The organism is Methylobacterium durans, from assembly GCF_003173715.1.
GTDB classification, from domain to species: domain Bacteria; phylum Pseudomonadota; class Alphaproteobacteria; order Rhizobiales; family Beijerinckiaceae; genus Methylobacterium; species Methylobacterium durans.
In genome coordinates this window covers 3,418,095-3,475,765 of the sequence record NZ_CP029550.1, presented here as the reverse complement: position 1 = coordinate 3,475,765, position 57,671 = coordinate 3,418,095, and the positions used below count along the sequence as shown (strand labels likewise).

Here is a 57,671-nt window from a genome sequence, read left to right as displayed (position 1 = left end):
CGTCTGATGCCCCCGTCCTATGTGAACCCTTACGTGAAGCGCGGGAAGACGGATGCGGCCGACGCAGCCGCTATCTGTGAGGCCGTGACCTGACCGGCTGGCTAAGCGGCAGAAGAACGACGCGGCCGATGCCGAAGCGATCTGCGAGGCTGCGCAGCGCCCGACCATGCGCTTCGTGGCCGTGAAGAGTGAAGCCAAGCAGGCTGCCACGGTGGTCTTCCGGGCACGCGACGTACTGGTCGGCCAGCGCACCCAGCTGATCCACGCGATCCGTGGTCATCTCGCCGAGTACGGCCAGATCGCCCCGCAGGGCCCCTTCCACGTCGAACAGCTGATCACACTGATCGAGGATCCCGCCTCGGACATTCCGCAAGCCGCTCGCTCTTGTCTGAGCGTGCTCGTCGGTGCGCTCCGCCATCTGCAGGAGCAGACCGCAGCCCTCGATGCCGAGATCGCCGACCGAGCCAAAGCCGACGAGACGGCGCGGCGGCTGATGAGCGTGCCCGGCATCGGCCCGCTGATCGCCACCGCCATCGAGGCGTTAGCCCCACCCACCGACACCTTCCGCTCAGGCCGTGACTTCGCCGCCTGGGTTGGGCTGACACTGGTGCAGCGCTCGACCGGCGGCAAGGAGCGCCTCGGCCGCACCTCGCGTATGGGTGAGAGAACCCTGCGGCGCCTGCTCATCATCGCGGCCAGCGCAGTCGTGCGCTGGGCCAAGCGCAAGGGCGTGCCGGCGGACTCGTGGCTTGGCCGGATGCTGACGCGCAAGCCGGCGATGCTGGTCATCGTGGCCGTGGCGAACAAGAACGCGCGCATCGCCTGGGCCCTTCTGACGAAGGGCGGGATCTACCGAGCTCCGGCCGTCACCGCGTAGGCGGGGCGGACGCGAGGCTGTCGGCGGGCGTGAGGAGGCCGAAGGACAGGTATGGCGCAATGTCGGTGAGGCGGGGTTGGGAGAACAAGGCGCACGGGGAGTGCTTCGAGCACGTTCCAATGATGTGGTCCCGACCGTCGTACTCCCATACGGGCCCGCGGCGCGTGAACGGCCGCATCAGAGGCCGAACACATGGCAGCCCCCGATCACGCTCTGAACCGCACCGGGCTTTCCGGAGGCTGTTTGGTTTGGGTCAGGCAGCCAAGGCTTGCACCTCGGCCTGGGCATAATAGCGTGCCTCCGCCTCGGCGGGAGGGATGTGGCCGATCGGTTCGAGAAGCCGACGGTGATTGAACCAATCCACCCATTCGAGCGTGGCGTACTCGACCGCCTCGAACGAGCGCCACGGCCCGCGCCGATGGATCACCTCGGCCTTGAACAGGCCGATCACCGTCTCGGCCAGAGCATTATCGTAGCTGTCGCCGACGCTGCCGACGGATGGTTCGATGCCTGCCTCGGCCAGGCGCTCGGTGTAGCGGATGCTCACATATTGCGATCCGCGATCTGAGTGACACACAAGGCCGCTGCCGGCGAAGGGGCGGCGCTCGTGCAGAGCCTGCTCCAGGGCATCGAGCACGAAGTCCGCCCGGGCCGAGCGCGACACCCGCCAGCCCACGATCCGGCGGGCGAAGACGTCGATCACGAAAGCCGCGTAGACGAAGCCGCCCCAGGTCGCGATGTAGGTGAAATCCGCCACCCATAGCCTGTTCGGGCATTCGGCCTTGAACTGGCGGTTGACCCGGTCGAGCGGGCAGGAGGCGGCCGGATCGGGAACGGTGGTGCGGACCTTGCGCCCGCGCACCACCCCGGCCAAGCCCATCGTCCGCATCAGCCGCGCGACCGTGCAGCGCGCGACCGCGATCCCCTCGCGGGCCAGTTGCCGCCACACCTTGCGCACGCCGTAGACGCCGAAGTTCGCCTCGTACACGCGCCGGATCTCGGCCATGAGCACGGCATCCCGCTTGGCTCGAGCCGGCAGTCTGCCGGGATCGGCCCGCCGCGCGGCATGGGCCAGGTCACGTCGACGGGGCGATCGGCAGGACCCTGCAGATCGGCTCGACCCCGTAGGTGGCGCGGTGCTCGTCGAGTGACCGCGATCATGACCGGGACCGGCGGTCGAGCTCCGCCTGAGCAAAATACGCCGACGCCTTCCTCAGGATCTCGTTGGCTTGGCGAAGCTCGCGGTTCTCCCGCTCCAGCGCCTTGATCCGTTCGCGCTCGTCCGTGGTCGGCCCGGCTCGTACGCCGCCGTCGCGTTCGGCCTGTCTGACCCAGTTCCGCAGCGTCTCACCCGAGCAGCCGATCTTGGCCGCGATCGACTGGATCGCCGCCCCCTGTGAACCGTGCTCGCTCTCATGCTCCCGGACCAGCCGGACTGCCCGCTCGCGAACCTCAGGGGAGAAGGGTGGAATATGCTTCGTCATGGCTCCAGTCTCTCAAGAGTTGGAGCCTCCGAAAATCCCTGGGTGGTTCACGCCGCCCTTGTCTAGAGATTCTGCTTGCACCCGAAGGGGCGTCCACACATGGCCGTGGGGGACTGCGACACGGCAGCGCTGCCCGCGCGGCGCCCGCCCATTGCGCCGCTCCATGTTGGTGGCGGCTGCGGTCCCGTCTAAGAACACGACGCGCTCCGGATCGAGGTCGAGCTGGCCCTCGAACCCCGCTCGCGCGTCTCCTTCACGTCCGGGCGGTTCTGCTCGGCCGCGTGGAGCGCCCTTTTTTGCGGCTGATGCCGTGGCGCTTGAAGAAGCGCGACAGCCCACTCAGGCTCACTGTGGCGCCGTGTTCCTGCAAGGTCGCCCGCACCTCGCGCAGGTGGGCTTGGGACCGGTCCTCAAGGGTCTGCAGGATCAGGACCGCATGGGCCTCGGTTCGATGCGAGTGCCGGTCTCCGCCCATTGGCTTGGCAGCGATCTCACCTTCCGCCCCGAAGCGGGCGGGCCAGCGGATCGTCCTCGCCTTGCCCACGCCGAACCGCTCCGCCGCCTGTCGGCACGAGGCGCCCGCCTAGATGGCGGCGATCACCCGCTCGCGAAGATCCTGCGACAGCACTGTAGCCATGGTGCTTCTCCGTGATCCGAACATCACGGAATCACAGCACCGGCCACCACACTACCCCGGCCGACTCAGATCGAACGGCAACAGCTCTAGTCGACCGGAGAGAGAGCTTCAGCGAGATTTCTTCGCTCAAGAACATCAATTCGGCCGCCAACAGTCGCATTCACAAGATGTCGGCCACGCGTACTGAGCGCATCACGAACTTCAATGAAATGCTCACGCGCATGAGTTTCGTACGCAAAAGTCGGCCAATTATCCTTGATAGTAGGATCAAAGTAAGCCGCCCCTCCACCGCCTGTATAGTCCATATCAATCCCTACGAGCACGATTCGTTTCGCGCCTAAGTACGCACCAATTTGAATAGCCGAAAAAACAACAGAAAATCCCATGAATACTCCCGCGGTGATGTCATCAGAGAACCCACCGGGTGTTATGACTTTCACTCGCCACGACCTACCGGAGACCAAAAGTTTATGACGCGGCATAAGAAATAAAAACGGCCTATCGAAAAGACTGACATCAGCAAACGGATAAAATATCCGGTCCGTCGAACAAAATTTGTCGCCAGACAACGCTCTTACTTCGTGACGCAACTCCATCATTCTAAGGTAGTCAGTAAGAACGAACCCAGCATAGCTAGGCTGAAATCTATTCGCGAGCCGATAGGCATTATTCAGAAATAGGACATTTGCCCCATCAAGAAGCCCCAAATCGGTCTTCGCGATCGAAGGGCCGGTCCCTAGGCAGACAATCACGCCCCCTTTTAGTTTACCTTTCATCTCCGACAAGGCGCCAAGACTGTCCAAAGAAAGACGTCGAAAGGAAGTTAGCGTCCGAGACTCTTGAAACGGGCTCATTTTACAATCCTATCCGCAAGAATGTTCCTCCAGATCTCGCTGGCGGCTGCGACCGAATGGTACCGATAGCAAGTTCGAAGCGCACCGCCGCCAATGGCGTCACGAAACGCCTCATCTCTTAATAGGCGCAAGGTATACTCGACGAACTGCTCCGCATCCGCAGCCACACAACCACTCTCACCATCGCGGATGTGACTACGTCCATGCATATTGTTAAGTGTAACGATCGGCAATCCAAGAGACATAGCTTCCACGATCTTTACATTCTGGCCAGTGCCCCAAAAGAGTGGAGCGAAAGCTACTTGCGCGGATCTATACGCCAAACTTAGATCGTCCAGCCTTCCGAGCTTGATTAAACCCTCAGCGTTTGGAAGTTTCTCACATATTGATCCAGCTACTAGCAGCCTGAACGAAGGAACCTGCGAGCGAACAGCCGGCAAGATTTTCTTTATCAAGAAAGCAGCGGAAAGCTCATTGACCCAATTCTCGCTGGCGACAAAAATCGCACAAGGGTCTGGGGAAGGTAAAATTGGGCGGGGTTCGGCGGTAACAGGGAGATAAGTGACGCGTGCGTGCGGACAAATAGTAGATAACTGATCTGCATCGCGCTCAGAAATGGCTATGACTTCGTTTGCAGCTTCAAGGCGGAGGACCTCTTCCGCTAGATTTGCCCCCCTTGATATACATAGGCATCTAACTGGAAAATAGCGTCGCCATTATAAGCCATGGGCGACATACCAAACCTGCTCTGCAGTCGCGAAAGTATGCCTTCGCGAACACTCGTGAAATCGTGCGTATCGAGAACACACTTACTTCCATAGCTCTGCGCAATAACGCCAAAATGCATATGCTGCACAAAATTCACAACGACGAAATCTGGGCTGAATTGTTCCATAAGACGGATAAATCGGATCGTAGAAGAGCTCCGCTGAAAGGCGGCCCAATTGATTTCTCCTGAGTCGCTCGGTGCAGTTGAGACTGCCGCCTCCTCCTTCGAAAGAGCTGCTACATCGACGAGCACGCCATACTCACGAGAAAGTCGGGTCGCTTGAAATGTCGCGCTATCGAGGTCTTGCGGACGAACCTCACAAAATAGTACCACGCTAAAGCCGCAATACTGAAGGCAGCGAACATTTGCCAATACTCTTGCATCTGCCCCATTGCTCGGCGGAAATGGCACTCGGCGAAACGTTACTATTGCCACCTTCGAGCCCGGCAACAAACGACGCGTGCCAGACTCTGCAGCTGCGCGAGAAGCAAATTTCGTAAAGGAAAGGGCACTACCCACCGAGAGGGCACTAAGTGCCCTCAAAGGGGCATTATCCCCGCCGCCTGAGTCGACCTCGTTATGATAGTTATTCCGGAGAAGCCGAACAGCAGCCTCGTCGAGATGAATACGAGATCGAAAAATTGTGTCGACCTCACTGGGCGAAATCCTGCTCGATGACCCATCGCTTAACGCGCGCCTGATCTGAGCGGCTCCTGCCGTTTGGGGGAAACGGAGCACACTTAACCTTTGACTTACGCCTCGCTCGATTTCACGAGCAATTTGGTCATCGTCGGTAGCGTTTTGAGTGTCGAACAAGATTCTATCGCGCAATCCAAGGGATGCCCATTCGCTTTCGCTCAATGTTCCGCTGCCCGCGTACATAGTCGATGTAATCTCTGCTACATTACAACAACGCAACAGCTCGACGATTGTTTGAACGGGTGTATGAAGTGATGAAATAGCACTTAGAGCATGGCTCATCGGCCATTTCGCGAAACAGATCACACCGCCCATTGATGCAAGCGTAACCACAATGTCGGCGATAGACGAGCTGTCGAGTACTCGGGTTTGGGGACCTGCGCCAGCGAGCTCCGGAACGGAATTGTAAATTACAAACGCATCCGCACGGTCGCAGCCGGCAACGATATACTCGACCTCAGCATGCCCCTCGGCCAAAGATAATTAAAAGACACACAAAGTGGTTTTTGCTCCGCAGACAAATCCCCGAGAACGTCAGCCAAATTACAGTCGTTTAGGTCGACCGCGTTATTAAAGTAATTCAGCGCGCCATCGAAACTCGAGATTGATGCGCAGTTCTCTATGAACAGTCGAGGGCATAGAGATTCATTTAAATAGTTTTTACTTACAGTGAGAGCACGCGCAGTAGTCATGGAGTTTGTACAGAAAAAGATCGGCTCGACGGCTACAGGCGATTTCGCCGTCATCAGACCGCGATCCATAGCTGCGCGCAGCGTTACCGCATATTTTTCAACCATCACCTCGTCCGAGAGCTCCGAAGTCAGCTCGCTCAAATTTCGCTGGAGGAGTCGCCTCAGTGCAGGGCCGGAACTGAGCTGAACGATCGACTCAGCGATTGCGCTGCAGTCTCCGCTTTGCTCAACATAAAGATGAGATCGGTTCGGCGCAATTATCTCGAGACCACCTGGAGATGTCGTCACGATCGGCTTTTTTAGACGCGCTGCCTCAAGCAGCGAAAGCGATAAGCCTTCAAAATGACTAGTCTGAAGAAATATGTCGGACGTTGCAATAAACCGCAGAGGATCATCCCTCCAACCCATCAAAGAAACACGCGTTGCGACACCAGCATCGACGAGTTGCTGCTTGAGGTTTTTCATGTCGGGCCCGTCGCCGACCCAAAGGAAATGGACCCTCGGCCATTTTGCGGATGCCTCCTTAACCACCTGCACGAAGTCTAAGTAACCCTTTTGGGCATCTACCCGAGCAACGGTACAGGCTATGATAGAACCGGGCGGAAGCCCGAGCTCCTCCAGCAACCTCAGCTTGTTATCTTCAATTTTCTCCTCTGTGAGTGAGAGATATTGCTCCTCTACATACACCCCGTTCCGTATGACCGAGAACCTTCGACGGGGGATTCCAGAGGAAGAGCTGAGCGCGTCTGCCACGACGTCGCTAACCGCAATCAGAGGCTCACCGGCATCCGCGAGTTTTCTGAGCTGCGCTCCCATAAATGGAGAGAGTTCGGCATTTGGTCGGAAAAGGTGGAAAATGCTGATGACCGGGATATCGGCCTCCACTGCTGCACATGCGATGCCAGCTCCGCTGTCCGGCCACGGGTATGGAACGATCAACAAGTCCGGCCGTATGTCCTCGATAATTCGAGATGCGGCATCATGCTGGTGTTGGAAGCGCTCGCGCTCAGAGCAATCGCGCCAATATCCGATCGGCCCACGAGTTCGCTGCAACCCGTGAGACGCGGCTTCTGTCCAGAGGCGCGCTAAATTGCGAGTTGCCTCTCCGCAAACGATGGTCTCGAACCCTGCCGCTTTGAGACCGCGCGCCAGTGTCACGGAATGAATTTCTGCCCCCCAAATCCAGTACTGGGAGTAGCAAGGAGAACCCTCGGAAATTTGGACGGATTAATTTTTGGGCCCATCATGGGATCCTAAGGTCAAGGAAGAAAAACGGCAGCGAGTGACGACCATCCGGCTTATATCGTGCGCAAATTCGCCTTTTCGACGTGAAGGCGCTCGATAGAAGACATCAGATGCTGAAAATCGGAACGCCAATTTCCGCAATACTCTGCTAGCAGGATTGTACTGGCATCGGCCAACCCAGAGAGCAAATCTGGCTTCTCCTGTATCTCTTTGCTACATGCAACTAATTCTTGAACACTTTCCAAAACATGGAAAGGATGTACCGCGTTGAATCCCATCATGCCTTCGCGCGTTGAGATTATTGGCATTCTGTATTCGAGCGCCTCAAGAGTTTTGATCTTCAAACCACTGCCGCTTACGAGGGGATTTAAAGCAATATCAATCGTGCTGTAAAATTCGTCAAGATCATCGACACGTCCAATCAGCGATACATTTTGCGAAGCTACATCTATACTTCCGCAAACATCTCCGGCCACAAACAAGTGCATGCGTGGAGATGCTGATCTTACCCACTCGTCGACCAATTGTTGGTAGAATTTCTGGTTGATTCTGTTATTTGATCCAATTACACCAAATAATCCCATATTGATTCGGCTCGTCGTCGCACGCTCAGCTGGTGCATGCTTAAGTAGTTTGATTTCGGAAGAGCTGATCTCCGAGAAGTAGGAAGCCTCGGTCTCCTGGATCGCGACAACAATATCGGCACGGTTAAGACCAACGCCCTCTTGATCTGGACTCGTCCAGAAAAAATTGCGCGGTATATTCGCGCGGTCCAGCAGAAGATGGCGATCTCCGAATTTATCATGAGTGTCCAGCAGCTTAACGCAACTGGCGGGTGCCAGATCTAAAATCTTACTATACATCACGTAGTTGACCAAGATGACATCTGGCTGAAGCTGCTGTATCGCACGTTCCGCTTCAGCAATCGTCTCAGCGTCGATCCAATCATCGATATTGAAAATTTCTCCCTTCGGTTGACGCTTTATTTCTGTTGGCTCGATAAAATCGACGAGATCCCACTGGCCCTTCATAGCGGAAAGCGATTCTGGCATTAGCCCTTCTCTACCGGTGTAAAAGAAGCAAATTTCGTTTCCTTCCTGTCTTATAGCACTTAGCATATTATATATGCGGACTCGGTTTCCCGCTGTTAGCGGAGCAGTTGGAGTTGGTGAGAAGACAAGCCAGCGCATGAGATCACCTAATGATTATTTGCCTAAGCAAAACTCCGAGGAAACGACTGTCTTCCGAAGCGCGCACGCTGCATGGACGGTAGCGACGAGGGATGTTAAGCACGACTTGGAGTGCTTTCGCAGAGGAGGGTGGAGAAGGAATTGTGAACTCCACGCTTCCTTGACAGTCGAAGGGCGCCGCGCTTTGCAGCCCTTCGATTTTCTTTATCGCCGATTTTGCCCTCCTATGATCGATCGATGCAGTCAAGAAGAGCAGATTGTTCACATGAGCGGCCCCTCCCAACTCGAGTTCTAGCTTGACCGCTCCTCCCGGAACCTCAACCATCAGCACAGATTCAAGACGTTGATCACTCCAAATTTCCGGCACCTCTGTGAGCTCGACGTGATGCCAACCTGCACCAAAGCTTAAGCCTTGCTCACCGGGCCTCAATGAACCGAGAACGGCCTCTCTTGCCATTTTGCATGCTCCGAAATCAAAGTGAACATCAGGATTCAGATCGCGCTCATGATCTAGTGTTTTCTGGGCCGCAGGGGGATGTAAAGCTATTATTCCCAAATAAAAATATTCTAGATCGCAGTTAAACTAAAAACTTCTACCTCGATAGCGTGATAATATTTGTGCATCGCCCGGCAGCCGCTCCATCTTGGTTGCCGTTCGCTGTGCCGCATTGATGAGCATCGACATTGGGTCGTCGCTTTGCATTACACTCTAAATAATTAGGAAGGCAGAGGCGGGGGGAGATACATACCACAATAGAAACTCGTCGGCCGGCGGGGAGTTGGTAAGGAATTTCTGTGCCAAATTATTTGGACTCTTCGTTGTTTAGTTGAAAGCTGCGGGGGGATTTTTTGTGAGATACGACAGGTGGAAGCATGAAGCAAGCTAGATGCGGCCGTTATGCCGCGGCATCCGGCTGATTGTTGGCTACTGCGGCGTCTGAAATGTGGAGCCTTCCTTGATCTCGAATCCTGAATCGCGCGTCGTTTGGAAGGCAAACTTGGTAACAATCGATGTTACGCTTGCATTCTATACTGATTCTTTGGCTAGTGACTCCGTGTTGTCTTTCGTTATAAGTAGCGCGCGGTACAATTGCGTGTAAAACAACTTCTATCGACCTGTTGTCATTCTCTTGTCCACGAGCGCGCGTGCGCGTTCCAAATCGTGCGGCGTGTCGACGCCGAGAGGCAGGTCGTCGACGACGGCCGCGTCGATGCGCATCCCCGCCTCGAGCGCCCGAAGCTGTTCCAGCTTTTCGCGGGTCTCCAGGTGGCCGGGCGGCAGGGACATGAAGCGTGCGAGCGCCGTGCGGCGATACGCGTAGAGGCCGATATGGTGGTAGAGCGGCCCCTCCCCCCACGGGGCGCTGGCCCGCGTGAAGTAGAGCGCGCGCAGCCTGTCCGGCCCGACCGGATGGCCGACGAGCTTGACCACGTTCGGGTCGGTCGCCTCCTCGGCCCGGGTGATCACGGCACAGAGCGTGGCGATGTCGACGGCGCGGTCGGCGAGCGGGCTGACCGCTGCGCCGATGGCCCGCGGGTTGATCGTCGGCAGGTCGCCCTGCACGTTCACGACGACGTCGTAGTGCCCCTCGGGATCGACGGTCTCCAGCGCCTCGGCGAGCCGGTCGGACCCGGACGGATGGTCGGCCCGCGTCATCGTGGCGAGCCCACCGACCGCCTCGATGGCGGCCGCGATCTCCTGCGCGTCGGTGGCCACAACGACGGGGCCGATCCCGGCCTCCATTGCGCGCCGCCAGACATGCACGATCATCGGCTCGCCCGCGATGTCGGCGAGCGGCTTGTTCGGCAGCCGCGTCGCGGCGAGCCGCGCGGGGATCAGGACGAGGGGGTCGGACATGCTGTCAAAAGCCTTCGATGCAACAGTGGCGGTGCTTAACAGCTGGCAGTTACCGAGACATAAATTGTACTCGCCCAGAAATTTAGGCTGCCGATAACGGTACAGGATGATCGGATAGCTGCAGGCTAGACCTGCTGCACAATAGATCCTGACCCTATCGGCACGCCGCTTGATCTCCTTGTTGAGGCGCTCCAGCGGGTTCGTAGTCGGTATGAGGATGGCTGTGCCGCGGTTCGGCCGGGACGCGGGTTCCGGCATATTGTGCGACCGTCCGGGACAGAGGCACCGGGAGCTCAAAGGTTCGGGCAAGCCGAGACACAAGATGAGCTGAGAGCTTGGGTTAGTGACTGGCCGCCTCTGCGACTCGCCCAGTTGCGCTGAGAGCGCGGATGTAGGTGCCGTTTCGCCCGCCGCTCCCCTCCTGTGGTGATGAGAGGGGCTGCCATGCGCCGTGTGATCGGGATGGACCTGCACCGCACCTTCGCCGAGGTCGTGGTCTGCGAGGACGGCCGGCTCAGGCACGCTGGCCGGGTCGATCTGAGTCGCAGCGGCCCGGAGGCCTTCGCGGCACGCTACACGCCAAGGACGAGGCCGCGATCGAGGCGGCCGGCAACGCCATGGTCCTCTCGCACCTATTGACGCCACACGTGTCCCACGTTTTCGTCACCAACTCGCTGTAGGTGAAGGCGATCGCCCACGCGCATGTGATGATTAACAAGCAAGAGCGACACGGGCGTGCTTGCCAGCCTGCGTGCTGCCGATATCCTGCCGGAGATCTGGACCCCGGACGCGGCGACCGAGCAACTGGTCCGGCTCGTGGCGCGGCGCAATCATGTCGTTCGCTTCCGCACAGGGCTGAAGAACGAGACACATTCGATCCTGCACCCTCACCTCGTGCCTCAATGCCCGCACGCCGACCTCTTCAATCGACCCGGCCGAGCGTAGCTGGAGCGGCAAGTCCTGCCCGGCGACGATCACGCTACGATCCGGCGGTATCTGCGCGAGTTCGATGCCTTGAGGGAGGACCTCGCCATGCTCGATCGTGCGATCAGCGAGGCCACGGTCGACAGCCAGTTGTGTGCCGCCTGCTCACGGTCTCCGGCATCAACGTGACGGCGGCGACCGGACTCGCCGCCGCAATCGACGACGTGGGCCGCTTCTCCAGCCAGCAGAAGCTGGTGAGCTACTTCGGGCTCAATCCCGCGCGTGCGTCCGGCCTTGGCCTCGCTCAGCACACGGGCGCATCAGCAAGGCTGGGCGCAGCCGCGCCCGTGCCATGCTGGTCGAGGCCGCCTGGGCCGCCGCAAAAGCTCCGGGTTCGCTTCACGCCTTCTCCGTGCGCGTGCGCGCCCGGCGCCGTCATCAGGTCGCGACCGCGCGCAAGCTCGCCATGCTCTGCTGGCACCTGCTGACCAAGGAGGCGGACTACCTCTGGACTGCCTCACCCCCGTGGCCAACAAGGTTCGCGGTCTCGAACTGCAGGCGGGTCTGCCGCAGAAGAAGAGCAACCGATCCGGTCCGGCCTACGCTTACAACGTCAAGGCGCTTCGCGAGCAGGAGATGGAGATCGCCCGGTGGGCGGAGACGGCCTACGAGCACGTCGTGGCGCACTGGACGCCACGTCCTTCGAAGGCGGTGCACGGACGCCTCAAACCGGGAGCGGTCGGATAAGGCGGCTCGGCGGAGCTTGCAGCCGACGCTCCGCGCTTGGCCACGAGGTCGTCAGCGCAACAAGAAAACTACCATGGAAGGCTCGGCGGGTCTTGTCCATCTCATTCGTGCTGTGAAGCTTCGCCCGATGCTGGAGTGGGAAGGTCAGGTAGGCCAGCACGTCCTCGCACGTGGCCCCAGTGAAGCCCTCAAGCACGACTCTTCCATCCGGCCCTCAATAAGCAGCTCACCGCGTGCGGTGGGTAGAGGATGGCCGCCCTGGCGGCTGTGATGCGAAAGCTGCTGGTGACGCTCAATGCCATTGTTCGCGACCGCGCGCTATGCCGGCCACTCACCACTTGACCTTCAACACAGCCGCTCAGTTGTCTTGGCCCTGCCTTGGAGAACTGGGGCTTTGCGGGTCCATCGATGCGCCATCAGTCGCACACCACACAGCGGGACTGAACATCAGCGACGCACGAACTGATCGATCTTGACCCAATCGACTTTCCTCATGGCAGAGACAACCGGAGGCGCTCTTCCGGGACGCCCAATTACTGCCGCAGCATTTTGCTCCCGCAGCACAACCGCATCGACTCGGCTGCGATGTGCTCCTGCGGCTAGACCGCTGATGCAGCCAGTCTGCAGCTTGAGGATCCCAGATATGAGCCGTTGATACATTCCGAGAGTGAAGTCACGCAAAGCTTGGTCCACCCCGCCAAGCGAAATTGTTCTCCGCCAACCGGAGAATCGATCTCCTCATCTTACGATTTACCGGCTCTGCTGAGTTGAACGCATCAACCAATCGTTCCTCGAAATCATCGGGTTGGAGAGCAATCGGCGGAGGGAGTTGCAGACATTCGCAAAGCGCGTGATTTTTCGGAGTGTTCCCCGGAAGACTCACAGATCTCGCTCCTCGCGAAGCAGCAGCGACGAGATGATGAAAACGGCCGCTTACGAGAACATCCGCGGATCCGATATGGTCAAGCCATTCCCCACACGATTTCGGTTTAAGCAATTCGAGATTTGAAATCTTGTCCTGAAGGATCGAAAAGTGAAGATCATCTTCAGGCGGGCCGCCACCGTATCCACCTGATAAAAATGCGATTTTCTGACCATACTTCAGCGGCAACACCGCCACAGCCGCCGCAAATCGACCGACGTCTTCGGCCCCCAGTGCGAGCTAGTTCCAATAATAACCGAGTCGCTGAATCTCCTCCTTTGTCTACTATTCGCGACGTAAAGCGGAAGAGAATCAAAGCCAATGCGGGCTGCAATGCCAAGCCGTCGATATACCTGCAGACTGCTACGCTCCCTAGCCACGATGGAACTCGCACGGCTTAAACACGCCTGATACAGATTATCGTTTGCACTAACTTGTTCGTGGGTTACCCCCGATGGAAAGCAGGAATGATTAACAAGAAACACCTTCTTTTTATAGACCTCATTTGCGAGAAATATTAGACCTAGCAAATTTTTTGGCCCTCTGTGATCGCGGTGAAGCGTCCCTTCACCGTTTACTACAATAAAGTCGCATCGTTCAATTGATCTATGCAGAAATGGAGCCCTCTCGCGCAACAGCAACGAAGCAGAATGCGGTTCATCTAAAACCGCGACTAAGCTGCTCGGGAGGCCAATATCGCTATGTGTTGTCTCAACATCGAATGTTGTAATAAGAAATCCATCCCTAAGTAAGGCATCGAGCAATATTGAAGACGTCGCGTAGCAACCCCAATGATACTGAAATGCAGTATTATTAAGGAATAATACATGCCCGCTCTTGCCAGCAATGCCATTGAATCTATTTAATGAAAATAACGCCATGATTAATTGCGCCCGAATTATCAGGATAATCTTCGATCACCGCGTTAGGCATCGAGCGACAAGTGACAACAGTGAAGCGCAAGATGGTCTGAATCAACGACGATAGAGTAGAAAAATGCGATTTTCAACTTCACACCACTCCTCTAGTCCAGCCATATCTCAATGCCATTGCTTGACAAATTCTGCAAGCGGCTCGACTTGCTTACGCCAACTAAAATTTTCTCTGGCATATACAAAGGCGGCCTCTTCATTCTGCCTGATTACGTCAGGTTGCATTAGCAGAGTTTCGAGCGCTAATGCAAATTGTTCCAGCTCCGCTGTAAAAATCTTTCCTCTCACATGGATTGGAAGCGCTTTGGCGGCGTACGGTGTTGCGAGAACTCCTACTCCCCTCATCATGTAATCAATGGTCTTCAAGCAAGACCCTCCTCCACTGGCAACAGGGTTTAAAGCAATCTGCCATGACGACATCAAGTGTATCTTGTCACACTCGTCTAGGATTCCGTGAAGATGCACATTTTCAGGAACGGTTCCATACAGCTCCTCGCTGACATCGCCGACTACATCGAAATGAATCGCGGTGAGCCTAGGGGCGACATGCGAAACAATGAAACGAGCCGCTTCTACGTTTGGCTTATGCGCCGATCCGACAAATCCTACCCGGTTAGGAACAGGACAGCGCGAGACCGATCGCTCAGATGCGTGTTGGTCCGCACCGTGATCTACTGTCAGGACTTCTGATGCTCCCTCCGCCCGGAATTTCAAAGCGTCTAAGGTACTACACGTTACGACGAGATTGCTCTTCCAACTTAGACTTGCCTCGATTGAGGCGACAAAACTTACTAAACGCGCGGCGAGCGGTGACCTTCCGAGAATTTCACTCTTCAATTCCGCTTCTTTATTATGAGCTGAGTAAATTATACAGATGTTCTGAGAAATTTTCATAATGAATTCTATAAGAGGGCCCATATAGCAGTGCTCAAAAATCACTGCGTTCGGCTTGCTCTCCAACAGATCAGACAGCAATTTCTTCATGAAAGAATTTTTTGTCACTACGAGAGCCGTCGCAATGTCGTCGACTGAACATAACGTTTGCTGCGCAAGCAGCTTACGTATTGTTTTATGTTCGGAGGTCATTGGGATTTCGATGGCGAGAAGCGTCCGTTTAACTAATCTCACACAAAACTTATTGCCAAAAGTTAAAACTACAGCATTCGCGTCTAAATTAGATAGAGTATTTACAATGCGAAGCGCGCCCCCGATTTTCTGTCGATAATCGAGTAATCGTTAAGTCCTATTATAGAAGACCTTCTACGATCTGGAATTTTCGGCAGACTTCTTTGGTTTTGATAAATGTGAGCTATAGTATGCCTAAATATTATCCCCGACTCCCGCTCAGTCAGAAGCGGGCGCGCTGCGGGGAACTTACTTTCAGGTGGGATCCGCCCGCCCGGCGACGACATATTTCAGAAATCGTTCGCCAAAGCGCAGGTCCAGCTTCTCTTATCCAGAATTCCGAGGCGTTTTCATCGAGTCCGAGAGAATGTGCGGCGACCGGAGTGGCGATCACCGGGATGCCTAACACCCTTGCCTCAGAGACGCTCGCTGCCGCTGAACCAGCACTGCCGACAACCACGACCATGTCTATCGAAGATAGTAAGTTCACCCACGCATGGTTCGTGAGGCATCTTCGAACTTGGGGTGCTCCCAATCCTGCCTGCTCGGCGGGGGCGCTTCCTGCTTGAATGACCGTGAATTCAAACTTGTCACGGCACTCTTCCTGCGCTCGCTCCATGAAAGAGGTCGAACCGCCGGTGTCCGAGTTCGAAAATGCGAGTAGCAAATGGTAGCAGCGACCGTTGGCAGACATTTTTTTCTGCCAAGCCAATTCAAGAACTTCTTCGTTACATCCATCAGGAATGCAGAAGACACTGTCGGACCCAATTTGGTAGCTCAATTGCAGTATCGCGGAGTGTGCTTGGTTCGGAGTGATGATACCTCGTGCTCTTCGGCACAGAGCTCTTTCTAAACTCCAAAAGTCGAGCCAGCACTGCTCACTGACTAAATTTTCTGCGAAACGAGACGTACTGGCAGATAATGAGCTTTCTCCCACGAAGTACACTTCGGTGATAGGTGGCGCCTCCCGAAAGATGGGCTCGGAGAAGGGTGTCTCGTGGATTACTATAGAGCTGTCGCGAGATAGCGATCGCGCGAGGGTCCCGAATTCTGACGTTGGTTCTTGGACTGCCCGAGCGCAAGCGCACCCTAGTTGAACTCCATCTCGGAAAAACCCCTCACACTCATTGTCCTTGCTCGATATTGTTATTGGAACCCGGATTTCTCGTAAATTCGCCGTGAAATTTACCTCCTGTTGCGCCTTCCGCAGTACATCCACGGAAAGGATCGTGACATGCCAATCTTGAGAAAGTGCCTGAAAAAAGATACTCGAACGGCGTCGGAAAAAGCCGCCACTGCTCGCTGCAAACGGGTAGAGACTTATAACTAATATCTTACCCATTTGTTCTGACACCTGATCTATGAATTGCTCAGCCCTGTCCCTTCGCCACGCGGTCGAAGGCCCGCAGTGTCTCGAGGAGCGCGGGCATGTCCCTCAGCGCCACCATGTTCGGGCCGTCGGAGGGGGCCCGGTCGGGGTCGGGATGCGTCTCGATGAACAGGCCCGCCACTCCGACCGCGACCGCCGCGCGGGCAAGGACGGCGACGAATTCCCGCTGGCCGCCCGAGGTCGCCCCCTGCCCGCCCGGCTGCTGGACCGAGTGGGTCGCGTCGAACACCACGGGCAGGCCGCCGGTCACCTGCGCCATGACGGGCAGGCTGCGCATGTCGGAGACCAGGGTGTTGTAGCCGAACGAGGCGCCCCGCTCCGTCACCAGGACGTTGCCGTTGCCCGCCCCCGTCACCTTGGCGGCGACGTGCGCCATGTCCCAGGGGGCAAGGAACTGGCCCTTCTTGATGTTGACGACGCGGCCCGTGGCGGCGGCCGCCAGCAGAAGGTCGGTCTGGCGGCAGAGGAAGGCCGGGATCTGGAGGATGTCGACCACCTCGGCGGCGGCAGCGCAATGATCCGCCTCGTGCACGTCGGTGAGCACGGGCAGGCCGAACCGCTCCTTGATCTCGGCGAAGATCGGGAGCGCCCCGGCGAGCCCGAGGCCACGGGCCGAGCCTGCCGAGGTGCGGTTCGCCTTGTCGAACGAGGCCTTGAAGACGAGGCCGATGCCGAGGCGCCCGGCCATCTCCTTGAGGGCGGCGGCGATCTCAAGCGCGTGCTCGCGCCCTTCGAGCTGGCAGGGGCCGGCGATCAGGGCGAAGGGCCGGTCGTTGGCGAAGACGGCCCCGCCGACGCGCACGGCGACCGGGCTGGGAGAGGCGGAAACCGCGGTGGCTGTCTGGTACATAGGCTACTGGCTCCAAAACTCGCTCGGACAATCCTGCAATACTCTCAGGCAACTCCAGTCTTCAGCAGGTCGTGGTAGTGCACGAGGCCGACCGGGCGGCCCGCCTCCACGACGATCAGCGCCGTGATCTTCATGGATTCCTGGATCTCCAGGGCCTTGGCGAGCAGGGTCTCAGGGTTCACCGTGCGGGGATGCGTGCTCATCACCGCCTCGACGCAGACCCGGTCGAGGTCGGTTCGGAACACGTTGCGGCGCAGGTCGCCGTCCGTGACGATGCCGGCAAGGCGCCCGTCGGCCTCGACCACGATCACCGAGCCGAAGCCCTTGGCGTCGATCTCGGCGATGGCCGCCCGCATCGGCGTGCCGCGGGCGACGACGGGCAGCTGCGCGCCCGTGTGCATGACCTCGCGCACCTGCCGGAGCGAGGCGCCGAGGCGTCCGCCCGGGTGGTAGATCGAGAATTCCCGTGCCGAGAAGCCGCGCGCCTCCAGGAGCGCCACCGCGAGCGCGTCGCCCAGCGCCAGCTGCATGGCGGTGGAGGTCGTCGGCGCCAAGCCGTTCGGGCAGGCTTCCCGGGCCTTCGGCAGGGCCAGGCAGACGTCGGCCTCGCGCCCGAGCGTCGAGGCCGCGTTCGACGTGATCGCAACGAGCCCGACGCGGTAGCGCTTGGCGTAGCCGATGATGTCGGCGAGTTCCGTCGTCTCGCCGGACCAGGAGAGCGCCACCACCACGTCGTCCGGCTGCACCATGCCGAGATCGCCGTGGCTCGCCTCGGCGGGGTGAACGTAGAGGGCGGGCGTGCCCGTGGAGGCCAGCGTCGCCGCGATCTTGCGGCCGATATGGCCGGACTTGCCCATGCCCGTGAGGATGCAGCGGCCCGCGCCCGGCCGATCCGCTCGACCGCCGCGGTGAAGGGCGCGCCGAGGCCGTTCGCCACCGCCTCCATCAGGCAGGCGAGGCCCTCGCGCTCGGTGCCGATGGTCCGGAGCGCCGAGGCGACGGCCGCCCCGGCTGCTCCCTCGCGGGCCTCCGAAGCCTCGTCGCGCTCGCCGATCCGCTGTGCCAGTGCCATGATTGTACCCCCTTCTGCTGTTCAGAACTCAGTCTTGATTTGCCGCGATGTCTGGCAGCGCCTGTTGTTGAGGTCGTCAGCCACCACGTATTGGCAATATGATTAAGCGCCCCTGCTTAAACCAAGAACTTTTTAGATGCCAACAATTCCTTGAGAAAATGCGACCATACTTATTATCCCATTAAGTCCTTCAGCCGCGCAATCTGAAACAGCCAGATCACTTTTCCCGCATTCCGTGCGCCACTCGGTCGAATAGCGGGCCCAAGAAGTAGTCCAATGGGGTCTGCTCACCCGTGGTCACAATGACGTCTGCGGGCATGCCCGGCTTCAGCCGATCCTTGATTTCGGCCGGAACGCTGGCTGCGTCGACGACAACTTCACCTTGAAAGTAACTGTTCTGCGGGTTCTGTGGGTCAGTGACGCGGTCGTACGAGACCGACCGAACCTGGCCCAGCATGATGGGCACGCGACGGGAGTGATATGTTGGGAAACGCACCTCTGCCCTCAGTCCCTCGGCAACAGAATCTACATCGGCCGGCGAGATCTGGATGCCCACCGTCAATTGATCACCTGTGGGAGCAATCTCTAGCATCGTGTCGCCAGGACGCAGCACGGCGCCGATGGTAAATACCTTCATACTCTGGACAATTCCGGTGCGTGGCGCCCGGACCTCGACGCGGCTCAATATGTCCTTCGCGACATTTTCTTTCTCGGCTAACTCGGCGAGACTCTTGCGAACATCGATGATGTCCGAAGAAACCTGCTGCAGGAACTGCTTTTGAGTCTGGACGATCGTAAGCTTCGTCTCGTCGATCGCTTGCTCGCCCTTCTTGGCATCTGAAATCGCGCGGTCGAGTGCCCCCTGCAGGCGAATGCGCTCACGTTCCAGTGCTGCCACTCGCGAGACAGGAACTAGCTGCTTCGCGAGCAGCTGCCGGAGACCGCTTAGTTCTTGGTCGATTGTGACGAGTTGCTGCTTGGTCGAATCAGCATCGTTTCTAAGCGCCCGCACTTCCTGCTCAGTTTGGACGATCTTGGCATTGAGCACATCGGTTTGAGAGCGCAAGTACACAGCTCGCTCGCGGAGGTTTCCCTTCTCATCTTGAATGGCACGCGCGATCGCGGGTTCATGGGCCCTGGACGTTACGCTGTCCGGGAGGACAATCCTGTCGGTCTGATCCCGCTCAGCAAGCAGTCGCGCTTCCCGAATACGGTCAATCGCCTGCTGGCTCCTCGTCGTTTCCAGCGAGGCGCGAGCTTGCGTGTCGTCGAGGCGTAGAAGAGTTTGCCCCTCCTGCACCTGGTCTCCATCGCGCACGAGGATCTCACGAACGATCCCGCCTTCTAAATGTTGAACGGTCTTCTTGTTCGACTGAGACATAACAACCCCAGAGGCGATGGCCGCACTCTCGAGCTTGGCGAATGCCGCCCAACCTGCTCCTCCGCCGAAGGCAATAAGGATCACGAGATAGGCTAGCAGCACAGGCCTCCGCCAATCCGTCCGGATGGGAGGAGGCTGAATGGTGAGCGCGGTCGTCATTAGCGCACCCTCTTACCCGACGGCGGCGTGGCGTGTGGTGAGCTGCTGAGGGGCATTGGTCGCGGTGCTGCGCCCAGCACCCTGACCCGACAGCACCTCGTCACGCGGGCCGAAGGTCGACACGGTCCCGTCCTTCAGAACCAGGATGTAGTCCACCAGCGTCAGGATGTTGGCCTTGTGCGTGATCAGCACGCAGGTCGTGCCTCGCTTGGTCAGTGCTTGCAAAGCCTCGGCCAGAGCCGCCTCGCCCACCGCATCGAGGTTCGAGTTCGGCTCATCCAGCACCACGAGAGACGGGTTGCCGTAGATCGCGCGCGCCAATCCGATCCGCTGGCGCTGACCTCCCGACAAGGCGCTGCCGCCCTCCCCCACCTCGGTGCTGTAGCCTTGCGGCAGCTGCTGGATCACCTCGTGCACACCGGCGAGCTTGGCCGCCTCGAGCACCGCCTCATCATCGACAGCGCCGAACCGCGCGATGTTCTGTGCGATCGTGCCGGACAGGAGCTCGACGTTCTGTGGCAGGTAGCCAAGGTGCTGACCTAAGGCATCCGCGTCCCAGTGCTGCAACTCGGATCCATCAATGCGCACACTGCCGAGCGCTGGCGCCCAGATGCCGACGAGCGCCCGAACCAAGCTCGACTTGCCCGCCCCGCTCGGGCCCACCACCGCTGTGGCTGAGCCAGCGGGCAGCTCGAAGCTGACCTGACTGAGGATGAAGCGGCTGGATCCCGGTGCGGTCAGGGCAAGCCCACTCACCTCAACGTGGCCGTCCGGCCGCGGCAGAGCCAGACGTCGCGGTGCAGCCTCAGCAGCCCGGAACAGCGCCTGCAACCGCCCATAAGCCTGACGCGCTCGCAAAAAGGAGGGCCACTCTGCCGAAAGAGTTCCGAGAGGCTGAAGCAACTTGCCGGCGATGAGCATCACCCCAATCACGTTACCGGGCGAGATCTCACCCCGAATTGCGAGATACGCGCCGAGTGCCATACAGAGCCCGCTGAACGCTCCAGTCAAAGCACGCGTAACGGACGAGAAAAGAGCGGCCTCGTCTTCAAGTGCGGCTTGCTCACTGAGGAACCGGCGGTACGCAGACGTCCAGCGCCTGCGGAATGACACTCGCATGCCAAGAGCCTGAACAGCCTCGATATTTTTGAAGGTGTCTGTCAGGGCATCATTGTGAACGTTCGCGCCACTAAGTTGCGCAGCTCGTCTCGATTGAGTTCGCGTCTGGACTACAGCGGTCATGAACACAAGAGCGAGACCACCCGCTGCGAACCAACCGAGCCACACATGCATCGCGAAGCAAGCGGCGAGATAGATCGGGATCGGGATCGCATCATAGATCGCTGCAACACCGCTGCCTGAGATAAAGCCGCGAAGTACATCGAGGTCAGTTAGGCTCTGCTGCGCATGAGGTAGGCGCAATCCGACCGCGGCGCGCACCCGCCAGTTGAACAAATTGGGGCGCAGTTCTGCATCGAGCTGAAGCCCCACTCGTTCAAGGATCGCATCGCGGAATTTCGTAAGAACGCCGGCAATCGCAAGCTGAAGGACAAGGACACCAAACAGGATCACGAGCGTGACGAGCTGCTTGTGCACCATCACGCGGTCATTGACCTGCTCGACGAAGATGCTGCCCGTGAGCACAGACACGCTCAGGAAGAGGCTGATCAACGCCGCGTGCACGAACGCGAGACGCTGCCGGCTCAGCGCGCGATTCAGTGCGGTCCTCTCGCTCAGAAAGGAGCCGAGGGTCAGCCTGCCCGACTCCGCACTAGGAAGCACTCGGGCCAAGTTCCCGCTCAAGTGCTTCCAAGGTGCAGCACTGACGGCGCGCTGCATCGCTACTGTGAGGTGCCGTGCCATGCTTCTTACCCGACGGCGGCGTGGCGTGTGGTGAGCTGCTGAGGCGCCGCGGACGCGGAGCTGCGCCCAGCACCCTGACCCGACAGCACCTCGTCACGCGGGCCGAAGGTCGACACGGTCCCGTCCTTCAGAACCAGGATGTAGTCCACCAGCGTCAGGATGTTGGCCTTGTGCGTGATCAGCACGCAGGTCGTGCCTCGCTTGGTCAGTGCTTGCAAAGCCTCGGCCAGAGCCGCCTCGCCCACCGCATCGAGGTTCGAGTTCGGCTCATCCAGCACCACGAGAGACGGGTTGCCGTAGATCGCGCGCGCCAATCCGATCCGCTGGCGCTGACCTCCCGACAAGGCGCTGCCGCCCTCCCCCACCTCGGTGCTGTAGCCCTGCGGCAGCTGCTGGATCACCTCGTGCACGCCAGCAAGCTTCGCCGCTTCCAGCACCGCCTCGTCATCCACAGCGCCGAACCGCGCGATGTTCTGCGCGATCGTGCCGGACAAAAGCTCCACATTCTGCGGCAGGTAGCCGAGGTGCTGCCCAAGCGCGTCCGCATCCCAGTGCTGCAACTCGGACCCATCGATGCGCACACTGCCGAGCGCTGGCGCCCAGATGCCCACCAGCGCCCGCACTAGGCTCGACTTGCCCGCCCCGCTCGGGCCCACCACCGCTGTGGCTGAGCCAGCGGGCAGTTCGAAGCTGACCTGACTGAGGATGAAGCGGCTGGATCCCGGTGCGGTCAGGGCAAGCCCACTCACCTCAACGTGGCCGTTGGGCCTGGGCAGCGCCAGGCGCTGCGGCGCAGCCTCAGCGGCCCGGAACAGCGCCTGCAGCCGGCCAAAAGCCTGACGTGCCCGCAAAAACGAGGGCCATTGGCTCGCGGCCGATTGGACAACCCCCACACACGCCCCACCAATGAACATCACGGCAAACATGGCACCGGGGGAGACGTGGCCGCCAATGGCTAGATAACAGCCCAGCGCAACCAGACCGAACGAGGTGAACGACTGCCAAAATTTTAGAACGAGCGAGATACCTTTGGAGAGATGAGCCGCCGTCAGCTGCCAAGCAGTCGCGTGGTGGTGAGCTGCGAGCCACCGCTCGCGAAATCCCGACACCATCGCCATCACATGCAAGGTCTCGGCCTCGCGCGTTGCCGTCGCCAGAAGCTTCTGACTCTGCTCTGCGAAGATGCCGGCCTGCTTCAAGTTCGAGCGGTTGAAAACCTCGTTCAACGCCGCAAGCAGCAGTACCACAACAACAGATGCGAGAAGCGCCAAACCGAGCCAGACATGCATGACAAAGGCGACCAATACGTAGATCGGGATCCACGGGAGGTCGAGGAGCTGGGCCAGTCCTTGGCCCGATAGAAATGTTCGCACCGTTTCGAGATCGCGGAAGGCACCCATGGTATCGTAGCGCCGCGTCTCAAGCGTCTCGGAATAGACGAGGTCGTAGAGGGGCGCAGAGACCTCCTCGTTGAGGGCGATCCCCATCTTCCGCAAAGCGGACGCCCGCAACGCTACGAGGGCCGCAGCAAGTCCCGTCCCGAGCAAAAAGATCACCGTCAATCCAATCAGCGTGTTGACGCTCCTCGTCGACAAGACCCGATTGAAAATCTCCATCGAGTACAGCACGGTCGAGAAGCTCAGCAGATTGATCACGAGGCTGAGCACACACAGGTGCAGGACGCCGGGCCGGATCAGCCGAATGCCGCGGTCGAGCGGAGTCTCCGCGTCGGCATCGCGCGCCCGTTTCGCCTGCCCTCCCATTGCCCGACACTCCTACCCCGCGCTCAACGGGCAGCGATCTCCGCCAACGATGCCGCGCCCGCGGTTATGCCACCGCTCGGAAGGGCCGACGCGGAGACGACCGGACACGCTCAGTCGGTCGCACTCCTGCCGCATCGTAACGCAACCGGCTAGACCAGTGGTTTGCGGCATCATCAAGGAGCCACCACAGGTCAACGTTAAGCTTACCTCAGTTCCAAGAACCCTGGTGCCCGCCCGCCTCACAACGGATCATCCGCGCACCGCGAAACGCACTAAAACGACGTTACCAGTCGCTCCCACGCAGCACGTCCATGGTCTCGCGTGAGCTCATAGTCGTGAAAAGCCTCACGGGCATGTCCCCCGAGGCTTGTCCGTATTTTGGCATTGCGGAGCAGGCTCAGGATACGCGTAGCCAGGGCGCGAGAGTCGAAGAAATCAATCACCGCAGCGCACTCATCGGTGAAATAGTCTCGGACCGGCGCCGTATCCGACACAACCATCGCTTTACTGGCACCCATAGTCTCAAGGGCTGACCACGAGAGAACGAACGGATACGTCAGATACACGTGCACATCAGAGTGTCGCAGCGCGTCGAGATAGCGTCTGCGGTCGACCGATCCGAGAAACCGCACGCGCGTCTCATCGATCGAACCGTTGAGCTCCTCCAACAACACGGATTTCCAAGTGCGCCCGTCGGACGGAGGAGCTCCGTATCCGCCTCGATCAGAACCAATTACGGAGACCTGGATTGAGGGATCTGCCCGAAGCAAGCGGGGAACAGCCCGCATGAAGGTGTGGAACCCACGGTGCGGCTCGAGGTGCCGGGCCACGAAACTGACGGATGGCCCTCCGGACGCCGTGCGGTCAGTTGCCCTGTTGTCAGCGGGCGGGACCTCCACGCCCTCATGGAAGACCTCAATCTTCGGGTGCAACATCGCCGGGAAGGTGGACTTCTGCCACGGCGTCGGCGCCACGCACACGTCGGCATCCTCAAGGCTTGCCAGCGTGATGGCATTGCGCGCCCGCATCCGGTGCAGCACCTCCGGAGGGGCTGGCGGGAACTCCGGGTCGAAGTTCACCTCCCCGCCGGAGCGCAGGTAATAATACTCGCAGTAGCAAACGAGCTTCGCGCGCGGGAATAGATCCTTCAGGTAGAGGGCCTCGCCCCATCCGGGATGCGCCACGATGACATCGGGCACGAAGCCATCGTAGCTGAGCGCCCGCGCCGCGGCCGCCGCTGCCGCCGCAAGCGTCGCCTTCGACGCCAGATCATCGATGACGATATCGCCCGTCTGCGCCACCGGCACAGGCGAATACTGCCTATAGCGCAGTCCCCTCCGCGCATACGGATTCATCCCGATCCCAGCGAGCTCGACGTCATCGCGCCGCTCGAGCGCCTCCAGCACAGCGATCAGCTGCGACGGAAAGGACTGGTGAACGAGGAGAACGCGCAGCGCCATCCGACAGGGTCACGGCTTGGCTGCAACAGCCTCGCCGAGCAGGGCCGCAGGCGGCTGCGACTCCGGCATCAAGGCGAGCGCCCACAGGTCGAAATGCGATCCCTTCTGCATGACGGCGCGCTCAAAGCCTGCCTCCACGAGCAGGCGTCCCAGGCGATTTGCCGTGAACGCAGTCTTATGCGCCATGAAGGCGTTACCTGCCTTCAGCGAGGGACGATGCCCGAACAGCATATCCACGGCCGTAATCGGTCCCGCCGGTGAGACGTAGGCGACCTCGTCGATCTTCCCCTGCACCACGAGCTCGGCCACCGCCTCGATGTCAGGCGTGGTGATCAGGGCAAAGCCCGTCGGCTTCAGCACCCGCCGGAACTCGGCCAACGCCTTCGGCACCTCATGATCGTACAGGTGCTCGACGTTGTGCGACGACCAGATCGCCTCCACGCTCCCTTCGCGGAACACGGACAGATCGGTGATCGTCCCGACGATGTCCGGCTTCACGCGCGAGTCGAGATCCATCCGGAGCTCGCGCCAGCTTCCGTCCCGGAAGACCGGATGCAGCTTCTCGGGCGCGAACACGCCGCAGCCGACGTGGAGCACCGTCCGCGCTGACGTCGATCTCTCTCCCGCTTCTGCCTGCAAGGGGGCGCCCATCGCTCGCTACCATCTCCACCCTGTCGCATCGCATTCCGACTTCGAAGGGGCGCTTCGCAAAGGCGGTAGCCGGCTTTGATGACGAAATAAGGCCCACCGACGCGAGAAGATAACCGCCAAGTCTCAATCCGAATCGAAAAGGCCGGGCGAGATGCCCGGCCCCTCCGTCTCGCTTGGCACGATCGCTTAATGACCGTGATGACCGTTGATGATGATCGAGTCGGCCGTCTTGTCCGCACCCTCACCGGACGAGGCAAGCTGGAGCACGAAGTCCTCGCGGGACATGCCGGCGTTGAGCTCCTTGACCCAGTACTCGTGGCCGCCCTGGTCGGCCTCGCGGCCGAACAGGTTGTGGTAGATCTGGTCGACGAAGGCCGGATCCGCGAGCTTGCCCGCACCCTGCTGGAACTCGGGGCTCTGCATGAAGGCGTGCGCGATGCTCTCCATGCTCTGGCCCGAGGCGTGCTGACCCCACCAGTACTGAAGGCCGCTGGCATCGGCGTCGCGCGCCATGACCGCCTCGTACATCCGGCCGATGACCGCCTCGTCGGTGGTGTGCGCGGTGATGAGGACGCCGTCCGAGAACTTGATGAAATCCGAGTTCTCGATCGTGGTGGACGTGCCCGAGTTCGCGTGGAACACCAGGACGCGACCACCGTCGACCACGGTGGAGAACTCAGCCTTGCTCAGCCCGAAGTTCACGGTGTCGAAGGCCGAACCGCCGGCGACCGTCTGCGACCCGTCCGCCAGATCGATGTCCTTGAAGACGGGGCTGTTCTCCGTGGGCAGGCGATCCGCCACGAGCGTGGTCTGCGCCGTGGCACTGACGCCCTCCGACGCTGACGTCAGGCCGACAAGAAGCTCGGTCCGGGTCAGAGCACCGGTGGCCAGCTCGTTCGACCAGTAGGCCAGACCACCGGCGTCAGCCGTGCGGCCGAACAGGTTCTGGTACACGGCGCCGACGAACTGCTCGTTCGTGACCGTGGAACCCAGACCGTGCGAGCCCGCCTCCGGCGCGCCGAGGAACTGCTCGCCGATCTGCTCGAGGCTCAGCTTGCCCGAGTTGTACTGGTCCCACCAGTAGTAGAGACCGTTCGCATCGGCGGTCCGGTCCATCACCGCGACGTACATGCGGCTGATGATGGCCTCGTCGACCGTGGAGGCATTCACCACCGTCGAGCCATCGGTGAGCTTGATGACGTCGACATTCGTCAGAGTCGAGGTCTCGCTGCCGTTCTTCAGGACGATGTTGCCCTTGGCGTCGAGGGAGATGTTGTAGCCCGAACCCGTCAGGTTGACGGTGTTGTCGCCGCTGCCGAGGTCGAGCTTGTAAGAGCCCGTGCCAAGGGTCAGCGTGTCGTCGCCGCTGCCCGCGCTGACGGTGGCGTGCTGGGTCTGGGTCAGATCGCCGGTCACACCGGCATTGCCTCCAAGGATCTTCAGATCGCCCGTACCGGCGACGATGGTTGAGCTGCCGGCGCCCGTCAGCGAGAGATTGGCGTCACCGGAGCCCGCCACGACCGTGGTCGGACCCGCGCCGTTGAAGGTGAGGTTGGCTTGGCCGCTGTCGAGCGAGACGAACTGGCTCTCGACCTTGCCGGTCACCGTGCCCGAACCGGAGATGTTGAGGACCGGGGCCTTGCCCGCGCCGGTGATGTTGCCACCTTGGCTGGCGTCGACGTTGGCCACCTCGACGGTCGGATCGACCTGGGCGCCCGGCGCCACATTCTGGACGTCGACGGTCACCGGATCGTCCGGGTTTTTCGTATTCGGCCGCGTCTTGAGCAGCTGCTCAAGCGCGTTCTTCAAACCCTCGGCCTGCGGGTTCTTGATGATGTTCTCTTTGATCTGCTCTACCGGCCGCGAATACGGATCCGCCACGTTAACCCCCTACAGTCAATCAGTGAAATTTGAGCGTCTCAGATGGCTGCCGACGAACGCGGCGCCCGGAAAATGCGGGCCGGCTTGCGCGGCGCCGGCTCAGGCCGGCTGCTCGCCACCGCCCGGCTCGACGAGCGCGGCGCCTTCGCCTTCACTTCAGAGAGCTGAAGCCGGAGACCGACGAGGTGCTCACGGCCCGTCGGACCCTTCAGATCGACCGGCGCCAGCGCCGGCCCGAAATGCGAGCCATCGCTGAAGACGGCCTCGACGATCAGCGCGTAGGCGTCGGCGTCCTCACCGATCAGCTTGAAGGTGACGCCGTTGATGGCGCGGGCCTGCATCCGGGTGCCGACGAACTCACCGGCGACCACGTCGGGCAGGCGCCCGAGCCCGAGAAGGGCGCAGCCATACGAGAGGTCGACGTTCGCGGGGCGGCGCGGCCACTGCACCGAGAAGCCCTCGATCCGCGCCTCGCCGTCCGGATCACCGAGCCAGTCCCCACCCGTGACGAAGAGGTCGCCCTTGCGCTCGATATGCCCGGCGATGCGCAGAGGAATGGCGCGATCGCCCGCGTCGGCGGCCGGCGGCACGTTCGCCGGCTCGGGAGCCGACAGAGCAAGTCTCGACGACGAACGACCACCATTCGGCGCGCTCTGATCCAGTCGATCGAGCTGCAGAGTCACGGCCTCCGGGTGATCTGCCCCTTCACCGATCGTTGTAATCAGAACGGTGGCATCGCGCTCAACAGAGATGACACAGAGATCACCGGGCTGGCGCAGCATACCAGGCGCGACGCCCGGACTAGAGAGCATACGAACATCGTCGGCCCGGTCTGGATCGACGGTCATGACCACACGAGGCGCGACACCACGGATGGCCGTTGCTACATAGCGCAGCGCAAACATGCCTCGAGCGACATCCATCGCTCGCACGGACACTTGCCCGCGCGTCGTGCCGACGCTGTTCACTGAAAGAACCCCTCACGCAGGACCGGTTGAACCGGCACTTGTCTGTACCGATCTAAGCCATGGCTCGCTGCGGCGCGTCAAGACAATTTGAACCATTTCGTACGCGAAAAGTGCCGAGTTCCCGGCCCTCGGATCGTTAACCTTAAGCTGTAACCCCGACGACACACCTGAATTCGGCGGCTGTGCGCCAAATGTTAGGCCGAGGTCGTTCCCCCGCGGCACTGAGCAGGAAGCCTGTATGTACCGATCCCTGAGAGCCCTGAAGCAGGGTTCGAGCGAGATAATCTTCGATCTTCACAATTATGAAGGCCTCGAAGAGATCCTGTTTTCGCCTGTTGTGGCCGTCGAGGCAAAGTCACTCGCGCGGCATTTCCCACTGGCCTGGCGCCGCGTCGGCGACAAGTTCGAATTCATCGCCCTCTTGTCTCTGTCGCCACTCGTCGTCGGCAGCAACCACCTGCTCGGGCCCGGTCTCACGCGACCACTTCTGGTTGAAGCCTACCCCCTGACCGTCACCGCGGTTGCCGGAGAGGACGGACAGAGCTCGGTCCTCATCGACGAGGTCCCGCATCGCCCCGAGAGCAGCGGCAACCCCGTCTTCACGGCCAGCGGCGGCTTCACGGAATCAGCGGCGCATCGCATGAACGCGCTGCGCGTCTTCGCAAGCGATCGCGACCGGACGGCGGCCTACACGCAGGCGCTCGCCGCCGAGGGCCTCCTGGAGGACTGGCCGCTCCGCCTCAAGATCGGCGAGGACGGCATCGAGTTCGGGGGCTTGTGCGTGCTCGCCCGCGCGCCGGCCCAGCGCGAGCGCCTCGCCACAATCGTCGCCCAGCACGGCTTCCCGTTCGCCGAACTCGTCACCTTCCACGACCTCTCCCTCTTCAATATGCAGCGCCTGGTCGATCAGCACCGGACCGGCCGATTGGCTGCTCAGGCGGCCGCAACGCAGGCACCGGCGGGAGAGTCGGCATGAGCTTCGCGCACGTCTCTCTGACCCCGGAGCGCCTGCAGAACCTGCACTGGTCGTTCCCGAAGGCGTTCCACTTCGCCCGCGCGCGGGTGTTCGTGCCGCTCATCCAGACGGAGATCCTCCGCGCGGCGCGGGAGTACCCGATCGCCTTCGCCCGCGAGGGCGAGCAGTGGCACCCCGTCGCCTATCTCGGCGACACGTCGGGCCAGACGAATCGCTTCGTCGACGACAAGGGCGAATGGCAGGCGGGCTACGTTCCGTTCTGGCTCCGCGTCTACCCCTTCGTGCACGCGCACGAGGCCTGCACGGTGCTCCTCGACCCGAGCTTCGTCGGCGTCTCCGGCAGCCACGCCTTCACGACTGCGGACCGCAAGCTGACGCAGGAGGTGCGCGGCGTCGCGGATCAGGTGCGAAAGGCCAGTGCTGGCGCCGCTCTTCTACAGGCGGCCGCGACCCAAATCGTCGAAGAAGGGATCGCGCAGCCGCGCACCGGGCTCTCGGCCCCCGATTCGGCGCCCCTTCTCTTCGTGGCTGCGGGTCGGCCAGCGGACGTCCTCGCCGCGAAGGCGGCCGACTGGTACGCGCGCTCGGCGCTGACGGTGGAACTTGCGATCGCCGCCGCGTTCTCCAGCGCATCGATGCCACGGGCCGAACCCGCCGCCGTCACGCTCGAGCCGCCGCCCGAACCGGCTCCGGCGCGCCCGGCAGCGATCGCCCCGACCTACGTGCCGCCCGCCGCACCGGCCGATCTCGACTGGCTCGACATGAGCGAGAAGATCTCGTTCTGACACGGATCCGTGCCAAGGTGGGCATGTGCGGCCCGGCACCGAACTTGCTACCCTTCTGAGCAAAGGTCGCCACAAGACCAGAACGAAAAGCGGCGGCCCACCAGGGGCCGCCGAGTCAGGGTTTTCCAGTGCCGTATCGAGACGGCGCAGCATCCCTAGCCGGCTTTGCGGTGGCTCGCCATCGCGAGCGGCTACGTTGTTGCGCGCAGTATTCAGATCGCACGGCCGCGTGACCGGAAATCCGCAGACGTGCGAGCTCGCGCCGCGCTTCGCGACGTCGGATCAGGCGGTTTCATCAAAGCTCTTGTTCGCATCAGCCGTTTCGCGGCCGGTCGGCGAGCGCTGCGTCGGAGAGCCGAGCCAAATCGCGGCCCAGCCGTCGGAGTGGGTCAGTCGGATTTTCCGGCAGTGATCCGGTCTCGTGTGGAAGAGCCGCCCTTGAGACGGGGCTGTCGAGACTCACGGGCATGCGCCTCTGCGGCCTCGACGCAGGCGAGAACGATGAAGCGGTACCAGATGTAGACACGCCGGATCGCTCGTCGGATCCCTCGGGCTTCGGTGTCGCTGGCCAGAGACATAGGCCTGAGTCTCGCACCCGAGCGCTCAGGCTTCCGCAACAAATGAGGCTCGCAGAGCGTACCAGCTCAGCGCCACGTCCCGTCGGACAGAGCCTCCGCCCTTCGTCGAGCGGCGCGATTGACGCGCTAATGTTTGAACAGGGCAGCGATCTCGAACGCTAGAACGGCCACGCTGAACGCGGTGAAGGCAGCGAGCAGGCCCGTCGCAGCTAGGATTGCGGGCATCATCAGGTCGCCGCCCCGCTTCAGCACAGTAGCCGCATCATTCTGGACCATCAGCAGGCGCGCTCCACGACGTCAGATCGGCAGCCGCAAGATAGAGGCCACGCGAGTCTCACCCGATAAGGACGGATCGCAACTGAGCGCTTTGACGCGGATCAATGGCACGGTCTGCATGAAAGTTGTGTCCCTGCGCGGCGGGCTCAAGGCTGAACACCGCGGCTATGCTGAAGTCAGCGACGAGGTCACGCAACATCATCGCCGATTATCGTGGACGGTTTCGCGCGTGCGCGCTCTCGGCTCCGTCGGCAGCGCATTGAGGTTGGCAGCTCTGAGCCCGTGTCCGATTGTGCTGCCATGCAGCCGGTTGATATCCGCACTCGAGAGGTCTCTCGACGGCGAGCGCGACGACACGGAGTGAGGACTGCTTTCGGGAGAGATCGGTAAAGATCTCGGCAGTGGGCGATGGACACGCCGAGCGATCGCTTCGCCACGAACCGACGCAATGCCCAGATCATTCAATCTGGGCATTGCGCGGAAGCTGAATGTTCGCCGCATTGGCCTACAGAATTCGGTCTGCAGCCCAGGCTACAGCCTGTTCGAGCAGCCTGTCGTGAACGCCAGTGCGAAGGTCATCAAGACCGTACTGCGCACTCGCCATATACAGCCCCCCGATGTAAACGAGGTTTGTTTCGCTTGATGGCTCACTGTAGAGGACCGCCGGATTGCTAGCGGTCCCGTTGCTGCTGGATCCTGCCACAGTCGCCAAAACCACGGCACTTGGATCGACCGAGCTCGGAATCTCCCAGTTATTCGGAGGAGGCAACTCTGTGAAATTACTAATTGATTTCATCATTGGGTGACTGGGATCGACCACGTTGAACGAGTATGAACCGCTAATAAAGGCGTAAGTGCTATCTATACCGATCGGGGAGATGTAGTCTGCGTCGAGCTTGTTCTGCGCCGACAAGGACATAGTCCCGTAATCGTACCAGCCCGTAGTCACCACGTCACCGCCGTGCTCTGCAAACCCTCGAACAGCAGCAAAGACCCCCGTGCTGGCTAGTTGTGAAGCGTCATTGAAGCCGCTGTCACCCATAACGACAACCTCATAGCTCTTCAGCACATCTGCCCAGGCGGCTGAATTTGCGTATGCGCTCGCTGAGACCGCTGTAGCGTCGAAATCGAAATAGGTATCGTCGTTCAGTTGTGCGGCCACGTTGACGGCAGATGAGCTAGCACCTCCGATTACGAGAACTTTGATAGGCCCAGTCGGCGCCTCGTTAGTCCCCGCGACAGTCCACGAGACCGAGGCTGGCGTGACGGCGATGCCATCCGACACACCGTAGGCGACGCTAACAGTCGCGGCTTCGCCTGCCGCCAAGCTCTGGTAGGCCGCATGCGCTGGGTTCAGTGTAAAGGAGTGCGTTGCAGCATCGTAAGTCACGCCGCCAGGTAGGCTAGCCGGTATGTTAACCACTGACAGGCTCGTGCCGCTATCCGGGTCCGAGGCGTTGGCCAGCGCGTCAAGCGTTACTGTTGCGCCATCTTCTGTGGCGGCCCCCGTCACTGCGCCGAGGACAACGGGTGCATCATTTGCGCCAGTGATCGCGACAGTCACGGTTTGATCGGTGATGCCACCGTGCCCGTCCGACACGGCCACCGTATAGCTCTGCGTTTTGGTTTGACCAGCCGCCAAGCTGTCGAGTGTGCTGTCAGCCACCGAGAAGGTCCAACTCACCTTGTCACCGAGCTGATCGACCGTCCCGAGGGTCAACGAGCCAAGGTATCCGGAGCCTTGCGGCGTCACAGCCGCCGTGTGGACGTCAATCGCGTCCACATCCGCGAACGCAATTGTGCCGCCGGCCGTGTGGATCGTCGTGTTTTCTCCGACCGCCTTATCCGCGATCTCTGCGATCTTTCCAGAGCTAACCGACGAAGACCCGAACTTCACCTCTACGACTTGAGTGCCTGAAGCGACAAAGAGGCTCGATCCCGTCCCGTCACTTGACCGGCCAAACTGCGCCTCGCCGGAGTCGCCGGCGATGCCAGTCGCTACGGTCGTCCGACTGCCAGTCACAAGATCAACCTGGACCCAGGTGCTGCCCTCCTTGATGTAGGCACGATCAGCACCAGGAGCGATCTCGAAATTGTTGCCGAAAAGATCGCTTCGGACGAGCTTATAAGTCCCGCTCGCCAGATCGGCCTCAAACAACTGGCCGCCCGATGTTTTGAAGAAAGTCCGACCAGTGACATCGTCGTGTTCAACACCGTAGCTGTCACCCGGCAAGTTCAGGATCGTCTTCGTGATCGTCCGAGTCGCGATGTCGTACTGGATCAATCTGTTCGCGGTCCCGGCGCCGTCCGTCGCGAGGAGACGCCCATCGCTGGTAATGTCCATCCCACTTTCGATGTTGAAGCCGGAAAGGGCGGTGAGCACCTGAGTAGTACGGGTGGCCACATCGAAGCGAACCAGCCGGCCATCAGACGTGATGCAGAAGATTCCCCCCTGATAGAACTCGATATCCGTCGCAACGTAGGGAAAGAAGCCATTGCCGGAGGCATTTCCGGTTAGGTCTCCCGTCAGCTGCGTGACGCTGCCATCGGCAGCGATCACCTTGAACAGCGAAGCGACGGTGTCCTGTTCCGCAACATAGACGGCGCCGGTAGCGTCGTCGATTGTGAGAGCCGCCAGAGTGGCTGGCGTGGTGGCTCGCACGGTTTGGCCTGTAGGAGTGGTCGGCAAACCAGACGCGACGATCGTGGGCGCATCGTTGGTGCCGGTGATGGTGATGGTAACAGCCTGATTGGCGACGCCGCCCTTCCCGTCGGACACAGTCACCGTGTAGCTCTGCGTCTTGGTCTGACCCGCCGCCAGGCTGTCGAGCGCGCTGTCCGCGACCGAGAAAGTCCAACCGACGCTGTCACTGCTTTGATCTAGGGGTCGGAGGATAAGGTTGCCCAGATAGCCCAAAGCTCCCGGCGTGACGATTGCCGTGTGAGTGTCGAGCGTATCGACATCCGTGAAACGGATTGTGCCGTCTGCCGTGTGGTTGGGAAGCGTGTTCTCCGTTGCTGAACCGTCTGCCCGCTCCGTCACGGAGCCAGTTGCGGTGGTCGAAGAGGCCACGATGACGGGGAGGTCATTTGTGCCCGAAACCGTGAGTCTAACTGTCGCCGTATCGCTCCCGCCCTGTCCATCCGAAATGGTGTAGGTGAATGTATCCTCGACCACCTGACCAGCCGACAGTTCATCGGCGTTCCGCGGCGTATAGGTGATGACATCTCCGGACAGCGTGACTGTTGCCCCGCGCTCGCTAAGGACACTCACGGCTGTGACCGCGAGCGGATCTTGATCAGCATCACTGTCGTTTGCAAGCAACCGCGGGGCGCCGATCTGGACGGATCCGTTTTCGGACACCGTTATAGTTTGATCCGGGTCTCCCAGGCGGCCGCCGATTTCAATCACGTAGCCGAAGGGACTAGCCCCGTTGCTGTCGTTCCAATAGCCGCCCGGCCACATATGGACGTGATCTTCGTCGCCCAGGTTGTTCGGCTCGGTGCCCGGCTGCCAGTTTGCGAACTGACCCGACGAGGCGCTTCCGTTCGTCCCACCGTTCCAAAAGGTAGTCCCAGTTTCAGGACCAGACACCCAGCGCCATTGACCCTCGGTCTGAGCGTCGCTTCCGCCAAGCCAAGCATAAGCGCCCGCGGTGAGGCCGAAAATGAAGCTATTTTCCTGAGCAGAGGTTACGGTTGCAAGATATCCGCCGCTCGCCGCCGCCGCCGCTTGGGCCTGAACGAAGGTGTACCCGCCGTCTACGAATTTATAATAGTGCCCATTGACGCCGTTATAGGCGAATCCCGCCGTGTTTACTGAAGAGCTCGCAAAATTGTCATCGACGGCGACCGGCGGCGTGTTGTCCGCCGCGCCGGTAATTGTGACGGTGATAGTCTGGTTGGCAACACCGCCGATTCCGTCGGCAACGGCTACCGTGTAGTTCTGGACGCGAGTCTCGCCGGCGGACAGGAAATCCAATGCGGAGTCAGCCACCGAGAAGGTCCAGCCGACGCTGTTGGCTGCCTGATCCACGGAGCCGAGGCTGAGGCTTCCCAAGTAGCCAGAGCCCTGCGCCGTGACCGTCGCGCTATGTGTGTCGAGCGTATCGACATCCGCGAAGCTGATCGTTCCACCCGCCGTGTGATCCGGCAGTGCGTTCTCCGTAGCGGACTTGTCGGCCCGCTCCGTCACGGCACCCGTCGCGGTGGTCGAAGCCGCAACAATCGTCGGAGCATCATTGGTCCCGGTAACGGTCCACGAGGCAGAGGCTGCGGTCGTGACAATCCCGTCCGATACACCGTAGTTGACGGCCACAACCGTGGTCTGACCGGCCGCCAAGCTTTGGTAGACGGAGGCGCTTGGATCGAGCGTGAAGGACTGCGCGGCAGCGTTGTACGTGACGCCAGCCGGCAAATCGGCGGGGACATCGACGACCGCGAGCTTCGTGCCACGATCGACATCGGAGGCGCGGGCTAGGGCTGCCAGAGTAGAGCTCGCGCCGTCTTCAACAGCCGCGCCCGTCACCACACCCGAGACGACCGGCGCATCGTTCTGACCACGGATTGAGACGGTCAACCGGCCCTCTGTTTGTGCACCAGCGCTGTCGCGCGCCGTGTAGAGAAATTGCTCGGCCGTGCTGGCGTCTGCGGACAAGCCCTGGATGAAGGGGTTGCTGTTGTCCAATGCGTACAGATAGCTGCCATCAGCGTGGATCGTCAGCGTGCCGAGTTCGCCCTGCAGCATCGTGCCAGCCGCTGCCGAGCGCAGGCTTCCGCTGCTCGGATCGAGCCTGACCGACGTGACCTGCAGGCGATCGCCTGTATCGATGTCAGTGTCGTTCCTCAGCACATTTCCGGCGCTTGAGGGCCCATCCTCATTGATGACGACGAAGTCGAGCTCGGCGACTGGTGCGTCATTCGTGCCAGTCACCGTCCAAGAGACGGTAGCCGGCGTGGTGATGATGCCGTCCGAGACACCGTAGCTGACACTCACAGTCTTAGTCTCGCCCACAGCCAGGCTTTGGTAAGCCGCGACGCCCGGGTCGAGGGTGAAAGACTGCGTGGCCGCGTTGTAGCTGACGCCCGCGGGCAGGCTTCCCGGGACATTCGCCACCGACAACGTCGTGCCCGCATCTACATCCGTGGCGTTGGCGAGAGCCGACAGCGTCGACACCGCCCCATCCTCCGTGGCAGAGCCCGTCACCGGTCCCGTCACGACAGGCGCGTCGTTCGTGCCCGTGATCGTCACGGTCACGGCCTGCGTGGCCGTGCCGCCGCGCCCATCCGAGACAGTCACATTGTAGGTCTGGGTTCGCGTCTGGCCGGCCGCGAGACCATCCAGAGCGCTATCCGGCACCGAGAACATCCAGCCAACAGAGTTGCCGGCCTGATCGACAGAGTTGAGTGTGAGGCTACCTAGGTAGCCCGTGCTCTCAGACGTGACGTTCGCGGAGTGGGTGTCGATCGTGTCCACATCCGCAAAGGCGATTACGCCCGTAGCCGTGCGGCTCGCAATGTTCTCGCCCGCGGCGTTATCCACGATCTCCGTCACAGAGCCTGTCGCGGTGGTCGAAGCCGCAACAATCATCGGCGCGTCGTTGGTGCCGGTGATCGTGACGCTAACATCCTTCGTCACCGTCGCGAGGCCGTCACTCAACCGGACTTGAAACGTCTCGACCTTGGCCTCCCCCTCGGCGAGGGACTGGATCTTGGCGTTATCGACAGCGTAGTGCCACGCGACGGACCCTGCCCCGCTCGCATCGGCTGTGATCTCGGCCGTGAGGACGCCCAGCGCATTCGCGGAGCTAGGTCCGACGCTCACCGTGTGCATGTCCTTCAGGTCCGCATCCGTGAAGGACAAAGACCCGCTGGTCACCACAAGGCCGTCCTCGACGACCGAGCCCTGATCAGACCCCGTCGACGTCGTGGTCAGGACCGCGTTGTCGTTCGTGCCCGTGATGGTGAAGGTCACCGGCTTCGTGGAGGTGGCGTTCTGTGTGTCCGTCACGGTCACATTGTACGTGACGGTCAACGTCTCCTCGGCCGACAGGAAGTCGACGAGCTGATCCGCCAAGCTGAAGTATGCCTTCACCGAACCCGAGCCGGTGTTGGCGGACTCGATCGTCGTCAGCGTGAGAGCGTCCGCGAGAGCCGCAGCCGTGCCAGCCGGGATGGTGCCGTTCGACCAAGTCGCGGACGAAAGCGCGCTCGTCACACCATGCGTGTCGGTCAGATCGGCATCCGTGAAGGCGAGCGTCGCAGTGGCCGCCTGCGTGCCTGACCCACCGGTCGCGCCAACGATCTCGGTCAGCGCGTGCGTCGTCGGGTCAGCCGCCAGGACCGGGCCGTCATTGGTGCCCGCGACGACCACAACGACCGTTCCAACGCCGGTATCATTCCCGCTGCCGCTGTCATCCTTGGCGGCAACCGAGTACTTCAACGTGAGCGTCTCGCCGACAGCGAGATAGTTGAAAGCCTCAGACCCGGAGTCGAACGCCCACGCCAGGTTGTTCGCGGAGCCCGCATCGGCGGCAAGCTGTGTCGGAGAGACCGAGAAGAAGCCCTTCAGCTGTCCGAGGGTCAGCCCGTTGGCGGAGCCGCTGAGAACCTCGACCTCACTGACGGACACGGTCACGACATCGGTGAGGTCACGGTCCGTCACCGTCACGGTGCCGGATGCCTTCAGACACGCATCGGTCTCAGTGAGAACGGTATGAACCGTGTCACCCGCCAGTGCCTCGACGATCGGGAAATCGTTGGCCCCCGTGATCGTAACAACGACGGGCTTCGTGTCGGTCGCGCCGGCATCATCCGTGACCGTGACGTTGTAGGTCAGCGTCAGCGTCTCGCCGGCTGCTAGGAAATCGACCCGCGGATTGCCAAGGCTGAAGCTCCAACCGATAGACCCTGAGCCATCGGCCGTACTGTCATCGGCCAATGCGGCCGAGAGAGCGCTCGCCAGCGCATTGGCCGTCGCGGCCGGAACCGCGCTGCCACCACTCCACACCACGGACATGAGCGTCTGGCTCACGGTGTGGCGATCCGACAGGTCCGCATCTGCGAACGAGAGCACACCTGATGCCGCGATCGGATCGGTGATGACGCCGTTGGTCAGCTGAGCGAGTTCGCTCAAGCTCGCGGACGCACCCGCCGCGACGACTGGCTGATCGTTCGTGCCGGTAACAGTGACGGTCACGTCTTGGTCAACGGTGCCGCCGTGACCATCGTCCACCCGAACCCCGAAGGTCAGCGTGACGCTGTCGTTCGCGCCGAGGAAGTCGAGCGCACCATCCGCAATCGCATAGGTCCAAGCGACCGAACCGGACCCATCGATGGATGAGGACGGAGCGGGTCCGATCGAGAAGGCGCCCGTCAGCGCCGCTTGCTGATCCGCGGTCAGGCTATAGCCGTTCGCCAGGCTGGTCGCCGTGATCGCGCGGCTCAGGACCGAAGCAGCATGCTCGTCGGATAGGTCCGTGTCCGAGAACGTGATGGTCCCCCCTGCGGACAGGGTCCCACCTTCCTCGGGCTCTGCCTTCTCATCGACGGCGCCGACCTGCTCGTCAGACGTGACAATTGGCTGATCGTTCGTGCCGGTCACGATGATGGCAACGGTCTGACTGGCGGTGCCGCCATGCCCGTCCGCCACCAGAACAGTGAACGTTAGTGTTGCGCTGTCGTTCGCCCCCAGGAAATCGAGCGCTGTATCAGCAACGTCATAACTCCAAGCGATCGAGCCTGTACCATCGACGGCTGAGGACGGGGCAGGGCCGACCGAGAACGCATCCTTGAGGGCCGTTTCCTGAGCGGCCGTCAGGCTGTAACCGTTGGCCAAAGTGATGCCCGCGATCTGCCGTGACGTGACGGTCGCGGTATGGTCGTCGGATAGATCTGCGTCCGAGAAGCTGATGGTCCCCTTCGCGGACAGAACGCCCCCCTCTCCGGGCTCAGCCTTCTCGTCCACAGCCCCCGTCTGAGCCGCCGATGTGATCACCGGCTGATCGTTCGTGCCGGTGACGGTGACGGTCACATCCTGATGAGCCGTTCCGCCCTGACCATCGTCCACCAGCACTTTGAAGGTCAGCGTGACGCTGTCGTCCGCGCCCAGAAAATCCAGAGCGCTATCTGCAAGGGCGTAAGTCCAGGCGATCGAGCCGGACCCATCGACGGATGACGACGGAGCAGGTCCGATCGAGAAGGCGCCCATCAGCGCCGCTTGCTGATCCGCGGTTAGGCTGTAGCCGTTCGCCAGGCTGGTCGCCGTGATCGCGCGGCTCGCGACGGACGCAGAGTGATCGTCAGACAGGTCGGCGTCCGAGAAGCTGATGGCACCCGCCGCCGACAGCGTCCCGCCCTCCCCCGGCTCAGCCTTCTCGTCAACGCTGCCCCCCAGCGCGCCCGAGGCAATCACCGGCTGATCGTTGGTCCCAGTGACCGTGACGGTGACATCCTGGCTGGCCGTGCCGCCGTGGCCATCATCCACGAGGACGCTGAAGACCAGGGTGACGCTGTCCTGCGCGCCCAGGAAATCGAGCGTTGCATCGGCGACGTCATAGCGCCAAGCGACCGAGCCCGTGCCGTCCACGGAAGAGGACGGTGCAGCTCCGACCGCGAAGGCGCCCTTGAGCGCCGCCTGTTGCGCCGCCGTCAGACTGTAACCGTTGGCCAGGCTGGAGCCGGTGATCTCCCGTGCCGTCACCGCCGCAGTGTGATCGTCGCTCAGATCCACGTCTTTGAAGGCGATGGTCCCGCTCGCGGAGAGCGTTCCCCCCTCCCCCGGCTCGGCCTTCTCATCGACCGCGCCACTCTGCGCGGCCGACGTGATCACCGGCGCGTCGTTGCGCCCCTCGATCGTGACGGTCACAGTCTGGGTCTGCACATCTCCGTCAGCGTCCGTCACCGTGTAGGTGAAGGTATCCGTCGCCGTCTCGCCGACCGCGAGGTATTGCCAGTGCTTCGGATCGGGCGTGTAGACGAACTTCGCGCTTGCGGACGCGCTCGGATCCGCCAGGTTCAGGACGAGCTGAACGGTGCCATGCCCCGGCTGAGTGTGCGCGAGGCTCTTGATCAGGTCGGGGACGCTGTCATTGGCGAGCACATCGACGGCGATGCTCGCGCTGTCCTCGTTCGTCCGCACCGCGTCTGCGCGGAGTGTTACCGCCTCATCGCGCGGGTCGACGAAGACACCGTCGACCATGACCTGGAGCGTCTCGAACTTGGAGACGCGCAGATCGAACGCTGTGAAGCGAAACTCGGTGTTGTTCGCCTCGCCATTCGCCGAATTCGTGTTTTTCGCCAGAAACGCGAGATAGTTGGCGATGTCCAGCTGCAGAGCAGGATTCATCCACTCGGCGCGCGTCAGAACCAGCCGAACCGTGTCCTTCCCAGACCCGCCATCATAGATATCCGTAAAGCTCGTCGCACCGTTCCGATTCTCAGCAGCAACATAGATCGCGAGATCATCGCCCGCGTCCCCCTTGAGCGTGTCGTTACCCGCACCGCCATCGATGATGTCGTCACCGGACCCGGCATTGATCCGATCGTCGCCGGCCATGCCGTTGATGTAGTCGGCGCCAGCACCGCCGTTCAAATTGTCAGCACTCGAGGTGCCCGTAACCGTATTCGAACCGGACAGGCCAGCAGAAGTCGCCATGACGAATTTCCCCCTCGGCCCGGCCTAGATTGTGCTGGGCACCGCCCCTTTAACGGAGCATTAGCTTTGTTATTCGACTTCAAATCTCCGCACGCAAGTGCGCCGAAACCCCGTTGAACGATTATAATTAACTGGCTCCGCGGATGTCTCCCATCCGCCACACCCGGTCCGGCAGCTCAGCAATGGAAGCTTCAGAGCCGCGCCGAATACCAGCCAGATGGTATGCCTGCCGGCTGAAATCTCGTTTGCTGGCACTGGGAATTGATGGATATTTATGCCTATCCGATATCGCACCGCGGACAAAGCCGAGCTGACGGGAGGCGATTGTCGCAACACAATGAAGTCGCTCAGTCCCTTCGACGACCGCTCTCAAGGACGCGGTCGCCATCTCTCACAGAGACGGATCAACATTATCGCGGCCGAGCATGTGACCCAGCCCACGCGGCGTCGTATGCCTGCTCGGCGGGGATCAAGACGCCCTGCCGCACCAAACGATCTCGACCGGCTCGATTCGAACTGTCGTCCGCCTGACTGCATTGCCGGGTTCTATCGGCTAGCACTACCTGGGCAGGATTTCTGAATTAGGCAGCAAAATCAAGGGTTTATCGGAAACGCACCCCTTTTCTAGGTCGTTGATCCACAACGGGTTCTCGGAACAGTGCCCAGGTCACGGCCTGGGTGGGTTGCGCAGCCAGACGCCCAGTCAACAGATCGACAGAGCTTCAAACTGTTGCGGTGCGCGCCCAGGCTGCGGTCAGGCGCGGCAGGTAGAAGGATCGGTCGGCTGCACCCGGCTCGGCCCGCAGACGCTCCAGCAGGGTGTCGACATCGATCTCCTCGGCTGTGGCAACGCCGGCAGCGATGATCTGGGGCTCCAGACTGCGAACGACGTCGACGATCATCCGGGCGACCGCGCTGTCGGCTCCGCCACCCACGATCGAGGTGGCCATCAGCTCAGCCTCCAGTCCGGCGCCTCGGAAGAGTCCGAACAGCTGCGAGCCGGTATCCGGCTCGAACCCGCCACGGCGGAAGGTCTGCAGCATCCAGTCGAGCATCCGCAGGGCGAGGGGCGACGGAGAGGAACCGCCGTTCACGGAGAGGTCCATCTCGATGAAGGCGAGCGCGCCGCCGGGCCGCACCACCTCGGTCAGGCGGCGGATGAGGGCGGCACGCTCGGGCACATAATGCAGCACCAAGCGTCCGACTGCCGCGTCGAAGCCCTCCGGCAGAGACAGGTTCTTCGGATCGGACAGGTCACCCTGCACCGTGGCGATCTGCGAGAAGCCGGCCTGCTCGGCGCGCGCCCGTGTGGCGGCCAAAGCCTCGGGCGCGCGGTCGACGGCGAGCACCCGTCCGGTGGGGCCGACCATCTCCGCCAGCAGGAGGCTGACATCGCCGCCGCCGCAGCCGAGATCGATCACGCGCACGCCCGGGCCGATGCCGGCCGCCGCGAACACCGATCGGGTGAACGGCGCCAGCAACTGCCCCTGGCGGCTCAGGCGCACGAGCTCTTGTTGGGCGTGGCCGAGAGCGTAGTCTCCGAGGGTGTCGGACATGACGATCTCTCCGCGAGAAGACGAGCCCCATCCCGGCGGTCGAAGCAGAGGCCAGAGAGGCCGCCCGCGGCCCTCAATCCACCCGAACCTGCCGAAGTGGGCCGAAGGCCGCGTAAGGAATCCAGAGTAGGGACGAAAGGCGCCTCCAACCACCATCGGCAACCGTACCCGCGGCCGGAGGAGCCGACGCACTGTCGCAGGCGACGAGGCAGAGGGACCACTCGGATCGGAGGCTGCTCGGGCCGAGTTTGAAAGGGCCCCGGTGAGCGCGAGGGCCGAGCAAGAGCAACGCCTCCAGCCTGGGGCGAGGACGCTGATCTGGGGGTGCAACCGGAGCAGCCATGAACCCCGTCGCCATCGCCCTAATGCTGACGATCGCGCTCGGCTTCCCGGCGCTGCTCTACTTCGCGATCTCCCGCGGCCACCCCGACCTTCTGGTCGCGCTCGTGCTGGTGTTCATCGCCGCCTTCCTGCGGTGGAGACGACTGGGCTGATGGGACCTGGGTGAGGCCACTCTGGGATATTGCTGAGCCGGTCGATTGGCGTTCAGCTTTCCCGCCCTACCCTGATCTCGCGGCTCCGTTGCCGCGAACTGGACGATTCCCATGCCTCGCTCGCTCGTTGCTGTCTCGGTCGCCGTGATCCTCACGACGGCCTCTGGCTCTGCGTTCGCCCTCTCCACGAAGGAATGCTCGACCAAGTACCAAGCGGCTAAACAGGCCGGCACCCTGCGCGGCATGAGCTGGAACGACTTCCGCAAGGCGGAGTGCGCGGACGCTCCGGCCGCGGCCGCCGCACCGGTTCCGAACCCGTTGTCTCCTGCCGCGAAGGCAACCCAGCCGTCCCCGTCGGCGGCGACGACGGCGAAGCCCCCAGCGGCGCAAGCGCCGACAGCAGCCCCAGCGACCGCGGCCGCGAAGCCCGCCCCCGCCCCCGCACCACCGGCCGCGACAGGCCAAGCCGTGTCCCCGCGCGCGGTCGACCCGAAATACGCCAGCGAGCCGGCCGGCAAGGCCCGCCAGCACACCTGTTTGGACCAGTACAACGCCAACAAGACGGCCGGCGGCAGCGGTAACGGCGGCCTGAACTGGATCCAGAAGGGCGGCGGCTACTATTCAGAGTGCAACAAGCGGCTGAAGGGCTGAACCACTACCGGATTTGACTCGCCGCCCACATCGCGCTGCGGGCACGTACCACGGTGTGTGGCTGAAGCTCCGCGGTCCGCCACCGCAACGAGCCGACGCGCCGTGCTCGGCGCTGCCCCCCCAACGCGCTGTCGGCGGCTTCGAAGCGCAGCGTACAAAAATGCCCGCTCGGCTGGGCCGGGCGGGCCAAAGGTGATCGGAATGCGGCGCACAGGCAGCGCCGCGCACCGGATTGACTGGCCCGCCGTCTGCCCCGGCAACCCTGCGGTCTACGCAGGCCGAACCCTCAAAAGTCCCGACGCGAACGAGCCCGCCACGGCGAACCGGGCGGGCTCAAACTGCAAAGCTGAGCGCGACCTCAGACGAGGTGCCAGCCCTGCTCGATGACGTTCACGAGGTGGGCCTGAGCCTCGGCGCTCTCCGAGATGGACACCGCGACCTCCGCCCGGCTGGCGCCGTGCGTCAGAGCGTCCGTCCAACCCTGCAGCCCGGCGTCATCGGCGTGGCGGCCGAGAGCGCCGAGGTACAGGCTGTCGACGAAGGCGGCGTCGGTGGGCTGGACGTATTTGGTCTGGAACTCCGTCGAGGCCGTCAACACGTGTGCAAGGTCGGTGCGCGTCAGGCTCTGGGTGTCGAGGGCGCTCGACCAGGCCTGGATGCCCGCATCATCCCCAGTTCGGCCCAACACAGCCTGATAAAGATCCTGGACGTAGGTGGCGTTGTCGGCTCCCGCGTGCGCGGACTGAAACTCGAAGGAGTCCGTGAACGCGTTCGCGACCGCGGCGCGGCTACCACCCTGTGCAAGCACCGACGACCAGGCCTGAACGCCGCCGTCATCTCCGGTGCGCGCCAGGACCTGGTGGTACAGGCTGTCGACGAACTGCGCGTCCGTCAGGCCGGTGGTGTGGGCCTCGTACTCGTCGGATGCGAGGAACGCGCGGGCGACAGCCTGCAGGCTCGTGCCGTGATCGACCGCGTTCGTCCAAGTCTGGAGACCGGTCGCGTCGGGGGCTCGGTCGAGCACGCCATAGTAGAGGCGCGCCACGTCGGAGGCGGTCGGATCCGGCGCGAAGGTCGTGTTCGACGAGAGAGCGGTCAGCCCGGCCACATTCTCAGCGCTCTGCGCGAAGATCAGCGCCACGTCCGCCCGCGAGCCGCCCTGATCCAGGTACTGCGTGTAGGTGGACAACCCGTCGGGATCACCGCTGCGGTGAAGGGCCGTCTCGTAGAGCTGCTCGACGAAATCGGCATTGCCGGTCGCGCCGACATGGGCCTGCGCCTCGGCGGAGCCGAGCAAGGAGGCCGCGATGTCGTGCAGGGACGCGCCTTTCTCCACCGATCGGATGTAGGTCTCGAACCGGAGGGCGTCCGGCGCGCGATCCAGAAGAGCGTCGTAGAGCGCGTAGACCGCCTTGGCCGTGTCGCTCAGATGCGGGCCGAAGCTGCCGAAAAGGTTCTGGTTCGGCACCATGTCGAGGGTGAACGAGAAGGCCGCGCTGGTACCCTCATTCCCGGCCGTGTCCGAAGCCGATGCGGTCAGGTTGTAGGTCTGGCCGCTCCCCGTACGCAGATCAGGCAGGGCGAAGCTGAAGTTGCCCTGCGCATCGCTGACGGCGGTGCCGAGCACGGTACTGCCGTCGCGGATCGTGACCGTCGCACCGGCATCGTCCGCGCCGATCGTGCCGAGAATCGTGTGGCCATCGATGAGGTTGGTTGCCCCCGTCACGCTCGTGATGGTCAGGGTCGGGGGCGTCGTGTCGGCCCCACCAGCCGAGATATTCCCAAAATCCGGAGAGTCGAAATAAAAGGGCTGCCCGTAATTGTTGATCGCAAAAACCCGAAGCGTCGTGATTCCAGTGAAGTTGAGAGTCGTCTGTTGCGATGCATAGCTGTGCGTAACATCTGTCGGATTGTACGTAACTTGCATGGAGGCAAGAACGTTATCTGTCGGACCGAGCCCCTGAAAAACCAGAATATCGGTTGTACTGCCGGCATTCACGCCGTAGATTGAGTTGATATCAAACGTGCTGCCATCAGATGCTTTAATGTCAACATTATAGTAAGCGTTTGTTGTCTTGTAGCTCGAAAAGAACGACCCGTTGAACCCCCCATTCGTGTCGTTCGTTTGAACCGCACCAGCATTCAAAACATTGATGACAGCGTCGCCTTCGTTGCCGTCAGTGACAACAGCCACATTGATGTTAACCATTTGTTGAATCTTCGCTGATCTTGGCTTCAGAAACGGGAAGCAACAGCGATAAATTTAAGCCTAATCGTTGGATAAACGTTAAACTTTCTCGATTGCGACCCGCACGCTCCGAGTGTGCGTTGAGATTGACAGAGAATTATCACCGCAATCTCAGCCACTTCTACTGCTGCACCAGCCTGAATCTACGCTCTCGAATCTCAAGCAGAGCGGCCAAGTCGCGGCGAACCGCACAGGTCGAGCCCGGATATGACTGACCCCGCCTCGGCGGAGGGGTTGGGATGCCGAAGCGGGCTTTGCGAGGGCGAGTAGAATCGGTCCTCGTGAATGTGGGTTGCCAGCGTTGAAGATCGAAGCCGCGGGGCGTTAGGGCGACCCGTGCCGATGCGCCATCCCGTTCAGGAGCGCGAGAATGACGCATCCGGACGCGAGGTTGCTCGGGGCCGGGGGCGCGCGTTCGCCGAGCGCGGCGCTAAGACATGAAAAAGCCCGCCGCGGCGAACCGGGCGGGCTCAGCGGTTGATCGCCGCAATTCGGCTCAGGCGAGGTGCCAGCCGAGCTCGATCTGGTTGAGGTGCACGCTGTGGGATTCCGCGCTGTCCGACAGCAGCACCGCAAGGTCCGCACGCGACGTGCCGTGGTTCAAGAGATCCGTCCAGTATCCCTTGCCATCCGTGTCCGCCGGTCGGCCGAGCGCGTTCACGTACAGGGCATCGACGTAGTCGCCATTCTGCATGCCGCCGTACTTCGACACGTTCTCCGGGGTGCCGAGAAACGCCTTCGCCAGATCGCTGATGGAGCCGCCCTGATCCAGTTGATTGGCCCAGTACTGCAGGCCGCCCGCGTCGGGCGCGCGGCTCAGCATGGTGTAGTAGAGTCGCGCCACGTCCGCCGCCTGCTTGTCGGCCACGAAGACGCCGGCATCGAACGCGCTCTGCAAGCTTGAGACATGCTCGGCCGAGAAGACGAAGCTGTTGGCCACGTCGATGCGCTGGGCGCCGTGATTGTCGATCTGGTCGGTCCAGTAAGCCAACCCGCCGCCGTCGGCCGGGCGACCGAGCGTGGTCTGGTACAGCTGGTTGACGAAGTCGCCGCTGCTGAGGCCTCCGGTCCGCGTCTGGCCTTCCGGGGAAGACAGGAGCAACTGGCCGAGGTCTCGCGCGGATGTGCCGTGATCGAACCGGTCCGCCCAGTATTCCAGGCCGCCGGCATCCGGAGCGCGTCCGAGCAGGCCTTCGTACAGCGCGTAGACCTGCCCGCCGGCGGAGCTCACAGTCGTGGCAACATGGCCGAAGGAGGAGGCCTGAGGCGCGACGGTCAGATCGAACGATCCGTCCGCGAACTTCGCGACCTCGACGCCGCGAAGCGTGTCAGTGCCGTCGCGCGCTGCGTTCGCATCGACGACCGTGAATTCGATCTGCCCATTCGCGCCGACGTGGCTGGAGATGGTGTAGTCGGACCGATTGCCGCTGAACACCGCGGTATCGCGCCCCTCGCTACCCAGAACGGTGTCGTTCCCAGCGCCGCCGGTGAGCGTGTCGTCGCCGCCCCAGGCATCCAGCACATCGTTGAAGGCCGAACCCACGATGGTGTCGGCGCCGGCAAAGACGGACTTGTTCACCGTGACCGGGCTCTGCGACATGTAGATGGCGGCTTGTTCCATCGTAATGGCGAAGCCGCTCATGGCGTAAGCGGCGGAGCCATTCTTGAACACCGTCGCAGACGTGGTCGTGCCTGAGATCGGAAAGCCGGATTGGTAGGCTAAGTCAGAGCCCGTTAGATCGATGCGGGTGTTTGCGTCAACGACGGCGGTGAAACCCGTCGCGGTCTGGTTCGTATAAGTGGCGGTCTTGTAATATCCATACAGATCAAGCGTGGGCGCATCCGCGGGCTCGAAACAGATAAAAGTCGTCATTGTTCCCCCTCAATCTACAGTTTCAGCAGCAGGACAGCAAAACGATTGTGGCCAGAATTCTAGCGACGCATACTGCTGCGGATCCGCTCGTGGCGGAGCGAGAACAGGATTGTCCCGCTCCAGAACTCACTCACGAGCGGTAGCACTGATTTCAGCCCCCGAGAACCCGACGCTTGTCCGTCATGTCCAATATCGATTCTCAAAACAGCGCACCGTTGCAGAAACCCAACAATTCGATTGAAATCGGAATTTGTTCTTATCGACAAAAGAGTGGGCTTTACAGCACTTTATCAGAACCGAAAAGGTATTTGAGTCTCTATTTTGCAAGTCTTAGACATTTGTGGACTAGGGATGCAGGATATAAATTCTGCCAGAAGCCAGAGGACTCGGAGTTCGTTAAATGAGACTGCGAAGCTCAATAGCGCAAGCGGTTCAGCCGGTGCCGGAAGAGCCTGCGCGCCAAACATGAAAAGCCCCGCGAACCGTGAGGTCGCGGGGCTTTGTCGGTTGGCTATGCGAGATCGAGCGGGCTGACCCGTTATGACCAAGCCGGAGGAGTGTCACGGTCCAAAATGCCGCTTCACCCTGCTTGCCCATGGCGCTGTTGCGCAACCATACCGGTCGACGGGTTCAGCTGACGCGGCCAGAGATAAACGATGCAACCGGTGTTTTCGGACCAATCTTCATGAGGGATGGCCGATCAACTGCATTCGCTTTGAGCCAAAAGCCTAGATCTTACCCTCGAGCCCCATCTGGTAATACTTGTGCATGATCTTATCCTGGTTCTCGAGCAGCCAGTCGATCGACGGCTCGTTGGTCATGGCCTTGCGGATCGCCTCGGTCATGCCCTTGCGCTGAATCTCTAACAGCGCCTTGTGGTCGACCGTTTCGGCCTGGATCACGCCCGGGCTCAGCCAGACCGAGCAGATGATGCCGAGATCATTGACCCGGTCCTTCGGCAGGTAGCCGGCCCGCACCGCGTCGAGCACGCCGTTGGCGATAGCGAACTGCACGGTGCCCATCAGGATCGAGGTGTATTTCGACTCCGTGACGCTCACCTTCGACACGCACAGCGTCACCGGGCGCACCATGATGTCCGTGTTCAGGAGCGCGAAGACCCGGCTGTGCCCGACGACCTGATCGCCCGTGAGGGTGGCGATGGCCGTGCCCACCGGACCGTCCAACTCACCGATGATGACTTCGGGCTCGGAGGCAGTGTTGGGGGACCGCCCGCCACGAGGGCCTCGCCGGCGCGTAGGATGATGCGTTCGCTCATGCTCGGTATCCGTCCTGATCAATCCGCTCGCTGACCGAGAGCCGATCAGCGCGGCCGGGGTGTCTCACATGTCCCTGAGGTGGGTCCACCCCACCTCCGGAACACGCCGCTGTGCTGTCCCGGCTTGCTCTCCCTCAGGGCCCATTGCCACCGCAAATGCGAATAGAGCGCAGCCACGCATGAAGCATGGCCCACGGGAGAGCCGCACCAATCCGGTTGTCTCGAGCACCCCGATTGACCGGACGATAGTCGGCCAGGCGCACGCTGCAGATGGCTGAACAATCACGAACGAAGCGCGCCAAGCGTTCACCCGGCCGAGGCCCCAGTCGATCTCGAAAGGACACCGCACACCACAGGGTGTGCGGCGCGCGTCCTTGAGCATCAGGGCCGCCTGAAAGATCATCCTCGTCGTCGCACCCGAGGAGATCCGCAATGTCCGGCAATCCGACCTCGTATTCCTGGTTCTCTTTCCCCTTCTACGCGCCCCTGAGCGGGTCTGTCAGCCAAGACATCTCCCAACACCTCTATCAGGGCGTTCCCGAGATCGAGGCCGCAGTCATCAGGGAGGTTGCAAGTTTCGGACGGCAGCTCGGGATCATCTCAGAGGCCCTCCTGGAGCTTGCCGACACGCTCGCTGCGGACCCGCAAGGCAAGGAGAGATCCGCCCTGTCCGCCACTCAGCTCGCAGACGACGGACCGCCGCTCGAGAAGCTCCGCAATTTGGTTTCCCAAGTTAGGGAGGTGAAAGTGCGGCTACGAAGCGATCGTCGAGCGCGACGCAGAACGTGCGCTCGAGCGCCTGAAGCGGCTCGATGCCAGCGCTCCCGAGAAGCTCGCGGCGCGTTTCAAGCCGTGATGCGAAGCGGCCAAAACTTCAGGCCGCCCTCGCGTCAGCATCCTCAGCATGCCACGCAAGCGACAGGCCGAGAGACGCCGTCACCACTACCTCGTCGCCGGGATCCCTGACGATGATCCGTAGCTTCTGATCGAGGTACTTCCGAGGATTGTCGATCGCGATCTCGCAGAGGGCACGAAGGGCTTCCTCTGAAACGGCCGACACCTCAGCACAATCGACACCCTCATGGTCGATGATGGAAGAATGAGCCTCGTGCACATCAAAAAAATAGCGGGCCATCAAAGCGCTCTCGCAGGCTGGTCTGCGCATAGGGATGAAGTTCTGGGAATGCGTCGCGATCGAATCGGGCGCCGCGCTCGACCTAAGTAAAATCTCACCTCAATTCAACTTGCGAACATGCCGAGATTGCGTATGACACCATACGTACAATTGTCGAGAGTGCGCCTCTTACGATCACAGGAAGTGTAATTTGCTTGGATCTGCAATGGTTTAGATGTAAACCATCTCTTCCGGCATGAGCGGAGTCCTACGGCGTGCGAGTGCGCATTCGCACGGACGTGTGGCCCGCGCGCCGCGGCTGAGCGATGCATCCTGGACCGGGCTTGGGCGCAGACTCCATCGTGCCTCTCCAACGCTCGGCGTCACGACCATGGCTTGCGTCCTCATTGCGTCAAAGCAGGCCCAACGACCGGCTCCCCGCACCGTCGAGACCGCTGACTCGTTCCTCTGGCACCTTCGATCGTAGGCGAGAGCCCGACGCCGAGGCCGGTCGCGCCCAGTCCCGTCGCGTTCCGCACCCACGGTGGTCGGACCTCCGGCTGCCCTTTCGCGGCCATAATGCGGAGGCCCGATCCCGACGCGTGCAGAGTGATCCAGCCTCGCAGGATCGGAGTAACCTATGCCCTTCATCCGCGCCCTCGCACCGAGCGCTGTCCTGGTCTGCCTGATTGTGGCGGCTCTGCTCATGCTCGAAGATGAGGTGTCTGGACGGCCGCCAGAACCTGCTTCGCGAGCGGAGCAACCGGCGATCAGCCCGCGGCAGGCTGGCGACGACGAGGCCGACTTCACACGCTGGACCGATCCGCCGCGCCGCTCCGCAGATCGACGGCGGGAAGCTCTGGCTATTAGTGACGAGCCTGCTGAAGATTGAGGGAGGCGCCACCGTCTCACAGAAGGCGGTGGTGCATGATGGACTGCCCACGATCGGGTCACAGGATCAGCACCGCGCGCTGAAGTGGTGCGGGGCAGCCCACGGCCTCAGTCATGCCGTCCGACGCGCGGCTTCGCGCCTCGAACGCGAACACCCTTTGAACAACACAGCCGTTAGCTGCCGAAGCGTCGCAGCATGACCGCAGCCCTGGGACACCGCTGGGAGAGATCAACCTCGCACCGGCCTCTCCCCCTCTGTTTCGGCCCGGCGGGCCTGCCGGAGGATCCCACCGCTTCGACAATCGGCGCCTCGGTCGTGGATGCGGTCGGAGTGCGGTTGCGCGGGATCCCGCCGCACTGGGACGGGCTGGACGAGGCGACCAGCTCACTTGACCGCGCGACACGTCGTATCGGCCCACTGCCGCACCCCGATCGGCCCGGTCTCGCACGCCACTCGTGGCGCCCCTTTGCTATACCGAGCCGACGCACGGCAGGGCTGTTCTACGATTTGCTGCAAGCGCACAGTCCCTGGCATTGCACAAGCAAAAAAGAACGCAGCTCCCTTCCTGCGTAGAACTTTATAGCGATGGATCTACGTCTTTGTGGCAGTTGTCACTCCACCCCGCCGACCGCAGTTTGGAGAAGACGTTTTCAGAGACTCCTGAGACTTAGTCTGCGTTTCGGGCGGAGCACCAGCCATGATCGCGCAAGATTTTCCCGGCGCGGACGATGAGATCGTCTACGCGGTTTTCGATAGTTTGAATGGTCGAGCTCCAAACCCAGGCCGAGTGCTCGACCGAATGTGGGATGTGACTGGTTCCGACACCGCCCATAAAGCTGTCGATCTGATCGAACAATACTTCGAGTCACGACAAGGTCAAGATCATTACGGAGATCTCAATCGGCGCGAGTACGTCGAACATCTCTATGAGGACGTACTCGACCGCCCCGCCGATAGCACCGGCCTGAACTACTGGATCGCTGCGCTTCGAGCGGGTTCGGAGCGCGCCGAGGTAGCCATGCACTTCGTGCTGTCCGAGGAAAACTTGGCGAAAATCGGCGGGGTGCTCGCGGCAGGTGATGTGGCGCGCCTCTACCATGGCCTTCTGGACCGAGCGCCGGATGCGGAGGGCCTTCACTACTATCGCGATGCGATCGCGCATGGGAGTACCCTGAGCGACGTCGCCGAGATGTTCCTGAACTCAGCGGAATACCGAGCCAACCACGTGGGCTTGAGCGACACGGCCTACCTCCAGAACCTCTACGAACATGCTCTCGGTAGGCAGGCCGAGAAGACGGGCCTCGAGTTCTGGGAGGGGCAGTTGGGCCACGGCGCCTCACGCGCCTCCGTGGCGTCCGCCATCGCGGACAGCGTCGAAGCCCATTATCACATGGCCAGCCAAGTCGCAGAAGCCTGGCATATCTGAGGTCGTGTCACGGCGCACCGGACCCGGCCCACGCGATCCGGGGTCAGGTCTGGATCTTCCTGTGCCGCTCAGCGCGCGGGATGGTTGGCAACTGCCCGTCTTGATCCGCCTCCGGCTGTGGAATGGGCGGACCGGGCCGCACTGTCCGTCCGGCCTCGCCAGCCGTATCTGGGAAGAGGACGGCGACGCCTCCTCGCGGGAGCGCGATCTTGGATCGCGGAAAGCCCTGGGCCGCGAGCCGCGCGGCGATGTCCTCGGACTCGACAATGAGCGCGTCGGTCGCGTGCTCGAAGGCGAGAACGAGGCGGGTGTCGTGGTCGGGCCACCCGCCCTCGGGCCGATAGACGATGGTCCGCGTCCCCTTCGCGCGGCACTCGGCGAGGATGGGGAAGAGGCGCGGCACACCGATCAGGATCGTATCGAAGCCGGCGAGCGCTCCGCGGATCTCGCGCCAGGCCGGATCATCCGGCTCCGGCAGATCGAAGGGCTCCCCGTGAAACCGGAACGCCCGCTTTCCGGGCTCCGGCAGCGTCAGACCGTCGAGGCTCTCCACCTCACACAGATCGACCCGCTCCGCGAGGCCGGCGAGGGGGCCGCAATGCAGAAGATGCACCCGGGTCGGATCCGAGCCTCGCGGCCCAGAGAGACCGCGCGCAACCGCAAGCCCCTGCAGGGAATGCTCGTCGAGCACCAGTCCGAGGAGACGCTGCCCGGATCCGCGGGCGAGATTCGAGAGCGGGGCGCCACCGATCTCGGTCCGCAAGGTCTCGACAAGCTCGGCCGCATCGAACAGCGTTCGTGTCTGCCAGTGCCAGCGCTTCGGCGGCTCGGACCGGCCGACGGCCGTTCGGCAAGTCAGGAGCGCTCGCCTCACCCGAACGCGGGCATCCGGCTGCAGCGTCGTGACCTCGCTGGGATCGGGCGGCAGGGTCGCGTCGATCCACGCCATCGCCGCCAAGGCCTCGGCCATTTCTATCTCGCCATCGGAGACACCGGCCACAAGGTCGGCCCAGCGGTCGCTCGCCACGAGGATCATCGCGGGTTTGTCGCCGACCGGCGTCTCCTCCGATCGGCCCGATGTCTGTCCGCTCGTCAGCGCGAGCCCTGCCCACCCCGCGCCACGGGCGACAGCACCTTCGAGGCGACGCAGCGTGCTCTGCAGGATCCGGGCGCGGGATAGGGAGGCGACGAGGTCCGGATCCGCGAACACGAGGAAGGGCGGCAGCCCTCCGCCTTCGGGCTCGGCCCGCGACCGCGCAAGCCCGTCGGCGAGATCGTCCGACGCCAGCACCTCGCGCCGGTCCGCCCAATCGGTGAACCGAACGAGCCCTGCCTCGGCGACGAGGCCGTAGCGCGGGTGATGCGCCTGCTCGAAGCCGAGGAGGGTCCGGGCCGCGAAGAGGGACGGGTGGCGCTGGCGCAGGGCGCTCAGCAGGACGGGTCGCTGCCGGGCGGCATTGCGGACCATACTCTCCGGCCGATAGCGATAATCGAGCCCCATCGCGGGCTCGCAGATCCCCCGGAAACCCGACGCGTAAGCCTGGATCCAGAATTCCCAATCCTCGTAGCCCGCCCGCATCGTCTTGTCGTAGCGCAGGCCTGCCGCGAAGACGCGGGCCCGGATGACGGAACTCGCTTCCATGAAGCTGCCGGCGAGCAGGGTGTGGAGCGGTGAGACCGGCACGTCGACATGGCCCGCCCATCCCATCCCGAATTTGCTGAGCTGCGGGTAGACCCAGTCCGCCTCGGGGTGTCTCGTCAGGGCAGAGAGGCCGATCTCGAGGCTGCGCGGCGTGAGCCTGTTGTCTGCATCGAGCATGTAGAGCGCCTCGATGCCCGGCCAGCACGACAGGGCGTAGTCGATCCCGGCATTGCGGGCCGCACTCAAGCCCCGGTTCGGCGTGCGGATCACGTGCACGTGCGGGTCGGCCAGCGCGAAGGCGAGTCCGAGCGCCCGGGTCTCGGGCAGCGGACAGCCGTCATCGACGATGACGATCCGGTGGCCCATCGAAAGGCTCTGCCGCAAGGCCGAGGCGACCGATTCGATCAGGAAGTGCGGCTGTCGGTAGACCGGGATGACGACCGCGATCGCCGGAGCGTCCTGCGTCGCGGGCACGCTCGGTGCCCGATCCGAGGCAACGATGCGCCTCACTGGTAGATCCGCAACCGGCTGAGGACGGCCCAGGCGGACCCGCCGGCCTCGGGCCCTACCGCATCGACCGAGAAGTGCAGGTCGGCGGGCGCCGGAAGGGGCGCGGGCAGCAGCAGCGAGAGTGTCTGAGCGCTCGAACCACCGACCGTCAGAGTCTCACTTGCCAGACTTGTCGGCGCCCTCCCCTCTCCGGCCTCGCCAATGCGCAGACGCACCGTGAGTGCGCGCGGCACATCCGCGTGGACCGAGAGATCAAGAGCAATGCCCTGCGCCTCGGGCCGAAGCGCATCCGGCAGCCGCCCTCCGAAGCCTGGCCGGCACAAGATCGCACCGGCCTCCGGAACGAACAGCACGAGCGGCTCATCGTCCGCCTTGCGAACCTCGTTGCTCACGGCCTCCGGGGCGAGGCGCACGAGGGTCTCGTGGGGCAGTGCCCTCAGCGCGAAGGGTGTCTGCCGCGGTCGTTCGGCAGCGACCGGCAGCAGCGTGCCGTCCGCATGGGGCGGCGTGGTGTCAGGCAATGCAGCGTAGGCTCGAAAGGCAAGCGAGTGCGGTGCGATGCTCTCGCCCGTCTCGATATCGGTGAGCTGGGCCGATCCGAGCGGTTGATGGCCGCCGAGAGCGAGATTGGCACAGGGCGTTCGGGCCGAGCCTGGCTCGACAACGAGGGCGAGCGTGCGCGTCACGCCTGCGCCGGCGCGCGGCAGGCCGAGCCGCACCCAGCCATCCCGCGCCGGAGGCGGGATCTGCCACTCGGCCAGGACCTCGCAATCCTCTACGCTCATTAGGCGCGCGATCAGGTTCGAGCGGCGCTTCGGAGCGGCGGCGCAGGCGAGCTCGATCGCGGCAAAGCCCGTGCTCGGGATCGGCAGCAACTGGCGCAACGGGCTACCCGGCGTCAACTCGATCTGCGTCTCGTAATCGGGCTCGCGCGTGCTGAACACGCAAGTCATCTGGGCGAGCCCAGTCTCGCCCAGGAAGCGATCGACATCCGCGCGCGCGGCCGCCATCGCCTCGATTTCGACCCGCAGGCTCGCGACCTGCTGCGCGTGCTCGGCGGCCGCGCGCGCCAGGGAGAGCGATAGCGCAAGCAGCCGCCCGAGCACCGCCTGCGTGACGCGTGCCGTCTCATCTGCGCCGTCGGCGAGAACCACATCCGGCGCAGGATCGCCACCGCGCTCGATCATCCAAGTACGCACCCGCTCCAGCAGCGGTCGCGCGACGCGGCTGCCGAACAGCCCGAGACAGGCCGTCGGCGGCAACAGGAAGGTCCGAATCTGCCCGGCATTGTCACGACAGAGGAGACCGTCCGGTCCGAGGTCGACCACCTCAAGCGTCGTGAGCGAATCGGGAAGCGCTTGGCAGAACGCGGCGTCCGGGTCGGCAATCAGTACACAGAAGCCTTGCATGGCCTCGAACCGGTTCACGTTGTCTCCAGGCGACATACAGCCCGGGGAATAAAGGTTTCACTACTGTCGGTCGAGTGCGTGCATGCCGGTGTCTCGACGGTGCTGGACACGCGTCAGGCCGTCGTATCGGGCGCGGGTCGCCGCCATCAGTCGCGCCAGCACCTGTACTCGAGGACACGGGCGAGGTCGTTGGCCGGCCACGCGAGTCCGATTGACGCCGCGGGCTCTACGGAGTGGATGCGCGGCACCGCGCCCCGTCCCCAAAAGAATTGGAAAGCGTCGCGAGCGCCGTGAAGCTGGCGAGCCCAAAGGCAACAAGCTTCGGAGCGAAGCGGTTGCGCCCGGTGCGTTGCGGTTCATCGCCTCGCAGGAGACCGAGATGCCGACCTCGACCCGCCAAGAGAATGCGCGAGCGCTGAACGCTGCCGTCGGCGCTCGTGAAGTCCCCGTGCGCCCACGGTCCGGGCCGGGCGAGCCCGAATTGCGGTCGACGGTGCGACGCCCCTGACCGAGAGAGGACGTCGCAGCGGCTGCGGGGGCTGGCTTGGGGCAGGTCATGCGTCGGCGAGCGTGGAATTGCCGGCCCTCAGCGGGAAGAGGCCGGACGTATCTGCCCTGATCCCTGGGCAAGGTTCGGATCAAACAGCGGGCGGCTGTCAGCACCGTCTCACCTTGTGCGGCCACGGCGAGGCGGGCAGACCTAAAAGAAGAAACGGCGGCTCCATGAGGGCCGCCGAAGTCGGGTGTTTCCACCATGCCGCGTGAGGCGGCGAAGCTATAATAGTGACATTTGTCCATCGAACTCCAGACGTCCGCTCATTTTGTCCGCATTTTGTATAGTTCATGACAATATGGACTGCGCCTTATTCACTCGAGAGACACGAATTTTCCTGAGGCGCGGACCTGTTCTGCGATGCCGGGCTGAGCGGGTCATCGGTCCCGACCCCTCCACGTCTCGCGCTCGCGAAGATCGGTATTCCGACGAACCTGGCGGCGGCCACGACATGTCAGCCGCACCGATGTTCGCCCCGCTTGTCCGGGCACAGGTCGCGCCACAAACGCCTAGGACAGGGGCTGTGGCCGCTGAAGAATATCCATGATCCGTCGCCAGAGTGCGCGGCATTCCGTGTTGGTCAGACCCGACCAATCTGTCTCGCTTGGCACGCGGCCCGCGGCCAGATCGTAGCTGATCGACCTGCGATCGGTGATCTGTTCATCCCAGAGGGCGTCTCCGAGATCCGCCATGTCGCGGCGCAGGCGCCGTAGGTCGAGAGCCTCGATCCCGAGCCGTTTGGCCGGAACCTCGGTCGGAACGACGAGGTAGGGCTTTTCCAATGCGTTGACGTCGTCCACCGTCGCCTGGAGTGCCCAGCGGTCGGCGACATCGCACTTCGTCGGCACGATCACGATGTCGGCCGCCGCGAGTGCTGCGTCCGTGACAGTCGTTCGGCCCGCCGGTGTGTCGATCAGGCAAAAATCGAGCATCCGTTCCCGGGCGTGTCCGATCAACAGCGCGAGTTCATCCGGGTCGGCCGCAGCCACAACCAACGGCCAGCCGAGTTCGCGCTGGCCGGACCAAGCGCAGGCGGTGTGCTGACCGGCATCGGCGTCGATCAGCACGGTCTTCAAATTGGCGCGCGCGAATAGGGCAGCGAGCAGGATGCTGAGCGTGCTCTTGCCGGCTCCGCCCTTGCGCGCGGCCATTGTCACCACGCGCATGCGGGCTGCCCCTCAGGCAGGCGCGGACGGGTTCCGCGTTGGAGCGGCGATGCACTCACGCGCCGCCAGCTCCGCAAACAACGACGATGCCCAATGCGGTGCCCCGGCCCGACACGATCGGGCTGGCGTAGCCTGAATCGCTTCCATTCTCCAATCGGTTATCGGCGAAAGAACAGAAGCGTACACATCCGCGTCGCG

Annotated in this window: 37 protein-coding genes, 5 pseudogenes and 1 other annotated feature (1 of these 43 only partly in view); of the genes and pseudogenes, 10 read left to right on the top strand and 32 right to left on the bottom strand. The window is 62.1% G+C overall.

The features are described 5' to 3' along the window. Positions 1 to 877 (top strand): annotated as a pseudogene (locus tag DK389_RS16020) (IS110 family RNA-guided transposase); it begins 216 nt to the left of the window's first position. Positions 878 to 1,130: 253 nt separating this feature from the next. Here DK389_RS16020 and DK389_RS16010 read toward each other — a convergent pair. The 10 genes and pseudogenes from DK389_RS16010 to DK389_RS15985 form a co-directional block, all read right to left on the bottom strand. Continuing rightward, positions 1,131 to 2,361: pseudogene (locus tag DK389_RS16010) on the bottom strand (IS3 family transposase). After that, positions 1,963 to 2,080, bottom strand: a sequence feature (AL1L pseudoknot). Its footprint overlaps the pseudogene before it by 118 nt. 89 nt (positions 2,362 to 2,450) lie before the next feature. Next, positions 2,451 to 2,651, bottom strand: a pseudogene (locus DK389_RS35655) (IS630 family transposase); the annotation flags it as partial. Continuing rightward, positions 2,615 to 2,905 (bottom strand): hypothetical protein, encoded by a 291-nt coding sequence (locus DK389_RS35650; protein WP_109891037.1) that lies wholly within the window; start codon positions 2,903 to 2,905, stop codon positions 2,615 to 2,617. The gene DK389_RS35650 and the pseudogene DK389_RS35655, both read right to left, overlap by 37 nt. A 179-nt stretch (positions 2,906 to 3,084) precedes the next feature. Next, positions 3,085 to 3,852, bottom strand: a complete 768-nt coding sequence (locus DK389_RS32460; protein WP_162560676.1) for a hypothetical protein — start codon at positions 3,850 to 3,852, stop codon at positions 3,085 to 3,087. Further along, positions 3,849 to 4,355: a glycosyltransferase family 4 protein gene (locus tag DK389_RS35645; RefSeq protein WP_418292063.1), complete on the bottom strand. Its 507-nt coding sequence runs from the start codon at positions 4,353 to 4,355 to the stop codon at positions 3,849 to 3,851. The genes DK389_RS32460 and DK389_RS35645 overlap by 4 nt, the downstream gene beginning before the upstream one ends. 158 nt (positions 4,356 to 4,513) lie before the next feature. Continuing rightward, complete coding sequence (locus DK389_RS32455; protein ID WP_162560675.1) at positions 4,514 to 5,602, bottom strand: hypothetical protein; 1,089 nt, start codon at positions 5,600 to 5,602, stop codon at positions 4,514 to 4,516. Positions 5,603 to 5,730: 128 nt separating this feature from the next. After that, positions 5,731 to 7,179, bottom strand: coding sequence for a glycosyltransferase family 4 protein (locus tag DK389_RS15995; protein WP_418292062.1), 1,449 nt, complete (start codon positions 7,177 to 7,179; stop codon positions 5,731 to 5,733). A 131-nt stretch (positions 7,180 to 7,310) separates the two neighbouring features. Beyond that, entirely contained in the window at positions 7,311 to 8,309 is a 999-nt protein-coding gene (locus tag DK389_RS15990; protein WP_162560674.1) for a glycosyltransferase, read from the bottom strand. A 142-nt stretch (positions 8,310 to 8,451) separates the two neighbouring features. Beyond that, on the bottom strand, positions 8,452 to 8,904 hold the full coding sequence (locus tag DK389_RS32450; protein ID WP_162560673.1) for a hypothetical protein: 453 nt from the start codon (positions 8,902 to 8,904) through the stop codon (positions 8,452 to 8,454). Between the two features lie 651 nt (positions 8,905 to 9,555). Next, positions 9,556 to 10,305, bottom strand: a complete 750-nt coding sequence (locus DK389_RS15985; protein ID WP_109891029.1) for a 3-deoxy-manno-octulosonate cytidylyltransferase — start codon at positions 10,303 to 10,305, stop codon at positions 9,556 to 9,558. A gap of 735 nt (positions 10,306 to 11,040) precedes the next feature. Here DK389_RS15985 and DK389_RS34310 point away from each other — a divergent pair. Genes DK389_RS34310 through DK389_RS34300 form a run of 3 tightly spaced genes read left to right on the top strand, consistent with a single transcriptional unit; the run spans position 11,041 to position 11,976 of the window. Further along, positions 11,041 to 11,250, top strand: a complete 210-nt coding sequence (locus DK389_RS34310; RefSeq protein WP_236960084.1) for a hypothetical protein — start codon at positions 11,041 to 11,043, stop codon at positions 11,248 to 11,250. Then, complete coding sequence (locus tag DK389_RS34305; protein ID WP_236960082.1) at positions 11,208 to 11,717, top strand: transposase; 510 nt, start codon at positions 11,208 to 11,210, stop codon at positions 11,715 to 11,717. The genes DK389_RS34310 and DK389_RS34305 overlap by 43 nt, the downstream gene beginning before the upstream one ends. Positions 11,718 to 11,754: 37 nt before the next feature. After that, positions 11,755 to 11,976 (top strand): hypothetical protein, encoded by a 222-nt coding sequence (locus tag DK389_RS34300; protein WP_236960080.1) that lies wholly within the window; start codon positions 11,755 to 11,757, stop codon positions 11,974 to 11,976. A gap of 673 nt (positions 11,977 to 12,649) precedes the next feature. On the opposite strand, the gene DK389_RS32445 is transcribed toward DK389_RS34300, so the two are convergent. From DK389_RS32445 to DK389_RS32435, 12 genes and pseudogenes are all read right to left on the bottom strand, one after another. Beyond that, positions 12,650 to 13,090: a hypothetical protein gene (locus tag DK389_RS32445; protein ID WP_162560672.1), complete on the bottom strand. Its 441-nt coding sequence runs from the start codon at positions 13,088 to 13,090 to the stop codon at positions 12,650 to 12,652. An 848-nt stretch (positions 13,091 to 13,938) separates the two neighbouring features. After that, positions 13,939 to 14,916, bottom strand: coding sequence for a glycosyltransferase family protein (locus DK389_RS15970; protein WP_109891025.1), 978 nt, complete (start codon positions 14,914 to 14,916; stop codon positions 13,939 to 13,941). 262 nt (positions 14,917 to 15,178) lie between these two features. Further along, positions 15,179 to 15,736 carry a hypothetical protein gene (locus tag DK389_RS32440; RefSeq protein WP_162560671.1) on the bottom strand — a complete coding sequence of 186 codons (558 nt, stop codon included), beginning with the start codon at positions 15,734 to 15,736 and terminating at the stop codon, positions 15,179 to 15,181. 589 nt (positions 15,737 to 16,325) lie between these two features. Further along, positions 16,326 to 17,195 carry a 3-deoxy-8-phosphooctulonate synthase gene (kdsA, locus tag DK389_RS15965; RefSeq protein ID WP_109891023.1) on the bottom strand — a complete coding sequence of 290 codons (870 nt, stop codon included), beginning with the start codon at positions 17,193 to 17,195 and terminating at the stop codon, positions 16,326 to 16,328. Between the two features lie 44 nt (positions 17,196 to 17,239). Beyond that, positions 17,240 to 18,267 (bottom strand): annotated as a pseudogene (locus DK389_RS15960) (KpsF/GutQ family sugar-phosphate isomerase). Positions 18,268 to 18,484: 217 nt separating this feature from the next. After that, positions 18,485 to 19,807, bottom strand: a complete 1,323-nt coding sequence (locus DK389_RS15955) for an HlyD family type I secretion periplasmic adaptor subunit (protein WP_109891021.1) — start codon at positions 19,805 to 19,807, stop codon at positions 18,485 to 18,487. A 12-nt stretch (positions 19,808 to 19,819) separates the two neighbouring features. After that, positions 19,820 to 21,670 carry a type I secretion system permease/ATPase gene (locus DK389_RS15950; protein ID WP_109891019.1) on the bottom strand — a complete coding sequence of 617 codons (1,851 nt, stop codon included), beginning with the start codon at positions 21,668 to 21,670 and terminating at the stop codon, positions 19,820 to 19,822. A 5-nt stretch (positions 21,671 to 21,675) separates the two neighbouring features. Continuing rightward, the gene (locus DK389_RS15945) at positions 21,676 to 23,433 is read right to left on the bottom strand and encodes a type I secretion system permease/ATPase (protein ID WP_109891017.1); all 1,758 of its coding nucleotides are present in this window, start codon (positions 23,431 to 23,433) and stop codon (positions 21,676 to 21,678) included. Positions 23,434 to 23,705: 272 nt separating this feature from the next. Beyond that, complete coding sequence (locus DK389_RS15940) at positions 23,706 to 24,893, bottom strand: glycosyltransferase (RefSeq protein ID WP_109891015.1); 1,188 nt, start codon at positions 24,891 to 24,893, stop codon at positions 23,706 to 23,708. Between the two features lie 9 nt (positions 24,894 to 24,902). Further along, positions 24,903 to 25,391, bottom strand: coding sequence for a class I SAM-dependent methyltransferase (locus tag DK389_RS15935; RefSeq protein ID WP_210206660.1), 489 nt, complete (start codon positions 25,389 to 25,391; stop codon positions 24,903 to 24,905). Positions 25,392 to 25,730: 339 nt separating this feature from the next. After that, on the bottom strand, positions 25,731 to 27,425 hold the full coding sequence (locus tag DK389_RS15930; protein WP_109891011.1) for a DUF4214 domain-containing protein: 1,695 nt from the start codon (positions 27,423 to 27,425) through the stop codon (positions 25,731 to 25,733). Between the two features lie 38 nt (positions 27,426 to 27,463). After that, a complete protein-coding gene (locus DK389_RS32435) occupies positions 27,464 to 28,330 on the bottom strand; it encodes a hypothetical protein (protein WP_162560670.1) in 867 nt (288 codons plus the stop codon). 301 nt (positions 28,331 to 28,631) lie between these two features. Here DK389_RS32435 and DK389_RS15920 point away from each other — a divergent pair, with 301 nt between their 5' ends. Together DK389_RS15920 and DK389_RS15915 are read left to right on the top strand one after the other, a co-directional pair. After that, complete coding sequence (locus DK389_RS15920; protein ID WP_109891007.1) at positions 28,632 to 29,369, top strand: SapC family protein; 738 nt, start codon at positions 28,632 to 28,634, stop codon at positions 29,367 to 29,369. Next, positions 29,366 to 30,154 (top strand): SapC family protein, encoded by a 789-nt coding sequence (locus tag DK389_RS15915; protein WP_109891005.1) that lies wholly within the window; start codon positions 29,366 to 29,368, stop codon positions 30,152 to 30,154. Before DK389_RS15920 ends, DK389_RS15915 begins: the two co-directional genes overlap by 4 nt. Positions 30,155 to 30,858: 704 nt before the next feature. On the opposite strand, the gene DK389_RS32430 is transcribed toward DK389_RS15915, so the two are convergent. The 3 genes from DK389_RS32430 to DK389_RS15905 form a co-directional block, all read right to left on the bottom strand. After that, complete coding sequence (locus DK389_RS32430; protein ID WP_162560669.1) at positions 30,859 to 31,008, bottom strand: hypothetical protein; 150 nt, start codon at positions 31,006 to 31,008, stop codon at positions 30,859 to 30,861. A gap of 505 nt (positions 31,009 to 31,513) precedes the next feature. Next, positions 31,514 to 40,663, bottom strand: coding sequence for a VCBS domain-containing protein (locus tag DK389_RS15910; RefSeq protein ID WP_162560668.1), 9,150 nt, complete (start codon positions 40,661 to 40,663; stop codon positions 31,514 to 31,516). Between the two features lie 722 nt (positions 40,664 to 41,385). Further along, positions 41,386 to 42,219 (bottom strand): class I SAM-dependent methyltransferase, encoded by an 834-nt coding sequence (locus tag DK389_RS15905; protein WP_162560667.1) that lies wholly within the window; start codon positions 42,217 to 42,219, stop codon positions 41,386 to 41,388. Positions 42,220 to 42,560: 341 nt separating this feature from the next. Here DK389_RS15905 and DK389_RS33445 point away from each other — a divergent pair, with 341 nt between their 5' ends. Next, positions 42,561 to 42,713 carry a hypothetical protein gene (locus tag DK389_RS33445; protein WP_194075082.1) on the top strand — a complete coding sequence of 51 codons (153 nt, stop codon included), beginning with the start codon at positions 42,561 to 42,563 and terminating at the stop codon, positions 42,711 to 42,713. A gap of 111 nt (positions 42,714 to 42,824) precedes the next feature. Further along, positions 42,825 to 43,364, top strand: a complete 540-nt coding sequence (locus tag DK389_RS15900; protein WP_109890999.1) for a hypothetical protein — start codon at positions 42,825 to 42,827, stop codon at positions 43,362 to 43,364. A 358-nt stretch (positions 43,365 to 43,722) separates the two neighbouring features. Here the strand turns inward: DK389_RS15900 and DK389_RS15895 are convergent, their stop codons facing one another. The 4 genes and pseudogenes from DK389_RS15895 to DK389_RS15875 all read right to left on the bottom strand — a co-directional run bounded on the left by DK389_RS15895 (position 43,723) and on the right by DK389_RS15875 (position 49,896). Then, a complete protein-coding gene (locus tag DK389_RS15895; RefSeq protein ID WP_109890997.1) occupies positions 43,723 to 45,573 on the bottom strand; it encodes a DUF4214 domain-containing protein in 1,851 nt (616 codons plus the stop codon). 535 nt (positions 45,574 to 46,108) lie between these two features. After that, complete coding sequence (locus DK389_RS15890) at positions 46,109 to 47,485, bottom strand: DUF4214 domain-containing protein (RefSeq protein WP_109890995.1); 1,377 nt, start codon at positions 47,483 to 47,485, stop codon at positions 46,109 to 46,111. Positions 47,486 to 48,213: 728 nt separating this feature from the next. Then, a pseudogene (locus tag DK389_RS15885) lies at positions 48,214 to 48,761 on the bottom strand (formaldehyde-activating enzyme). An 874-nt stretch (positions 48,762 to 49,635) separates the two neighbouring features. Next, entirely contained in the window at positions 49,636 to 49,896 is a 261-nt protein-coding gene (locus DK389_RS15875) for a DUF6894 family protein (RefSeq protein ID WP_109890993.1), read from the bottom strand. A 619-nt stretch (positions 49,897 to 50,515) separates the two neighbouring features. On the opposite strand from DK389_RS15875, the gene DK389_RS32425 reads away from it, so the two are divergent. Both DK389_RS32425 and DK389_RS15870 read left to right on the top strand, forming a co-directional pair. Further along, positions 50,516 to 50,767 (top strand): hypothetical protein, encoded by a 252-nt coding sequence (locus DK389_RS32425; protein WP_162560666.1) that lies wholly within the window; start codon positions 50,516 to 50,518, stop codon positions 50,765 to 50,767. Between the two features lie 697 nt (positions 50,768 to 51,464). Then, positions 51,465 to 52,193, top strand: a complete 729-nt coding sequence (locus tag DK389_RS15870; RefSeq protein ID WP_109890991.1) for a DUF4214 domain-containing protein — start codon at positions 51,465 to 51,467, stop codon at positions 52,191 to 52,193. 43 nt (positions 52,194 to 52,236) lie between these two features. Here DK389_RS15870 and DK389_RS15865 read toward each other — a convergent pair whose 3' ends face one another. From DK389_RS15865 to DK389_RS15855, 3 genes are all read right to left on the bottom strand, one after another. After that, entirely contained in the window at positions 52,237 to 54,345 is a 2,109-nt protein-coding gene (locus tag DK389_RS15865; protein WP_162560665.1) for a glycosyltransferase family 2 protein, read from the bottom strand. Then, a complete protein-coding gene (locus tag DK389_RS15860) occupies positions 54,342 to 55,772 on the bottom strand; it encodes a DUF6212 domain-containing protein (RefSeq protein ID WP_109890988.1) in 1,431 nt (476 codons plus the stop codon). The genes DK389_RS15865 and DK389_RS15860 overlap by 4 nt, the downstream gene beginning before the upstream one ends. 1,044 nt (positions 55,773 to 56,816) lie before the next feature. Then, positions 56,817 to 57,473, bottom strand: a complete 657-nt coding sequence (locus DK389_RS15855; RefSeq protein WP_109890986.1) for a ParA family protein — start codon at positions 57,471 to 57,473, stop codon at positions 56,817 to 56,819. Between the last annotated feature and the right edge of the window lie 198 nt (positions 57,474 to 57,671).

Excerpts from the sequence above, each read along its gene's own strand:
- DK389_RS15855 (WP_109890986.1), bottom strand. The coding sequence starts at position 57,473 with ATGCGCGTGGTGACAATGGCCGCGCGCAAGGGCGGAGCCGGCAAGAGC.
- DK389_RS15875 (WP_109890993.1), bottom strand. The coding sequence starts at position 49,896 with ATGGCCCGCTATTTTTTTGATGTGCACGAGGCTCATTCTTCCATCATC.
- DK389_RS15900 (WP_109890999.1), top strand. The coding sequence starts at position 42,825 with ATGCCTCGCTCGCTCGTTGCTGTCTCGGTCGCCGTGATCCTCACGACG.
- DK389_RS15870 (WP_109890991.1), top strand. The coding sequence starts at position 51,465 with ATGATCGCGCAAGATTTTCCCGGCGCGGACGATGAGATCGTCTACGCG.
- DK389_RS15920 (WP_109891007.1), top strand. The coding sequence starts at position 28,632 with ATGTACCGATCCCTGAGAGCCCTGAAGCAGGGTTCGAGCGAGATAATC.
- DK389_RS15955 (WP_109891021.1), bottom strand. The coding sequence starts at position 19,807 with ATGACGACCGCGCTCACCATTCAGCCTCCTCCCATCCGGACGGATTGG.
- DK389_RS32455 (WP_162560675.1), bottom strand. The coding sequence starts at position 5,602 with ATGAGCCATGCTCTAAGTGCTATTTCATCACTTCATACACCCGTTCAA.
- DK389_RS32460 (WP_162560676.1), bottom strand. The coding sequence starts at position 3,852 with ATGAGCCCGTTTCAAGAGTCTCGGACGCTAACTTCCTTTCGACGTCTT.
- DK389_RS15985 (WP_109891029.1), bottom strand. The coding sequence starts at position 10,305 with ATGTCCGACCCCCTCGTCCTGATCCCCGCGCGGCTCGCCGCGACGCGG.
- DK389_RS15905 (WP_162560667.1), bottom strand. The coding sequence starts at position 42,219 with ATGTCCGACACCCTCGGAGACTACGCTCTCGGCCACGCCCAACAAGAG.
- DK389_RS15970 (WP_109891025.1), bottom strand. The coding sequence starts at position 14,916 with ATGACCTCCGAACATAAAACAATACGTAAGCTGCTTGCGCAGCAAACG.
- DK389_RS15945 (WP_109891017.1), bottom strand. The coding sequence starts at position 23,433 with ATGGGAGGGCAGGCGAAACGGGCGCGCGATGCCGACGCGGAGACTCCG.
- DK389_RS15890 (WP_109890995.1), bottom strand. The coding sequence starts at position 47,485 with ATGACGACTTTTATCTGTTTCGAGCCCGCGGATGCGCCCACGCTTGAT.
- DK389_RS15990 (WP_162560674.1), bottom strand. The coding sequence starts at position 8,309 with ATGCCAGAATCGCTTTCCGCTATGAAGGGCCAGTGGGATCTCGTCGAT.
- DK389_RS15895 (WP_109890997.1), bottom strand. The coding sequence starts at position 45,573 with ATGGTTAACATCAATGTGGCTGTTGTCACTGACGGCAACGAAGGCGAC.
- DK389_RS32430 (WP_162560669.1), bottom strand. The coding sequence starts at position 31,008 with ATGGTCCAGAATGATGCGGCTACTGTGCTGAAGCGGGGCGGCGACCTG.
- DK389_RS15915 (WP_109891005.1), top strand. The coding sequence starts at position 29,366 with ATGAGCTTCGCGCACGTCTCTCTGACCCCGGAGCGCCTGCAGAACCTG.
- DK389_RS34305 (WP_236960082.1), top strand. The coding sequence starts at position 11,208 with ATGCCCGCACGCCGACCTCTTCAATCGACCCGGCCGAGCGTAGCTGGA.
- DK389_RS32450 (WP_162560673.1), bottom strand. The coding sequence starts at position 8,904 with ATGGCAAGAGAGGCCGTTCTCGGTTCATTGAGGCCCGGTGAGCAAGGC.
- DK389_RS33445 (WP_194075082.1), top strand. The coding sequence starts at position 42,561 with ATGAACCCCGTCGCCATCGCCCTAATGCTGACGATCGCGCTCGGCTTC.
- DK389_RS15910 (WP_162560668.1), bottom strand. The coding sequence starts at position 40,663 with ATGGCGACTTCTGCTGGCCTGTCCGGTTCGAATACGGTTACGGGCACC.
- kdsA (WP_109891023.1), bottom strand. The coding sequence starts at position 17,195 with ATGTACCAGACAGCCACCGCGGTTTCCGCCTCTCCCAGCCCGGTCGCC.
- DK389_RS32435 (WP_162560670.1), bottom strand. The coding sequence starts at position 28,330 with ATGTTTGCGCTGCGCTATGTAGCAACGGCCATCCGTGGTGTCGCGCCT.
- DK389_RS15950 (WP_109891019.1), bottom strand. The coding sequence starts at position 21,670 with ATGGCACGGCACCTCACAGTAGCGATGCAGCGCGCCGTCAGTGCTGCA.
- DK389_RS32425 (WP_162560666.1), top strand. The coding sequence starts at position 50,516 with ATGCCCTTCATCCGCGCCCTCGCACCGAGCGCTGTCCTGGTCTGCCTG.
- DK389_RS15940 (WP_109891015.1), bottom strand. The coding sequence starts at position 24,893 with ATGGCGCTGCGCGTTCTCCTCGTTCACCAGTCCTTTCCGTCGCAGCTG.